General features: G+C 69.0%; 50 protein-coding genes, 1 tRNA gene and 1 pseudogene (1 of these 52 cut by a window edge). 27 read left to right on the top strand and 25 right to left on the bottom strand.

All coding sequences use genetic code 11. The annotated features are described in order from the left end of the window. The 3 genes from QHF84_RS24100 to hutH form a co-directional block, all read right to left on the bottom strand. Positions 1–2,546, bottom strand: partial view of a protein kinase gene (locus QHF84_RS24100; protein ID WP_281315738.1) — the 5' portion only. It extends 364 nt beyond the left edge of the window; the window shows 2,546 of its 2,910 coding nt (coding positions 1–2,546); it begins with the start codon at positions 2,544–2,546; its stop codon lies beyond the left edge, outside the window. 68 nt (positions 2,547–2,614) lie between these two features. Next, positions 2,615–2,962, bottom strand: coding sequence for a hypothetical protein (locus QHF84_RS24095; RefSeq protein WP_281315737.1), 348 nt, complete (start codon positions 2,960–2,962; stop codon positions 2,615–2,617). Between the two features lie 55 nt (positions 2,963–3,017). After that, positions 3,018–4,574: a histidine ammonia-lyase gene (gene hutH, locus QHF84_RS24090; RefSeq protein WP_281315736.1), complete on the bottom strand. Its 1,557-nt coding sequence runs from the start codon at positions 4,572–4,574 to the stop codon at positions 3,018–3,020. Between the two features lie 112 nt (positions 4,575–4,686). Here hutH and QHF84_RS24085 point away from each other — a divergent pair, with 112 nt between their 5' ends. Genes QHF84_RS24085 through QHF84_RS24070 form a run of 4 tightly spaced genes read left to right on the top strand, consistent with a single transcriptional unit; the run spans position 4,687 to position 7,333 of the window. Continuing rightward, positions 4,687–5,064: a hypothetical protein gene (locus QHF84_RS24085; RefSeq protein ID WP_281315735.1), complete on the top strand. Its 378-nt coding sequence runs from the start codon at positions 4,687–4,689 to the stop codon at positions 5,062–5,064. Positions 5,065–5,076: 12 nt separating this feature from the next. Further along, positions 5,077–5,580, top strand: a complete 504-nt coding sequence (locus tag QHF84_RS24080; protein ID WP_281315734.1) for a biotin/lipoyl-containing protein — start codon at positions 5,077–5,079, stop codon at positions 5,578–5,580. Next, the gene (locus QHF84_RS24075; protein ID WP_281315733.1) at positions 5,577–6,593 is read left to right on the top strand and encodes a pyridoxal-phosphate dependent enzyme; all 1,017 of its coding nucleotides are present in this window, start codon (positions 5,577–5,579) and stop codon (positions 6,591–6,593) included. Before QHF84_RS24080 ends, QHF84_RS24075 begins: the two co-directional genes overlap by 4 nt. Before the next feature lie 53 nt (positions 6,594–6,646). Next, on the top strand, positions 6,647–7,333 hold the full coding sequence (locus QHF84_RS24070; protein WP_281315732.1) for a class I SAM-dependent methyltransferase: 687 nt from the start codon (positions 6,647–6,649) through the stop codon (positions 7,331–7,333). A 30-nt stretch (positions 7,334–7,363) separates the two neighbouring features. Here QHF84_RS24070 and QHF84_RS24065 read toward each other — a convergent pair whose 3' ends face one another. Further along, positions 7,364–8,938 (bottom strand): L,D-transpeptidase, encoded by a 1,575-nt coding sequence (locus QHF84_RS24065; RefSeq protein ID WP_281315731.1) that lies wholly within the window; start codon positions 8,936–8,938, stop codon positions 7,364–7,366. A gap of 129 nt (positions 8,939–9,067) precedes the next feature. On the opposite strand from QHF84_RS24065, the gene QHF84_RS24060 reads away from it, so the two are divergent. After that, positions 9,068–9,141 (top strand) — tRNA-Arg (locus QHF84_RS24060). Positions 9,142–9,149: 8 nt separating this feature from the next. Here the strand turns inward: QHF84_RS24060 and QHF84_RS24055 are convergent. The 4 genes from QHF84_RS24055 to QHF84_RS24040 form a co-directional block, all read right to left on the bottom strand. Next, positions 9,150–10,640 (bottom strand): ATP-binding protein, encoded by a 1,491-nt coding sequence (locus QHF84_RS24055; RefSeq protein ID WP_281315730.1) that lies wholly within the window; start codon positions 10,638–10,640, stop codon positions 9,150–9,152. Between the two features lie 254 nt (positions 10,641–10,894). Further along, positions 10,895–11,302 (bottom strand): hypothetical protein, encoded by a 408-nt coding sequence (locus QHF84_RS24050; RefSeq protein ID WP_136928624.1) that lies wholly within the window; start codon positions 11,300–11,302, stop codon positions 10,895–10,897. After that, positions 11,299–11,805: an ATP-binding protein gene (locus tag QHF84_RS24045; protein WP_272427080.1), complete on the bottom strand. Its 507-nt coding sequence runs from the start codon at positions 11,803–11,805 to the stop codon at positions 11,299–11,301. Before QHF84_RS24045 ends, QHF84_RS24050 begins: the two co-directional genes overlap by 4 nt. Next, on the bottom strand, positions 11,802–12,587 hold the full coding sequence (locus QHF84_RS24040) for a SpoIIE family protein phosphatase (RefSeq protein ID WP_281315886.1): 786 nt from the start codon (positions 12,585–12,587) through the stop codon (positions 11,802–11,804). The genes QHF84_RS24045 and QHF84_RS24040 overlap by 4 nt, the downstream gene beginning before the upstream one ends. Between QHF84_RS24040 and QHF84_RS24035 the strand changes: the two genes are divergently transcribed. Further along, a complete protein-coding gene (locus QHF84_RS24035; RefSeq protein WP_281315890.1) occupies positions 12,573–12,707 on the top strand; it encodes a hypothetical protein in 135 nt (44 codons plus the stop codon). The genes QHF84_RS24040 and QHF84_RS24035 overlap by 15 nt on opposite strands. A gap of 132 nt (positions 12,708–12,839) precedes the next feature. Here QHF84_RS24035 and QHF84_RS24030 read toward each other — a convergent pair whose 3' ends face one another. From QHF84_RS24030 to QHF84_RS24015, 4 genes are all read right to left on the bottom strand, one after another. Further along, a complete protein-coding gene (locus QHF84_RS24030) occupies positions 12,840–13,757 on the bottom strand; it encodes a hypothetical protein (protein ID WP_136928627.1) in 918 nt (305 codons plus the stop codon). A gap of 22 nt (positions 13,758–13,779) precedes the next feature. Beyond that, entirely contained in the window at positions 13,780–16,107 is a 2,328-nt protein-coding gene (locus QHF84_RS24025; RefSeq protein ID WP_281315729.1) for a SpoIIE family protein phosphatase, read from the bottom strand. Between the two features lie 265 nt (positions 16,108–16,372). Further along, positions 16,373–17,545 (bottom strand): methyltransferase domain-containing protein, encoded by a 1,173-nt coding sequence (locus QHF84_RS24020; protein WP_281315728.1) that lies wholly within the window; start codon positions 17,543–17,545, stop codon positions 16,373–16,375. A gap of 59 nt (positions 17,546–17,604) precedes the next feature. Further along, a complete protein-coding gene (locus QHF84_RS24015) occupies positions 17,605–18,087 on the bottom strand; it encodes a hypothetical protein (protein WP_281315727.1) in 483 nt (160 codons plus the stop codon). Positions 18,088–18,516: 429 nt separating this feature from the next. On the opposite strand from QHF84_RS24015, the gene QHF84_RS24010 reads away from it, so the two are divergent. Continuing rightward, positions 18,517–19,461, top strand: coding sequence for a DUF72 domain-containing protein (locus QHF84_RS24010; protein WP_281315726.1), 945 nt, complete (start codon positions 18,517–18,519; stop codon positions 19,459–19,461). Between the two features lie 64 nt (positions 19,462–19,525). Here the strand turns inward: QHF84_RS24010 and QHF84_RS24005 are convergent, their stop codons facing one another. After that, positions 19,526–20,140, bottom strand: coding sequence for an outer membrane beta-barrel protein (locus QHF84_RS24005; protein WP_281315725.1), 615 nt, complete (start codon positions 20,138–20,140; stop codon positions 19,526–19,528). 348 nt (positions 20,141–20,488) lie between these two features. Here QHF84_RS24005 and QHF84_RS24000 point away from each other — a divergent pair, with 348 nt between their 5' ends. The 4 genes from QHF84_RS24000 to QHF84_RS23985 are packed head-to-tail and all read left to right on the top strand — an operon-like array spanning position 20,489 to position 24,804. After that, positions 20,489–20,881 carry a hypothetical protein gene (locus QHF84_RS24000; RefSeq protein ID WP_281315724.1) on the top strand — a complete coding sequence of 131 codons (393 nt, stop codon included), beginning with the start codon at positions 20,489–20,491 and terminating at the stop codon, positions 20,879–20,881. 3 nt (positions 20,882–20,884) lie between these two features. After that, a complete protein-coding gene (locus tag QHF84_RS23995; RefSeq protein ID WP_281315723.1) occupies positions 20,885–21,760 on the top strand; it encodes a DUF692 domain-containing protein in 876 nt (291 codons plus the stop codon). Next, positions 21,753–22,553, top strand: coding sequence for a putative DNA-binding domain-containing protein (locus QHF84_RS23990; protein ID WP_281315722.1), 801 nt, complete (start codon positions 21,753–21,755; stop codon positions 22,551–22,553). Before QHF84_RS23995 ends, QHF84_RS23990 begins: the two co-directional genes overlap by 8 nt. Positions 22,554–22,575: 22 nt before the next feature. After that, positions 22,576–24,804 carry an SUMF1/EgtB/PvdO family nonheme iron enzyme gene (locus QHF84_RS23985; RefSeq protein ID WP_281315721.1) on the top strand — a complete coding sequence of 743 codons (2,229 nt, stop codon included), beginning with the start codon at positions 22,576–22,578 and terminating at the stop codon, positions 24,802–24,804. On the opposite strand, the gene QHF84_RS23980 is transcribed toward QHF84_RS23985, so the two are convergent. Next, on the bottom strand, positions 24,725–25,324 hold the full coding sequence (locus tag QHF84_RS23980) for a phosphatase PAP2 family protein (RefSeq protein WP_281315720.1): 600 nt from the start codon (positions 25,322–25,324) through the stop codon (positions 24,725–24,727). The genes QHF84_RS23985 and QHF84_RS23980 overlap by 80 nt on opposite strands. Positions 25,325–25,374: 50 nt before the next feature. On the opposite strand from QHF84_RS23980, the gene QHF84_RS23975 reads away from it, so the two are divergent. Both QHF84_RS23975 and QHF84_RS23970 read left to right on the top strand, forming a co-directional pair. Continuing rightward, the gene (locus QHF84_RS23975) at positions 25,375–26,853 is read left to right on the top strand and encodes a hypothetical protein (protein ID WP_281315719.1); all 1,479 of its coding nucleotides are present in this window, start codon (positions 25,375–25,377) and stop codon (positions 26,851–26,853) included. Next, positions 26,850–28,715: a HEAT repeat domain-containing protein gene (locus QHF84_RS23970; protein ID WP_281315718.1), complete on the top strand. Its 1,866-nt coding sequence runs from the start codon at positions 26,850–26,852 to the stop codon at positions 28,713–28,715. Before QHF84_RS23975 ends, QHF84_RS23970 begins: the two co-directional genes overlap by 4 nt. Positions 28,716–29,042: 327 nt before the next feature. Here the strand turns inward: QHF84_RS23970 and QHF84_RS23965 are convergent, their stop codons facing one another. Then, entirely contained in the window at positions 29,043–29,960 is a 918-nt protein-coding gene (locus QHF84_RS23965; protein ID WP_281315717.1) for a TIGR01777 family oxidoreductase, read from the bottom strand. A 35-nt stretch (positions 29,961–29,995) separates the two neighbouring features. Between QHF84_RS23965 and QHF84_RS23960 the strand changes: the two genes are divergently transcribed. Next, positions 29,996–31,087, top strand: a complete 1,092-nt coding sequence (locus QHF84_RS23960; protein WP_281315716.1) for a hypothetical protein — start codon at positions 29,996–29,998, stop codon at positions 31,085–31,087. Here the strand turns inward: QHF84_RS23960 and QHF84_RS23955 are convergent. Next, positions 31,068–31,856: an acyl-CoA desaturase gene (locus tag QHF84_RS23955; protein ID WP_281315715.1), complete on the bottom strand. Its 789-nt coding sequence runs from the start codon at positions 31,854–31,856 to the stop codon at positions 31,068–31,070. The two genes, QHF84_RS23960 and QHF84_RS23955, sit on opposite strands and share 20 nt — an antisense overlap. A gap of 344 nt (positions 31,857–32,200) precedes the next feature. On the opposite strand from QHF84_RS23955, the gene QHF84_RS23950 reads away from it, so the two are divergent. The 3 genes from QHF84_RS23950 to QHF84_RS23940 all read left to right on the top strand — a co-directional run bounded on the left by QHF84_RS23950 (position 32,201) and on the right by QHF84_RS23940 (position 34,321). Beyond that, the gene (locus QHF84_RS23950) at positions 32,201–32,644 is read left to right on the top strand and encodes a hypothetical protein (RefSeq protein ID WP_281315714.1); all 444 of its coding nucleotides are present in this window, start codon (positions 32,201–32,203) and stop codon (positions 32,642–32,644) included. A gap of 109 nt (positions 32,645–32,753) precedes the next feature. After that, the gene (locus QHF84_RS23945; protein WP_281315713.1) at positions 32,754–33,527 is read left to right on the top strand and encodes a phosphocholine cytidylyltransferase family protein; all 774 of its coding nucleotides are present in this window, start codon (positions 32,754–32,756) and stop codon (positions 33,525–33,527) included. Positions 33,528–33,592: 65 nt separating this feature from the next. Further along, positions 33,593–34,321: an aquaporin gene (locus QHF84_RS23940; protein WP_281315712.1), complete on the top strand. Its 729-nt coding sequence runs from the start codon at positions 33,593–33,595 to the stop codon at positions 34,319–34,321. A 9-nt stretch (positions 34,322–34,330) separates the two neighbouring features. On the opposite strand, the gene QHF84_RS23935 is transcribed toward QHF84_RS23940, so the two are convergent. After that, the gene (locus tag QHF84_RS23935; protein WP_281315711.1) at positions 34,331–35,299 is read right to left on the bottom strand and encodes a potassium channel protein; all 969 of its coding nucleotides are present in this window, start codon (positions 35,297–35,299) and stop codon (positions 34,331–34,333) included. Positions 35,300–35,367: 68 nt separating this feature from the next. Next, the gene (gene fusA, locus QHF84_RS23930) at positions 35,368–37,479 is read right to left on the bottom strand and encodes an elongation factor G (RefSeq protein WP_281315710.1); all 2,112 of its coding nucleotides are present in this window, start codon (positions 37,477–37,479) and stop codon (positions 35,368–35,370) included. 233 nt (positions 37,480–37,712) lie between these two features. Between fusA and QHF84_RS23925 the strand changes: the two genes are divergently transcribed. Then, positions 37,713–38,036 (top strand): transcriptional regulator, encoded by a 324-nt coding sequence (locus QHF84_RS23925; protein WP_281315709.1) that lies wholly within the window; start codon positions 37,713–37,715, stop codon positions 38,034–38,036. A 14-nt stretch (positions 38,037–38,050) separates the two neighbouring features. On the opposite strand, the gene QHF84_RS23920 is transcribed toward QHF84_RS23925, so the two are convergent. Further along, positions 38,051–39,682, bottom strand: coding sequence for a helix-hairpin-helix domain-containing protein (locus tag QHF84_RS23920; protein ID WP_281315708.1), 1,632 nt, complete (start codon positions 39,680–39,682; stop codon positions 38,051–38,053). A gap of 92 nt (positions 39,683–39,774) precedes the next feature. Here QHF84_RS23920 and QHF84_RS23915 point away from each other — a divergent pair, with 92 nt between their 5' ends. From QHF84_RS23915 to QHF84_RS23905, 3 genes are all read left to right on the top strand, one after another. Beyond that, a complete protein-coding gene (locus QHF84_RS23915) occupies positions 39,775–40,983 on the top strand; it encodes a hypothetical protein (RefSeq protein WP_281315707.1) in 1,209 nt (402 codons plus the stop codon). 129 nt (positions 40,984–41,112) lie between these two features. After that, on the top strand, positions 41,113–41,820 hold the full coding sequence (locus tag QHF84_RS23910; RefSeq protein WP_281315706.1) for a hypothetical protein: 708 nt from the start codon (positions 41,113–41,115) through the stop codon (positions 41,818–41,820). A gap of 126 nt (positions 41,821–41,946) precedes the next feature. Continuing rightward, on the top strand, positions 41,947–44,220 hold the full coding sequence (locus QHF84_RS23905) for a lamin tail domain-containing protein (RefSeq protein WP_281315705.1): 2,274 nt from the start codon (positions 41,947–41,949) through the stop codon (positions 44,218–44,220). 52 nt (positions 44,221–44,272) lie between these two features. On the opposite strand, the gene QHF84_RS23900 is transcribed toward QHF84_RS23905, so the two are convergent. The 5 genes from QHF84_RS23900 to QHF84_RS23880 form a co-directional block, all read right to left on the bottom strand. Continuing rightward, positions 44,273–45,391 carry a hypothetical protein gene (locus QHF84_RS23900; protein WP_281315704.1) on the bottom strand — a complete coding sequence of 373 codons (1,119 nt, stop codon included), beginning with the start codon at positions 45,389–45,391 and terminating at the stop codon, positions 44,273–44,275. Then, on the bottom strand, positions 45,391–46,395 hold the full coding sequence (locus QHF84_RS23895; protein ID WP_281315703.1) for a PEGA domain-containing protein: 1,005 nt from the start codon (positions 46,393–46,395) through the stop codon (positions 45,391–45,393). The genes QHF84_RS23900 and QHF84_RS23895 overlap by 1 nt, the downstream gene beginning before the upstream one ends. 79 nt (positions 46,396–46,474) lie before the next feature. Further along, a complete protein-coding gene (locus QHF84_RS23890) occupies positions 46,475–47,821 on the bottom strand; it encodes a serine/threonine-protein kinase (protein ID WP_281315702.1) in 1,347 nt (448 codons plus the stop codon). Between the two features lie 33 nt (positions 47,822–47,854). Then, positions 47,855–50,146, bottom strand: coding sequence for a transglycosylase SLT domain-containing protein (locus QHF84_RS23885; protein WP_281315701.1), 2,292 nt, complete (start codon positions 50,144–50,146; stop codon positions 47,855–47,857). A 109-nt stretch (positions 50,147–50,255) separates the two neighbouring features. Beyond that, the gene (locus tag QHF84_RS23880) at positions 50,256–51,224 is read right to left on the bottom strand and encodes a hypothetical protein (protein ID WP_281315700.1); all 969 of its coding nucleotides are present in this window, start codon (positions 51,222–51,224) and stop codon (positions 50,256–50,258) included. 278 nt (positions 51,225–51,502) lie between these two features. Between QHF84_RS23880 and QHF84_RS23875 the strand changes: the two genes are divergently transcribed. After that, complete coding sequence (locus tag QHF84_RS23875) at positions 51,503–52,078, top strand: plastocyanin/azurin family copper-binding protein (RefSeq protein ID WP_281315699.1); 576 nt, start codon at positions 51,503–51,505, stop codon at positions 52,076–52,078. Positions 52,079–52,082: 4 nt separating this feature from the next. Further along, positions 52,083–52,379 (top strand): hypothetical protein, encoded by a 297-nt coding sequence (locus QHF84_RS23870; RefSeq protein ID WP_281315698.1) that lies wholly within the window; start codon positions 52,083–52,085, stop codon positions 52,377–52,379. Positions 52,380–52,515: 136 nt separating this feature from the next. On the opposite strand, the gene QHF84_RS23865 is transcribed toward QHF84_RS23870, so the two are convergent. Further along, positions 52,516–53,352, bottom strand: a complete 837-nt coding sequence (locus tag QHF84_RS23865) for an NAD(P)-dependent oxidoreductase (RefSeq protein ID WP_281315697.1) — start codon at positions 53,350–53,352, stop codon at positions 52,516–52,518. A gap of 101 nt (positions 53,353–53,453) precedes the next feature. Between QHF84_RS23865 and QHF84_RS23860 the strand changes: the two genes are divergently transcribed. The 4 genes and pseudogenes from QHF84_RS23860 to QHF84_RS23845 all read left to right on the top strand — a co-directional run. Next, positions 53,454–54,257 (top strand): helix-turn-helix domain-containing protein, encoded by an 804-nt coding sequence (locus QHF84_RS23860; protein ID WP_281315696.1) that lies wholly within the window; start codon positions 53,454–53,456, stop codon positions 54,255–54,257. A gap of 237 nt (positions 54,258–54,494) precedes the next feature. Continuing rightward, positions 54,495–54,851 (top strand): ArsC/Spx/MgsR family protein, encoded by a 357-nt coding sequence (locus QHF84_RS23855; protein WP_272459957.1) that lies wholly within the window; start codon positions 54,495–54,497, stop codon positions 54,849–54,851. A gap of 1,065 nt (positions 54,852–55,916) precedes the next feature. Beyond that, positions 55,917–56,585 (top strand): hypothetical protein, encoded by a 669-nt coding sequence (locus QHF84_RS23850; RefSeq protein WP_281315695.1) that lies wholly within the window; start codon positions 55,917–55,919, stop codon positions 56,583–56,585. Between the two features lie 176 nt (positions 56,586–56,761). Continuing rightward, positions 56,762–56,965, top strand: a pseudogene (locus tag QHF84_RS23845) (hypothetical protein); the annotation flags it as partial.

Here is a 56,965-nt window from a genome sequence, read left to right as displayed (position 1 = left end):
GACGGCGGCGCGTCGAGCTCGCGGGGCCGCTCGGAGACGGGCGGGCGCTCCTGCACTTCCCCCGTGAGCGTGGAGATGCCGAAGTCGACGAGCTTGACCTGCGCGTGGCCGTCGGCGTCGTCGGCGACCATGACGTTGCCCGGCTTGAGGTCGCGGTGGATGACGCCCTGCGCGTGCACGGCGGCGAGGCCCGCGGCCATCTGGCGGAGCACCGAGCAGCACCAGGCGACGTCGCGGTAGCGCTCTTTGCAGCGATGGAGCGGCTTGCCCTTGCAGAGCTCCATGACGAGGTAGAGCAAGCCCTCGGACGTGACGTCGACGTCGGCGATCGAGGCGAGGTTCGGGTGGTCGAGGCGAGAGAGGATCTGCGCCTCGCGCACGAAGCGCGCCATCGCGAGCTTGTCGCTGCGGCTCGTGAGGACCTTCATCGCGAAGCGGCGCGTGTCGCGGACGCGCTCGACCTCGTAGACGACGCCCATCGCGCCCTGGCCGAGCTCCTCGATGACGCGGTAACGGTCGGCGATGAGGGCGCCGATCGCGAAGCTCGGCGTGGCCGTGACGAGCTCGTCCTCGTCGACGTCGACGTCGGTGCGGAGCGAGGAGAGGAGGCTCGAGGTGTGCTGCTGGATCTTCCTGCGGAGCTCCTCGTTCAGGACCTCGACCTCGGTCTTCTTGGCCTCGATGGTGCGGATCTTCTGCTGCACGTCGCGGCGCATCTGGTCGAGGCCACGCGCGAGGTCCGCGAACTCGCTCTTCTCGTCGACGGGGATCGGGGTCTTGATGTCGCCGGAGGCGAGGCGCGCGGCGGCTTCGAGGAGCGCGGCCTGCTCGGCGATGCGCTTCTGGTGGAGCGAGCTCTCGAGCTCGGCGCGGACGGCGCGCGTGGAGACGATGTTGATGGAGAGCTTCTCGCCGAGGGCGTTGAGGAGCGAGAGGTCGGCGTCGTCGAAGTGGCGGCGCGATTCGTCGCTCTCCAGGTAGAGGACGCCGAGCAGCTCGTCGCGCACGAGGAGCGGCGCGGCCATGGCGCTGCGGCGCGTGCCCTCGATCTGCTTCCACACGCGCGCCTCGCGGCGCAGGCGGACCTGCTCGACGAGGTCGTCGAGGTTCGAGGCGAAGCCGGCGATGACGGAGGCGAGCGGGATCTCGACGCCGCCGGCCTCGCGGCCCGCAGCGACTTCGAGCTCGGCGCCCGCGATCGCGCCGCCCTCGCGCGTGACGAAGAGGAGCGCCGCGCGCGCACCGAGGAGGCGGATGATCTCGTCGAGCGCGACGCGGGCCTGGCCGCCGCGATCGAGGACCTGCGCCGAGGCGAGGCTGAGCTCGAGGACACGCGAGTAGCGGCCCATGCGCTCGTGCACCTCGACGAAGCGGCGCGCGAGGATGATGCCGAGCGAGAGCGTGAAGGCGAACGTGCCGACGTGCCCGAGGGAGACGTGATCACGCGGGACGAGGCCGATGGCCCGGAGCACGTCGTGCGAGGCCGCCGCGGCGGCCAGGATGAACCCGCCCGTGAAGATGCGCGCGTCGAGGTTGCCACGCGTGGCGTTGAGGACCGCGCGCGCGGTCATGAGCACGATCGTGGCGAGGAGGAGGATCTGGAACGGGAGCAGCGTGCGGAGGACGGGGACGAGCCCGAGCGCAACGACGAGCGCGGAGCCGACGAAGTACGCGCCGTGGACCCACTGCAGGCCTCGTAGCAGGCGGAAGCGGCCCGGGCCGAAGACGTGCTCGAAGTACGAGGCGAAGAAGATCGGCGTGAGGTAGAGGCTCGCGAGCTCGACGTGGACCCAGAGCAGCGGCGCGTCGAAGAGCAGGCCCCGGATGGGCGCGGCCGCGGGGAGGTAGACCCCGAGCGAGAGCGCGAGCAGGCCATAGGCGAGGTTCGATTTGTCGCGGCGCTCCGAGAGGAAGAGGCCGAGGACGAAGAGGCCCACCGACACGAGGAGGATGCCCATCGCGAGCGCAGGCAGGTCGTCGCGGACGGCTTCGAGCGCGAGGTCGGCGCGCGGGCCGAGCAGGGTGTCGCCGTAGGGGCCGATGTTGACGTGATCGGAGTAGACGCGGAGCGCGAGGGTCTTGCCCGTGAAGTTCGAGCCGAGCGGGATGAAGTGCGGCTTGTAGCCCTGGAAGCGGTGCGCGCCGTCGCCCTCGAACGCGCCGAACCGGTAGACGAGCGCGCCGTCGAGGTACGCCTCGACGAGCTGATCGACGCCGCCGAGGTAGAGGACGGGCTCGCGCTCGACGGCGCCGACGAGGCGCGTGCGCATCCAGAGGAAGTGCTCGCCGCCGCGGCCCTCGGGCGTGGCCTTCGGCGGCAAGGCGCGCCATCCGTCGTTCACCGTCGGCGTGGCCCAGACGAGCGCGCCCGTGGGATCACGCGGCGAGTCGCCCCAGCGGTATTCCCAGGTGCCCTGGTACGCGTGGGACGGCGCCTCGACGGCGGCGGGGGAAGGCACGTCCGCGCGCGTGATCGGCGAAGCCGAGAGCATCGCGAGGGCGAGAGTTCCGGCGAACACGGTGCGCCGGCGCGGCGAACGGGGCATCGCTTGGTCTTGGTCCAGGGGTCCCTCGGGGAAGCTGCGAGAATATCAGAGCTCGGCCACAGGCGAACTCACCGCGCGCTCGCCTTCTTTTTCCCCTCGCCCACGGCCTTGCCCGCGATGCGCGCGCGGGCCGCGTGCACGAGCGGCTCGGCCGGCGTCAACGCATCGACGAGGTCACCCGCGCGGAGCGCCGCCTCCTCGGCCCGCTTCCACGCGGCCGCGGCGCCGATCGTGTTCGGCCCGCTCCGCTGCGCGAGCTCGAGCGCCGACGCGAGGTCCCGCCCGACCCGCTCGATGCGCTGGAGCTCGACGGGCCCCGCTCCCGAGAGTTTGGCGGCCGCATACATTGCCCGCACGATGCCGATGAGGTCGCGCACGGCCGCCGCGGGAAAGGGATCTTCACGCCCGGAGATCACCTGAACGAATGTATCGGATTCGTGTCGAAATGGCGAGCAGGCGCGTTTTCGGCCGTCACCGGAGAGGGCCGGTGGCCTCTTCCACGGCGCGGCGGAGGGCGCCCGAAAGGACGATGTCGCGGACGGCGGCAATGTCGCGATAGAGCGGGCGGTCCTCGTCGAGCGTGGGGGAGACGGCGCGGACGGAGGCGTGCGCTCGCTCGACGGCGGCCGAGGAGCGGAGGGGGCGGCGCTGATCGATGCCCTGGGCGGCCGTGAGGATCTCGATCGCGAGCGAGGTGCGGACGTTCTCGATGACCTGCGCGAGCTTGCGGGCGCTGACGCTGCCCATGCTGACGTGATCCTCGCGGCCGGCGCTCGAAGGGATCGAGTCGATGCTGGCCGGGTGGCAGAGGACCTTGTTCTCGCTGACGAGCGAGGCGCTCGCGACCTGCGCGATCATGAATCCGGAGTGCAGGCCGCTCTGCGGCGCGAGGAACGGGGTGAGGCCACTCGAGAGCGCGGGGTTCACGAGCTGCTCGACGCGGCGCTCGCTGATGTTCGCGAGCTCGGCCGTGGCCATGGCCGCGAGGTCGAGCGCGAGCGCGAGCGGCTGGCCGTGGAAGTTGCCGCCCGAGAGGAGATCGGCGCCGCCGTCGTCGCGGAGGAAGATGGTGGGGTTGTCGGTGACGCTGTTGATCTCGCGGGTGAGGACCTCGGCGGCCCAGACGAGGGCATCACGCGAGGCGCCGTGGACCTGCGGCATGCAGCGGAGCGAGTAGGCGTCCTGCACGCGCGGGCAGTCGGCGTGGCTCTGCATGATCTCGCTGTCGTCGAGCATCGCGCGGAGGTTTGCGGCACACGCGGCCTGGCCCGGGTGCGGGCGGACGGCCATGAGGCGCTCGTCGAAGGGGCGCTTCGAGCCCTTGTTCGCTTCGAGGCTCATCGCGCCGGCGACGTCGGCGATCGTGCAGAGGGCGAGCGCGTCGCGCACGGCGAGCGAGCCGAGGGCGGCCATGTACTGCGTGCCGTTGATGAGCGCGAGGCCCTCCTTGGCCGCGAGGACGACGGGGCGGAGATCGGCCCGCGCGAGGGCCTCGGCGCTCGTCATGCGTTCGCCGCGGAAGGAGGCTTCGCCCTCGCCCATGAGCGTGAGCGCGAGGTGCGCGAGCGGCGCGAGGTCGCCCGAGGCGCCGACCGATCCTTGCGAAGGGATGCGCGGCGCGACGCCGGCGTTGAGCATGGCGAGGAGCAGATCGACGACCTCGGCGCGTACGCCGGAGTAACCGAGCGCGACGACCTGCGCGCGAAGGACCATCATGGCGCGAACTTCGGGCTCGCCGAGATCCGGGCCGACGCCGGTCGCGTGGCTGCGCACGAGGTTCTTCTGCAAGGCGATGACGTCACGCTCGGCGATACGCGTCTCGGCGAGCGCGCCGAAGCCCGTGTTGATGCCGTAGACGGCGGGCGCGGCGTCGCCGGCCTCGGCGATGGCGTCGACGGCGCGGCGCGCGGCGACGATGCGCGCGCGGGCCTCGGGGCAAAGGGCGACGGGGCGGCCGCGACGGCTCACGTCCTCGAGTTCGGCCAGGGTGATCGGGCGCCCAACGAGAAGAGGCGAAAGGGTGTGCACGCGCGCCACGTTAGTACATCCCCAGCCGCGTGCCTCCGCGCGGGCGCACCTCGCGGAAGAGCAGGCGAAAGCGGCTTTGACGGTCGGGGGCGATCGCCTAAGCTCCCGCCCCATGCAATCCCTACGATTGTCTTTCGCGGCGCTCGTGCTCGGGCTGGTCGCGTGTGCCGGCTCCGCAGCCGAGGGGCCGGGGTCGACCGAGCCCGGCGCGATCCAGTCGGCTCCGAACGAGCCGCCGCCTCCGGCAGCCGCGGAAGGCCCCATCACCTGCGGCCTGCCCGCGCCCGTGGTGAGCGAGGACCCGTGTACGAAGGACGCCGAGTGCGCGCCCGCGGAGCCTTGCCATGCGCACGCCTGCGTCGCCGTCGCCCACGCGAAGCTGCGCACGCCCGACACCGTCTGCTCCACGATGCTCGACTGCAAGAGCGTCGACGCGAACCCCTGCGTGTGTCACGAGGGCCGCTGCGCCCTCGTGCCGAAGCCCAACTGATCCACGATTGCCATGCGGTACTTCGTCAAATTCCCTTCCGGTCGCGAGGTCCCCGTCGATCTGACCGTGCTGCCCTCGGGTGAGATCCGCGCCGAGGTCGAGGGTCGCTCGTTCGCGATCGACGCCTACGACCACCAGGGCGCGGTGCACCTCGACATCGGCGGACGCTCGGTCGAGCTCTGGATGGAGGGCACGCCGCCCGAGGTCGGCGTCGTCACGTCGTCGCGGCGGTTTTACGCGCGCGTCGAAAACGAACGGCTGCGCGCGCTCTCGAGCGTGCAGGGCGGCAAGACCGGCGGCGGCGAGGGGCTCGTCACGTCGCCGATGCCGGGCCGCGTGCTCAAGGTGCTCGTGGCCGAGGGCGACGAGATCCACGCGGGGCGGCCGCTCGTCGTGGTCGAAGCGATGAAGATGGAGAACGAGCTCGCATCCACGAAAGACGGTCGCGTGAAGAAGGTCTACGTGACCGCTGGCGCGACCGTCGAGGGGGGTGCAAAGCTCGTCGAGATCGAATGAGTCTCCGAAAGCGCCTTCCGCTCGCCCACCTGCCGACCCCGCTCCAGCGCCCGCGACGGCTCGCCGCCGCGACGGGCATCGACCTCTGGGTCAAGCGCGACGACATGACCGGGGGCGCCGAGGCAGGCAACAAGATCCGCAAGCTCGAGTTCCTGCTCGGCGAGGCCCTCTCGCTCGAGTGCGACACGGTCCTCACCTGCGGCGGCCTGCAATCGAACCACGCCCGCGCGACCGCGCTCGCGGCCGCCTCGCTCGGCCTGCGCGCGGTTCTCTTTTTGAGGACGAACGATCCGTCGCTCGATCCATCCCGCGCGCCGCTCGAAGGCAACGTGCTGATCGATCGCCTCGCCGGCGCAGAGATCCGGCTCATCACGCCCGAGCAGTACCGGGATCGGGATCGCATCCTGGACAAGGCCGCCGAGGAGCTGCGGGCCGAAGGGCAGAAGCCGTACGTGATCCCCGAGGGAGGCTCGAACGGGCTCGGCGCGCTCGGGTACGTCGAGGCGATGGGCGAGGTGCGGCGGCAGCTCGATCTCGGGCTCGGCGGGGGCAAGCCGTTCGACGCGGTCGTGGTCGCCTGTGGCTCCGGCGGCACGGCGGCGGGCGCGGCGCTCGGCGCGGCGTTCCACGGCGTGGCGAGCGAGGTCGTGGCCGTAGCGGTCTGCGACGACGCGCCCACGTTCCAGGCGCGGATCGAGGGCATCGTGCGGGAAGCGCGCGCGCTCGACCCGCGGCTTCCGGAGCCGGTGCGCGTGACGGTCGACGACGCCCACAAGGGCCCGGCCTACGCGGTGAGCACGCCCGAGCAGCGGCGGCTCATCACGAGCGTGGCGGGGTTGTCCGGGATGGTGCTCGACCCGGTCTACACGGGCAAGGCGTTCTCGGCGCTGATGGACCTCGCGGGGGCGGGCGGGCCGCTCGCCGGCAAGCGGATCCTGTTCGTGCACACGGGCGGGCTGCCGGGGCTCCTGGCGCAAGGAGCGACGTTCGAGGACGCGCTCGGCTTGGACTGAAGCCCCCCGTTCGTACCCCAACGATTCGTACCCCAACGAAGAGAAGCGAACCGATGCTACCGCGCGTCCTCGAACCCGAGGTCATGGACACCCCCGAGGAGGCCCGTGACTACGACGCCATGGATCACGCCGCGGTGAACCGCGCGTTCTGCGAGGATGTGCTCGCGCTCCTCCCGAACCCGGGGCGCGTGCTCGACGTCGGCACGGGCACGGCGAGGATCCCGATCGAGCTTTGCGCCCTCTCACCGAGCGCCGAGGTCGTGGCCATCGACCTCGCCGATCATATGCTCGCCCTCGCCCGGGAGAACATCGAACGCGCGGGCCTCGCATCACGCGTGACCGTCGCGAAGATCGACGCGAAGGCCCTGCCCTACCCCGACGGCTCCTTCGGCGCCGTCCTCTCGAACTCGATCGTCCACCACATCCCCGAGCCCGCAGCAGTCCTCGCCGAGATGTGGCGCGTGACCTCCCGCGGCGGCCTGCTCTTCGTGCGTGACCTGCATCGGCCCGAGACCGAAGCCGAGATCGATCGGCTGGTCGCGCTCTACAGCGGCGAGCGCCCGACCGATCCGGCGGCCGCGCTCTCCTTTGATCACCAACGATCCCTGTTCCGGGCCTCGCTCGCCGCGGCGCTCACGGCTTCCGAGATCGCCGCGTTCGTGGCGCCGCTCGGGATCCCCGCGTCGGCCGTGCGGATGACGAGCGATCGGCACTGGACGCTCTCCGCCGTCAAAACCTGACGGCGAAGAGCGCCCCGCGCGATCGGCGCATCAGGGGTGGATGTTCACCACGGTGCCCTCGCCCGTGGATTCGCTCGCCTGCACGCCGTGCCAGTCCGTGGGCAGCGGCGGATCGGTCCACATGAAGACGCGGCGCGCGTCGATCGGCGAGAGGTTGATGCAGCCATGGCTCCGAGGCTTTCCGTACTCGTCGTGCCACGGCGCCGCGTGGAGCGCGTAGCCCGCCTCGAAGTACTGCACCCACGGGACGTCGCGCAGCTCGAACTTGTTGCCGACCTCGTGCGAGTCCATCGTGGTCGTGACGTGCTTCTCGCGGATCTTGAAGGTGCCGCGAACGGTCGAGTACGTCTTCTTGGGATCACCGAGCCCGTCGCGCCCCGTCGCCACCGCCGTCGCGTAGACCGGCTTCGTCCCCTCGTACAAGATGAGGATCTGGCTCAGGATCGAGACGTCGATCCACTTCTTCGTCTTCGCCGCGAAGCTCGGGAGCTCCGACGGTTTGACCGCGATCGCCACGTCACTGTCCTTGATCCACGTGCCGTCCTTGGCCTCGACGAGGCGCGTCTCGCCGATGCGCATGCTCTTGCCCGTGAGCTGGATGGGCGTGTGGAACGCGAGCTTGCCCGCCTTCTCGAGCGAGCGCTTGCTCGTGTCGTACTTGTACGCGTCGGGCACACGCACGAACGCGAGCGGCAGTTCCCAGCCCTTGCGCATGTCGACGCCGTGGAACGTCGATCCCCGCGCAGGCTTGAGCTTCGAGGTCGGCACGAGGCGCGCGTCCGTGGTCATCGCGAAGCGTCGATCGCCATCGCCGACGAAGGTGCCGATAAGCGCGAGGCCCGCGTGCCGCGCGACGCGGTTCGTGATGATCGCGTAGTCAGGGACCTTGAACGAGCTGATGTTCGGGATCTTGCGGCCGCCCTGGAAAAACCAGGGGATCGCGTCGCTGCCGTCGCCGCCGTAGAGTTCTTGGTCCGAGAGGTCCGGCGGCTCGCTCGGGGGCTCGCCGATCGCGTTGCCCTCGGCGTCGAGCGGCACGTCGTTCGCGCCGACCTCGATCGCGTCCCACTTCTTCTGGAGGCGCTTGTAGCTCCGGAGGTGCTCCTTGAGCCGCATCTCGTACTGGAACTGCTCGGCCTTCGTGGCGGGCCGGTAGTAGTTCGGCGCGATGGCTCGTACGAACGCGTACGGATACGGCATCGGCTTCGAGAGGTCCGGCCGCTTCGTGAGCGCCCGCAAGATCGGGTGCTTCATGTCGATCGACGCGCTGGCCTCGGCGCAGATGTAGCCGGCCGGCAGCACGCGGTAATACCCGCCCTGGCAGTCGTCGAACGCGGCAGGTTTCTCCCCGCGCACGACGGTCGCGCCCGCGCGCAGGTAGCCGATCTTCGGCGAACGGCGATCGGGCTTGAGATAGATGGGCGCCGCCATCTCCACGGCGCCGATGCGGGGGCCGCCCTCTTTCGGGACCGTCGCCGGATCGGCCGCGACCTGCTCTGCAGGCGCGGACAAGCTGACGATGCCCTCGGGGGAGCCCTTGCCCTTGCACCCGGCGAGCGCAAGCACACCGAGGGCCAGGAGGGAGAGCCGCTTGCGTGCGTCCATGGGGCCCGGATGCCGGATGTCGGCCGAGAGGGCCAAGTTTTGAGGTTCGGCCCGAACGACGTTCGAAGGGCTTGCGCAGGGGCAAACTTCCCGCTAGGTTGCTGGCCCCCGCGTCCGAAAACGCGGCGTGCGCCACTAGCTCAGCTGGATAGAGCGTCGGCCTCCGGAGCCGAAGGCCAGTGGTTCGAATCCACTGTGGCGCGCAGCGTTATCACCGTCCCTCGTTCATCGCAGCGAGGAGCGCATCGGTGCTCACAGGCTTGACGAGGTGGTGCGCAAAGCCCGCCTCGCTCGCGTGCTTGCGGTCCTCCTCCTGCCCGTACCCCGTCACCGCGAGCAGGCGTGGCGCCCGCGCCCCGAGCCGCTCGCGGATCCGCGTGGCGAGCTCGTAGCCGTCCATCACCGGCAGCCCGATGTCGAGCACCGCGATGTCCGGCGCGAACGACTCGAGCAGCGAGAGCGCTTGCGGTCCGTCGTAGGCCACGGCCACGGGCCAGCCTTGCGCGCGGATCACGTCCGCGAGCAGCGTCGCTGCGTCCTCGTTGTCGTCGACGACGAGCACGCGATGCGCAGGGAACGCCGACGCGGGCGCGCTCGCCTCCTCGACGACGGGCAGCGACGCGCGATCGAGCGCCGGCAGTCGCACCTCGATCGTGCTGCCGCGACCTACGCCTTCGCTGCGCGCCGCGACCTCGCCGCCGTGCAGCGACACCAGACTCTTCACGAGCGTAAGGCCGATGCCGAGCCCGCCCGCGCTGCGCTCCATGCTCTGCGCGCCTTGCACGAACGGCTCGAACACCCGCGCGAGCAGCTCCGGGCTCATGCCCACGCCCGTGTCATGCACCGTGGCCACGATCGTGCCATCACGCCGCTCGGCCGAGACCTCGACGGTCCCGCCGGGATCGGTGTACTTCGCCGCGTTCGTGAACAGGTTCGCGAAGACCTGCGCGAGCCTGTCGGGATCCGCGTACAGCGCGAGCCCGGTCTTCGGCACGTTCACGGTCACATGGTGGCGACGTTTTTCGAGCAGCGGGCTCGCCATCTCGAGCGCGCGCGTGATGATCGGCTCGAGCTCCGTAGGCCGCTTCGACAGCGAAATGAGCCCACGCGCGACGCGCGAGACGTCGAGCAGATCGTCGACCATCCGCCCGAGGTGATGTACTTGCCGCTGGATCACCTGCTCGGGGCGGCCGAGCTCTCCGCCGCTGCGCATGCGGATCAGCTCGAGGGCCGTGACCATCGGGGCGAGCGGGTTGCGGAGCTCGTGCCCGAGCATCGCCAGGAACCCGTCCTTTGCGAGGTTGGCGGCCTCGGCCTGGCTACGCAGCGCCTCCTCGCGCGCTTTCGACTCTTCGGCGCGTTGCCGCGCCATGCGCTCCTTCTCGTGGGCCTCGCGCAGGTGCGCAATGGCCACGTTGCGCTCGTTCGTGAGCCAGCTGATGAGCAAGCCCATCAGGAGAAAAACGACGAGGCTCGTGACCTTTTCGACCGAGCCGCCGACGGACGGGTAATCGTATCGAAGGAAAAACCAGGCAACGCTGGAGCCGCCGACGAGCGTGGTGAGCATTCCGGCGCGGAATCCTCCATACCAGCCGCTCAGCACCACGGCGGGGAACATCGTGATGAACGGGACGGCATTGCCGACCACCGGCGTCAGCAATGCTCGCGCGCCCAGCCCGAGCCCGGCCGAGAGAAGCGCCACCGTGTAACGTCTCCACGCCGCACGTGCCGAAAGCGCGTCGGAGCGGTCCAATGCCGTACCTCTGAACTCCACGATGATCAGGCGGTCGGAAAGAACGTACTACGGATCTCGCGTGCGCGCGATTCTGGAGGAATGGCGGCCCGGCGTGAGCAGAGATCCGACGTGAGATGGATAAGACGGAGTTCCGTTTGAGCAAAAACGGATGACGGGGAGGCGGACAGGGCTCGAAGACGAGCGGGCGGTCGGTCGGGCGCTCAGGGCGCTTTGACGTCCTCGAAGTTCGTCCTCGCGGCAATGTGCTCCTCGCTCAGGTTGAGCAGGATGGGCAGGGTCTCGCATTGCCAGTCGTCGTCGGCGATACGGCGCACGGTGACGCGGCCGGGGACGAGGTTGTAGACCGCGTCGACGATATCCATGATGACGTAGAACCCGTTCGAGTTGCAGAAGCGCATCTTGACGAAGTCCATCGTCGTCTCGGTGACGGACTGCCGGGGGAGGACCTTCGCGAGCTCCTCGAGGTACGTGTGGAGGTAGCGGTAGGGGTTGTCCACCCGGATGACGCCCTCGAACGTCAGGATCAGGTGATGATCATCGAGCTTCGCGACCGAGTGAAACACGCTCAGGCCGCCGTCCATGATTTCACCGTAGGTGAGGACCTTCATGCGAAACCTCTCATCGGGAATAGCGCTTTGACAACGAGGAACCCCTGCTCGTACTCGGCCGTGAGCTTGAACTTGCTCTCCGCAGTGAGCCGCATGAGGCCGAGCCCTCCCTTTGCCTTGTCGATACGCCGGCGATAGACCGTATCCGCGAGGAGCTTCCTCGGGTCCTCGGCGTTGGCGATGATGGTGAAGCGATCGCTCACGGCTTTGAACTCGTCTTCCGTGGCCGGATTCGCCACGGTGATCATGAGCTCGTCGCCGTCGATCTTGAGGTCGACGCGCAATGCGCCGTCGCGGATCGAGCAGTGCTCCATCACGTTGGTGACCAGCTCGATGACGACCACGTTCGCCTTCGAGCAGATCTGCCGCGGGTAAAACATCCCCAAAAGGTCGAAGAGAAAGTTCCCGAGCAGGCCTGCCACGTCTCCGGCCACGTGATCGAGCGGCGCGATGGAAATCGACGCTCCGACGGCCGTCTGCGTCCGGTTGCCCCCGGCGCTCATTTAGCGCACCTTCGCATGATGAGGAGCGTGATGTCGTCGATGTCCTCGGCCCTGAAGGACGTATAATCGTCTACACATCTCTTCAGGATATCCTGGACGGGTTCTTCGCTATGCCGCGCGATGATGTCGTTGAGACGTTGCACGGTATAACCCTTTCCCTCTGCATCTAAAGCCTCGACCATACCGTCCGTGTACAGCGCCAGAACGTCTCCCTGCTCGAACGGCAGCTCGAACTCACGGAACGGCTTGGTCCTCAAACCGATGTAATTGCCCACCCTGTTGAACGTTCGCTGCATCCCGTGCCGGACCAGGAGCCCATATCCGCCGCCAGAGACGTAACGGATGAACCGATCGCTGAACATCACGAAGTTCACCGTGGCATACCGCCTCACTCCGCGGAGGAAGGCATACGACGCACGGTTGACCCAATCCACGATCGCGCTCGGGCTGTCGGAACGCCGCGTCGCATTCTCGATCTGCGCCTTCAAGAAGGACATGATGAGCGCCGACGACACCCCGTGACCGGAAATGTCGAACACGCTGACCGCGAAGCGTTCCCCGGGTAGCTGGGAAAAGTCGTAGTAATCTCCTCCAACCTCCGCGAGCTGCTTGTGGTAGATGGCGATTTCCAGCTCCGCGGAGAGCATCGACGGGTCTGGCAAGAGCGCCTGCTGGATCCCTCGGGCGACCTCGAGGTCCTCGCTCACGATGCGGTTCTGAAGCTCGAGTTCGTTCTCGATGCGCGTCGCATGCTCGAGCGTGAGCTCGTGCACAACGGACATCTCGTCGATGTCGGCCCGGAGACGCTCGCATTGCTCGACCAGGCCCCGACAGCGGGCAAGGAGCTCGAGAGCCCCACCCTCGCGCGCGAGCAAAGCCTTGCAAGCAGCGTCGTCCGATAGGAGCGCCTTGACGGCTTCGAGATCCGTCTGCTCCGACCGACCTTCGGCCACCGGATCCGACGAGCTGTCCTTCGATGCGGTCATCGTTCGAAGAAATCCTCCGCCGCGGGCGCCCTACGTTCCCCTCTCCTATCAGTCACAGAAAATCATCTCGAAGTTCTGGTTGAACTTCTTCAGGTTCGGGAGCGACTTGCCCTGCCACGGAATCGCCTTCGAGCCCCGGACGACGAGCTGCACATCGCCCTTCTTCCGCATGGCAATCGCGAACTTGTAGAGCACGTTGATGCCAGAGCTGTTCAGGAAGTTCAGCGTGCGCATGTCGATCGTGATCGACTTCGCATTGCCCAGGAGGACCTTCTCGAGGAGATCCTCGATCGGCTGGTATTCCTGCGGCCCGCCGAGGCGCAAGATGCCCTCGAAGTAGACCGTGACCTCCGCGGGGTCGTACCAGACTCGATAGTTTCCACCTTTGATTTCCATTCTAGCCCTTTCCTTCAAGATGGGCAGCCGCGCCATCGTCCTGATGCAAGTGTTCTGCGCTGAGACCGGATCGAGCTTCCACCCCAGGCTCACGCCATAATCGCTCATGATGATGAGATACCCGAGCCCGGAGCCCGTCGCCTCGACGTCCTCCGCGTTCGCCTCGGCCTGGCGGCGCAAGAGCTCCCCCGGGTCCTCGCGCGAGAGCTCGAGCAGCTTCTCCCGCAGCGGAGGAACCTCGCCATTGGCGATGTGGTTGCTCACCAGGCACACCAGATCTTCCTTGCCAATCCCAACCGTGACGTTGATGTCACCGCTGCGATTGAACTTGACGGCGTTCTCCACGAGCTCGTTGAGCACGTAGCTCACCGCGCCGCTGACCTCCGCCCGGCTGATGAGCTTCCCGTCGTTGTCCGCGTCCGGAAAGAGCTCGGCGAAGTACTCCGCCATGAAGTTCGCCGTGAGGTTGCAGAGGCTCCACCGCACCGCGAACGAATCCGGGTACAGGGTCAACGACATGTGCTCGCTGAACGAATCGTCCAGCGAATAGACGCCAATGATCTCACTCATAGTGTTGCCGGTCTCCTACGCGTCATAGCCTCTTGATGACCAACACGGTGATGTCATCGTAGACCTTGTTGGTTCCGATGTGGTTCATCAGGTCTTCGATGATCGCGTCCTTGATCTCCTGCGACGTCTTCTTGTGGTTCTGAGAGACGATCTCGCATAGCCGCTCGACACCGTACTGCGCCGTGTCGGTACGCTCCGCCTCCGTCACCCCGTCCGTGAAGAGAACGACGACGTCCCCCGACGCCAGATCGATCTCGGTGTTGGAGAGGAAATCGGTGATGTCCTCGTCCATGCCCACCGGGAGCCCGAGACCGGTCGTGTCCACACGCTCGAGCTCGCCCGACGCACGCACGACGATGACCTCTTCGTGCTGCCCCGTGAGCCGGAGCTTGCCATCGCTGTAGTCCATCAGCGATAGCGTGAGGTTCTTGTCCGAGCTGATGCGCTGGATGTTCTGGTAGATGACCTTGTTGACGATGCCGAGGAACCGCGTCGGATCGGTCTCGTTGCTGGCGAGCAGCGTCCGAACCGCGGTCTGCACCATCAGCATGAGCACGCCGCTCTCGAGGCCGTGCCCGGTCACGTCGCCGATGCCGATCTTGATGACGCCGTTGCCGCGGAGCACGTCGTAATAATCACCGCCGACCTCGTCCGCGGGCGACATGTACCCCGCGATGTCGAGGTCCTTGATCTCCTGCAGCTCCTGCGCGGGCGGGAGCACCATGAGCTGGAGCTGCCGCGCCACGTTGAGCTCCGCGCCGAGCCGCAGGTTCTCCTGCGCGAGCTGGGCGTTGAGGCTCATGATCTCCTTGTTCGCATCTTCGAGCTCGCCCGTACGAGCCTTGACGAGCTCCTCGAGATTGTTCGTGTGGGCCTGGATCTCGGCGGCCATCTCGTTGAAGGCCCCCGTGAGCTGCCCGATCTCGTCCTCGCTCGTCACGGCCACGCGCACCCCGTAGTCGCCCTGGCGCATGCGCGTCGCGCCCTCGGAGAGCGCCACGAGCGCGCCCGTCATCTTCCGCGAGACGAGGAAGACGCCCGCCATGAGCACCAGGATCGAGCCGAACGAGACGAACGCCTGGCTCGTCTGGATGCTCGTGCGGCTCGTGTCGATCGCAGCCTGCGCCTTGGTCAGCGAGGCGTAAATCTCGCTCTTCGGGATGACGAAGCCGATCGTCCAGGTGTCCTCCACGATCTTGTCGCCGCCGCCGCCCATGTTGAAGGGCGCCAGGCGCTGCAAGACGAGGATGTGCGGCTCGCCCGCGATCTGCACGTTGTCGCGGTACTGGACCTTCGTGTCCTTGGGCAGCTCGATCGAGGCGATCTGCGGCTCATTGCTGTCCTTGAGAACCCGCTTCAGGTACTCGAGCCCCTGGCGCTCCGCCTTCGCCTGGAGCCCGAGCCGCTTCGCGCCCTCCTCGCTCACCGCGAGGACGTTGCCGTCGCTCTGCGTGAGGAACGCGAAGCCCGTCTCCTTGAGCTTCACATCCTGGATGTACTTGACGATCTGCGTGAGCGTGAGGTCGAGGCCGAGCGCCCCCGCGAGCGCCTTGCGATCCTTGGTCCACACGGGGTGGAAGATCGTCATGATCTTGCCCCCCTGGCCGCTCGCGTCGTCGTAGGGCGGCCAGAACGTGACCTGGGACTTGTGCTTCTCGAGGCCCCCGGGATCCTTGATCCACGCCTCCCAGCCCTGCGTCAGGCCCGTGAAGAAGAATTCGTAGAAGTTCTTGTCGTTGTGGCCCGGCGAGGTCCGATCGAACTCCGCGGCCATGTCGGCCCAGGGCGCGAGGCGCACGTACGGATGCTTTGGAGGACCAACGAAATAGATCTGGAGCTTGTCGGCGCCGCGGTTCTTGAACGACGGCATCACCACGTCGAGCAGGATCGTGCGATCGATGTCGCGCTGGGCCTCGGGCAAAAGGACGCGCTTCTCCTTGTCGCCGAGGTACCCCCACGCCGCGACGGCCGTCGGCTCGTCGTTCTGGTTCTCGTACCAGCCGCCCTTCTCGTGGAAGACGAGCTTGTCCTGGAGGAAAGGCAGGGTCTTCGCCTGCTCGTAGAGCGGCGTCAGATCCTCGTCGTGGTCGACCATCGACTGCACGATGTCGGCCAGGATCTCGAGGTCGGTGTAGGCGTGGGCGAGCGAGCTGTTCGTGTGCTGCGCGGTGTCGCGCAGGTGGTTCGTCAGATACTCACGGTACGCCTGATCGAGGCCCTGCTCGATCTCGTTCGTGGACTCCCGGCTGAGCTTGTGGATGCCCTGCCGCGCCACGAGAACGTTGAGGATCGCGCCGAGCAGCACGCTGACGCCCGTCACCAGGATGAACTTGGTGTTGAACTTGCTCATCCGTGCGAGCAGGCCAGTGGGCCGCACACCCTTGTTCGTTCCACGCGCTTCCGACGACACGTCCACGCATCTCCTCGCAACGGCCTCGTGTGGCCCAGACAGCCTGCGACGCTAAACCGTCTACGCTCCGACCGCCACACCAAACATCGAGTGCGGAAGGGAGACGCCTCTACCTCTTCGCTTCCTCTCCTGCCTTCGCCTCGTGATGTCTCCGCCAAAGAGTCGACGGTTTACACCCGACGCGTGAATCCCATTACCACCCTTGCTATGACGTACGGAAAGGTTTCCGCCCGGAGCCCGCAAAGATGGGCCACATGGCGAAGCCGTTGTCACGGGTAATGGCCTCGATATGCGCCGTGAGGCCGGCCGATACGTCCTCGTAAAGCTCGGGCTCGGCGTTCGCCGTCGCCGCCATCTGCTTGGCGGTGCGGAGCCAGCTCTCCACCACGCGGGCGAAGTCGTGCGGCGCGGTGTTCATGTTCGTGATACCGAGGAGGCATATCTTGATGTCCTCGAGCCCCACCTCGTGCAGGATGGTCCGGGTCTTCAATCCGATATCCAGATCCATACCGACCCGCCGGCAGAGCTCGAGGAAGCGAATGTATCCGTGCCGGATGACCTCCTCGTTCGGATAGCCCGTCACGCCGGACATCATCTCGTTCGTCAGGTAGATCCGACCCCCGGGACGGCAGATGCGATAGAGCTCGTTCACGATGTGATCGGGCTCGTGGAACACCTGGAGCGACAGCCGGCAAGAGACGAAGTCGAACGAGTTGTCCGGCAAGAGCAGCGCGGCCGCGTCGCCGTATTGATACTCGATGTTCTCGAGGCCGAAGTCCGAGACGAGTTGCCAGGCATACCGGAGGAACGGCTTCGAGTGGTCGACGCCGATGAGGTACTCCGGCCGGAAATCACTCTGCAAGAGGATCGCGAAATCCCCGAGGCCGCAGCAGATGTCGGCGATACGCAGCCCAGGACGAAGGCCATGCCAGGCGAGCTTTTCACGCTCGTGCTCCCAGATGATCTTCTGCTGGGTGCGGAGGACGTTCATGAAGTCGTCGTCCTCGATCACCTGCTGGATGGGATAGAAGGCCTTGTCGTAGACCTCGATCGTGACGAACGGGTAAAGCTCCGCGATCACCTGGAACTTGCGGACGGCCCAGGGAATGACGCTGGAGATGACGAACTTCACCCGGAGCCCGGGGCGCGTATGCGCCACCCACCGCACGAAGCGGTTGAGCTCGAGGAAGGCGACGTTGTTCATGTACTTGAGGCGCTTCAAGTTCACGCACAACGTGCCGCGCGTCGTGCGCGCCGCCTGCTCGAGCGAGCTGCGGACCGAAGCCATCTCGTCGGCGACGAACGGCCGCAGCGTCCCCGTGAGCGTGACCTCCTGCTCCTCGTTGCCCGTCAGCCTCATGTTGAGGGCCACGGGCATACATGAAGGAGGGACGCCGGAAGACGGCGTACCCGAAGACGCAGGAGCGATGGAGTTGCTCATACCTCCCCCATATCGTCGACCTCTGGCAGCTCCAAGAAGAGGCTCAACCGGTCTTGACCCGGAGGCTCGGATATCGTGAGGGAGCAAGCATATACCGCAGCGAGCTCCAGCAAACCGAGCATGGTATCCTCGCCGTCCGCCGGATCCTCCAGCCGGGCGCGATACCAGCTCTTCAGATCGGGCTGGTTCACGATCTGCACGGCCATACGATAGAATACTCGATTCTGTTCGGTGACCGGAAGCGTGATCTGCAGGATCACGTGCCGGCCCCGCTTGCGGAAGATGAGCTCGATCTGCCCCTCTACCGCGTGATTGCGAAAGATGACCTCGAGCAGCTCGTTGATGAACGTCGAAAGCAGCGTCGCATGCCGCTCGGGGTCCCCCTCGTTCGCGCTCACGTAACGCGCGAGGTAGTTCGCGAGCAGATGACAGTGACCCCACTCCCGAGCAAAGCCGCCCACCGTAAAGCGAGCCGCCATGATCATCCTGTATCGGCTCGAGGCGAAGTCGGCTTCCACGGGCGGAGCCGGCGTGATGGTCTTGACAATCGACATCGGGACCTCGAAGGCGGCCGACCGTCGGCCTGGAAAGGCTAGCCGGTCCCGACGTCGACGTCGAGTGCCGTCTGTCCAACCGTGGTGGCTCGCGACGTGTCTCAACATGCTTCGCAAGCGGCCGTTCGCGCACGCGCGGGTAGCAGCTACCATGCCACCCCTATCACAATCCAGATCGCAGCCGTAGGTAAAGCACGAAGCCCACGTTGGACGGCGAAGAACGGTAGAAGCAGAAAGCTCTTGTAGCGCAGTTCACCCGAAAGCCGGCGCCAAACCCCAGGGTTTGTCCGCGGCGAGACGAAACGAGCCTCGCATGGTAGGTTCGTCGCGGCTCGCCCGGCCGAAGGTGTTTACATGAAGCAGCTCGTGTTGTTCTCGGGCCGGCCGGAGCCCGAGCTCCCCGAGATCGAAACGGACCGCGCGATCGCCGCGAAACTTCCCCCTACCGTTCTCCTCGGGACGTCCACCTGGACGTTCCCCGGATGGCGAGGAATTTTCTACCCCAAGGATATCCCCGAGCGGGAAATCACCACGCACGGGCTACGGCTCTACACGCAAAACCCGCTCTTCCGCACCGTAGGGATCGATCGAAGTTACTACGCGCCGCTCGGCATCGAAGAGCTCGCGCGGTACCGCGACGATCTGCCCGACGGCTACGGCTGCGCGATGAAGGTGTGGAGCGGAATCGTGGCGCGGCGTGATCCGAGCACGAACCAACGCTCCCCCTGGTTCCTCGATCCACGCGCGTTCGAGGCGCGCGTGCTCGCGCCGATCGAGAAGAGTTTTTCCCGGAACGTCGGCGTGCTCTTGCTCGTGCTCTCGCCGATGCGCGCCGAGGACCGGATGGACGCCGAAGAGCTCGCCGAAGCGCTCGATCGGTTCTTCGAAGCCGCGCCGCGGTCGTTTCGTTACGCCGTGGAGCTTCGGAATCCAGAGCTGCTTTCGCGAGCGTACCTCGACGTGCTCGCGCGACACGGCGTGACGCACGTGCTCGGGCTGTGGGAACGAATGCCCACGCTCGGCCGGCAACTCGCCGTGCCGAAGATCCTGACGGCGCCGCTCGTCGTGTGCCGGTTGTCCATACGGCCCGGCGAGAGGTACGAGGAGCGGCGGCGGATCTGCGCGCCGTTCGACAAGATCGTGGCCACGGACGAGCAGACCCGCGCCGATGTCGTGGAGGTCGCAGCCCGATGCGCCCGCGAGGGGCGAAGCCTCATCGTGCTGGTGAACAACAAGGTGGAAGGCTCGGCGCCGCTCACGGTGCGCGCCCTCGGGCGGCGGCTCGTGGCAGGCCGCTGAGACGTACGTCCCAACCGAAAGGAGGGGGCCCCGTGCGGGTCCGCCCTCCTTATAATAGTCAGACTCAGAAGCCGCCGCCGACCTGCGCGAGCAGGCTCCACGTGTCGGCGCCGGGCTGGTCGCCGACCGGCATGGTGGGCGGGCCCAGGTGGTCGAAGAAGGCCGGGCGGTAGTTGAAGCGCGCGCCGACCTTGATGTTCTCGGTGAGCATGCGATCCGCGCCCACGCCGACGGGGATGACGAGCGTGAAGGCGTCGCCGTAACGCCCCGCGAAGCCGGCGTAGCCGATGCCGCCCGCGACGAAGGGCTGCAGCGGGAAGCGATTCGCGGGGACCAGGTTGTAACGGACGCCGGCGTCGAGCGACGTCATCACGAGCTGGGTGCGCGTATCGGCGCGGGTGTTGGAGCTGCCGAGGTAGCTGCCCTCGACCGCCCAGCGATCATTGATGGCGCCGGTGACGCGCACGTTCCAGCTAGGGCCGAGGGCGCCGACGCCGCCCAAGAACCCGATGACGCCGGCGCCGCCTTCCACGGAGAACGACGTCGGCCGCGGGATCTGGCGGATGGCAGGCTGATCGGCAGGAGGCAGCCCTGCCCGGTAGTTCTGCGCGTAGGCCAACGACGGCGCTCCCAGTGCGGCGAAAGCCACGAGGGCCGCCACGATTCGTCCGGTGGTCATTGCATCCTCCTCAGCGAATGCTCGAGGTCCTTGCCGAGAACGAGTCTCGCCTTGCGTGTGTCCCGGTGCATGCTGCGGGCCATGGAGGCTGTGCAGGTCGGACCCTGCACGTCCAGACGGGCGATCCGGACCCGAAGCATTCCATGAGGGCGGACAGCAGCCGCGCGAGGCGCGGCATCCCACGTCGAAGGGCGAGGCGCGGAGGGCTGTCAAGCCTTTCTTGTTGCCGCCGCGGGCGCTTCGGGCGGAGAGTAGAGGCGCTTCGGGGGGAGGGGCGCGGATCCAGGACCACGGAACCGCGAGGGGGTGGAGGTCGTAGTTGGTGAAGCAAGCATCGAGGAGCAGACGATGAACGCGAAGAGCATTTACGAGACCCTCGCGGCGCTCGGCGCGAGCGCGATGATCGCAGGTTGTGCCGGGACGCAGGAGCCCGTGAAGGCCGCCGAGGAGCCGCAGGCCGAGGCGCCCGCGCAAGCCGCGCCGGAGGAGAAGAAGGCCGAGTCGGCGACGGGGACGGAGGCGGCAGGCGCGACGAACGCAGCCGCCGCGCCCGCGGAAGCGCCGGCGGCAGCGGGGACGCCCGCGCCTGCAGCGACGCCCGCGGCCGCCGCAGCGCCCGCCCCGGCAGCGACGCCCGCGCCGGCGACGACGGCGAAGGCCGCGCCGAAGCCCGCTCCGAAGAAGGCCGCCGCGACCAAGAAGGGCACGGAAGCGGCCTGCGGCGAAGGATCCTGCGGCTAGAGGGTGACGCTCGGATCGACGATCACGGGGGTCGGGCTCGGCCTCCGGTTCGACTTCCTCGACGAGGTGCTCGCGCGGGTCGAATCGGACGCGCGGCTAGGCCCCGCGCGTTTTTTCGAGGTCGCGCCGGAGAACTACATGCGCCGGGGCGGGTTCGTCCCGGCCGCGCTCGAGCGAATCGCGTCGCGATTTCCGCTGCTCTCGCACGGGCTGTCGATGTCGCTCGGCGGGCTCGATCCCTTCGATGACGCCTACATGCGCGAGCTCGCCGCCTTCACGCGGCGGTTCGGCGTGCCGTTCCACTCGGACCACCTGTGTTTTTCGGGGTTCGGTGGGCGGATGGCGCACGAGCTCTTGCCGCTGCCGCTGACGCGGGGCGCGGCGGCGTACGTGGCGACGCGCGTGCGGGAGGCCGAGGATCGGCTCGGCTTGCCGATGGTGGTCGAGAACATCACGCGGTACGTCGTGCCAGGCGCGCCGGAGATGAGCGAGGCGGCGTTCGTCGCGGAGGTGCTCGATCGTTCGTGTGCAAAGCTTCTGCTCGACGTGAACAACGTGTACGTGAACGCGATCAACGACGGCGCGGATCCGCTCGTGTTCCTCGCGGAGATCCCGCTCGATCGCGTGGCCGCGATCCACGTGGCCGGGCACGAGAAGCGCGCCGGGACGGACCTCGTGATCGACACGCACGGCGCGGACGTGCTCGGCGAGGTGCTGTCGCTGCTCACGTGGACGATCGAGCGGACGGGGCCCGTGCCGGTGGTGCTGGAGCGGGATCACGCGATCCCGCCGCTCGACGAGCTGCTCGCGGAGCTCGGGCGGGTCGAGGCGGCCTACGAGGCAGGGCTCGCCGCGCGGGAGGCGCGGGCGCGTGGTTGAAGAAGAGGAGGGGCGGGCCGCGATCGCCGAGGTCGCGGCGGCGTTCGCGGCCGTGGTGCAGGGGCCGCCGGAGGAGTCGCGGCGCGGGGTGTACAGGTCGCTCGTTCGCCGCGGGATCCTCGGGGCGGTGCGAGCGCAGATGCCACGCACGGCGACGGCGCTCGGGGCGAAGTTCGAGGCGACGGTGGAGCATTGGCTCGACGAGGCGCTGCCGAGCTCGCCGTACCTGCGCGACGCCGCGGCCGAGCTCGTCGGCTGGGCCGCGGCGCGCTGGGCGGAGGATTCGTCCATTCCGCCATGGATTCGGGATCTCGCGCGGTACGAAGTTGCGCGGTTCGAGGTCGCGGCGGCGGAGGCGGCGGGTGAACCGAGCGGGCTTGCCCTCGCGCTCGATCGCGCGGTGAAGTTCGGCTGCGCGGCGCAGGTCGCTCGGTACACGTGGGCCGTGAACCGCTTGGCGGAGGGCGCGCCGGGCGCGCCGGAAAAAGAGCCCACGGCGGTCTTGCTCTACCGGGACGCGGCGCACGAAGTCCGGTGCCTCGTGCTCTCGCCGCTCGCGGCCGAGATCCTCACGCGGCTCCTCGGGGGCGCGCGGCTCGGGGAGGCGGTGACGGCGGCGTGCGCGGCGCTCGGGGAGCCGCTCGGCGACGCGGTCTTGCGAGGCACGGCGGAGGTGCTCGCGGACCTCGGGGAGCGCGGGGTGGTCCTCGGCGCGGCCGTCGAGCAAGGAAATCACGATCACGGGACGCACGCGGCGGGCGAGCGCGGTATAGTCGCGGGCGAACGAACATGAGCCGTTACCTCCGCGTTTGCCCATGACGACGAGCTCGCAACAGGACCCGCTCGGCATCACGGGGACGATCCTCGCCGAGAAATACCGGATCGACGCGCTCATCGGCGAGGGTGGCTTCAGCGTCGTCTACCGCGCCGAGCACCTCATCTGGCAGCAGCCGGTCGCGATCAAATGCTTCCGCATCCTGGCGCAAGCGCCGGAGAACAAGCGCGACGAGCTGCTCGACGGCTTCATCCAGGAGGGCCGGCTGCTCGCGAGCCTGTCGAGCCGATCGGCGGCGATCGTGCAAGCGCGCGACATCGGCAAGTTCACGACCGCCGACGGGATGTGGATCCCGTACATGGTGCTCGAGTGGCTCGAAGGAAAGACGCTCGATCACGTGCTCTTCGTGGAGCGCGTGAGCGGCGCGAAGCCACGCGAGATCCACGAGGCGCTCGCGCTGCTCGAGCCGGTCGCGGTGGCGCTCGAGATCGCGCACGCGAAGAACATCGCGCATCGCGACATCAAGCCCGCGAACATCTTCGTCATCGGGGATCCACGAGGGGCCTCGCCGTTCACGAAGATCCTCGACTTCGGCATCGCGAAGGTGATGGCCGATCACGCGGCGGCGACGGCGGAGCTCGCGCAGACGGGCAAGGAGATCACCGCGTTCACGCCGAACTACGGGGCGCCCGAGCAGTTCAGCCGATCGTACGGCGCAACGGGTCCGTGGACCGACGTGTTCGCGATGGCGCTCATCATGGTCGAGGTGCTGCGCGGCGGGATCCCGGCGTTCGAAGGCGAGGACTTCATCCAGTTCGCCGTCGCGAGCCGCGATCCGATGCGCAGGCCGACGCCGCGCACGCTCGGCGTGCAGGTGTCGCCCGAGGTCGAGGCGGTGTTCGAGAAGGCGCTCGCGGTCGCGCCGACGGACAGGTACCCGTCGATGGGTCGGTTCTGGGCCGCGCTGCACGAAGCCGTGTTCCCGGACATCCAGTGGAACCCGGGGACGACGAGCGGCGTGTCGTCGTCGATCACGTCGTCGCCCGGCGGGCGATCGGCGTCACGCGCGAGCCTGCCGGGGCCGCTGCAGGAGACGCTTCCGCGCCCGAGCGGCGGCACCGCGATGATGCAAGGAGCGCCGTCGCTGCCCGGGCCGCAGGGCACGCAGCAACGCACGACGCAGGATCCGCCGGGCTCGCTGGCGACGCCGCCGGCCGCGCCGAGCGGGCCGATCCCGACGGGCAACGCGCCCGCTGCGGATCAGGGCAAGGGCCTGATGGCGTTCGCGGCGATCGCGGCGATCGCGCTGCTCGGCGGTAGCTTCGCGGCGTACAAGATGTTCACGAAGCCCTCGGGCGGAGCGTCGACCGCAGGCTCGTCCGCGCCGGTGGTGAGCGCAGCGCCGAGCACGAGCTCGTCGGCGATCGCGGCGACGGCGCGGCCGACGGAGTGCCCGGCGGGGATGGTGCTCGTGCCGGGCGGCAAGTTCTTCATGGGCTCGGACGAGGCGTCGTTCAAGCTGTGGCAACCGGCGCACAAGGTCATCATCGACACGTTCTGCGTCGACCTGCATGAAGTGACGGCGGCCGAGTACAAGGAGTGCTCGGACGTCGGCGAGTGCAAGCGGCCCGAGGTCGCGCCGAACTGGCCGAAGACGGCCGGCAGCACGGACGAGGAGCACGAGAAGAAGCGCGAGTCGTACTCGGAGTTCTGCACGTTCGGCAAGGCGGGCCGCGAGAACCATCCGGTCAACTGCGTGAGCTGGTACCAGGCCGACGGGTACTGCAAGTGGCGCAAGAAGCGCCTGCCGACCGAGGCCGAGTGGGAGTACGCGGCGCGCGGCTCCGACGGGCGCAAGTTCCCCTGGGGCGCCGACGAGGCCGCGGCGGGGCACATGAACGCAGGCGGCAAGGAGTGGGCGTCGTGGGAGAAGGCGCAAGGCCTCAAGCTCACGGGCACGCTCTACGAGATCGACGACGGCTTCCCGGGCACGGCGCCGGTCGGCAGCTTCCCGAAGGGCAAGACGCGCTTCGGCGCGGACGACTTCGTGGGCAACGTGTGGGAGTGGACCGCGGACTGGTACGAGACGTACAAGGCCGAGGACGAGCAGATCAACCCGAAGGGCGCGCCCGCCGGTGATCGAAAGGCGATCCGCGGCGGCGGCTTCAACGGCGGCGTGCAGCAGTGGCTCAATCCGGCGTTCCGGTTCCACCAGGTGCCGGACGCGACGACGCCGGTGATCGGCTTCCGCTGCGTGATGAACCTTTGAGGTCCAAGCGCGCCCCGAGCCGCGCCGCGACGACACCGATCGACATGCCGACGAGCGCCCCCGCGAGGATGTCGCTCGGATAGTGCACGCCGAGGAAGCAGCGCGACCAGGCGACGAGCGCCGCAAAGACGAACGCGGGGGCGGCGAACACCGGGCGCACCGAGGCGACGAACGCCGCGAAGGCGAACGAGCCGGCGGCGTGTCCGCTCGGGAAGGAGTGTCCGCCGGGTGAGGAGATGAAGACGGGCTCGCAGGCGGTGAGCGCGTCGCAAGGCCTCACGCGGCCGACGAGCACCTTCACGGTGGAGACGAGGGCGCTCGTGGCGACGAGCGCGGCGATGAGGTGCGTGGTCGTTCGGCGGGTCGTCTCGCGGGCGAGGAAGGGGACGAGGGCGAGCATGCCCCAGCCGCCTCCGATGAAGGTGACGACGACGAAGAGGGGCGTGGCCCAAGCGGGCGAGCCGCGGGCGGCGCGGAGGAGGGCCTCGTCGGCCGCGGAGATCACGTCGAGGGGGCTCAAGTCCGGGAGGATATAGTCCCTGGGCGCTGGTGCCTGCTAGGTTGTCTGCCGTGCCGGTCCCGGACCATCTCCTCGGCGATACGTCGGTGACGGGGCCGCTCGGCTCCCTCGCGTTGTCCCAGGTGCGCCCTGGGAGCACCGTACTCGCGCTCCGGGCGGTGAAGTGGCACGAGGGCCTCGGGCGGCTCGGCGTCGTCTTGCCCTTCGCGCTCGTGCACGACGTGGGCCTGCTCTTCGCGACATCGCGGGATCATGTGGAGATCGGACCACGCTGCGAGCCTGCGTCGATCGCGCGTGGGATGCCGGATCTCGTGCGGCTCCTCGATGGGTATCGGCGCATGCTCGAAGAGCTCGGGCAGAGCGAGGCCGCGAGGCGCGCGCCGGAGCTCAAGATGAGCGACGACCTCGTCATCGTGCTGCTCTCGCGGCTGCTCGGCGCGGTCGCGTCGCGCGTGAACGTGCCGCCGGCGTATCGCGCCGCGGTGCCGATGGACGCGTCGCTCTTCGAGCGGCTCGAGCCGCAGCTCCCGCAGCTCTTTTCCACGGCGCGGCGCGGCTTCGAGGCGTCGGCGCTCTCGGCGCTGGAGGTCTCGCGGCTCTTCGTGCTGACGATGACGGACGCGCTCGACCTCGACACGCTGCGGCTCTTCGGCATGCTCGGCGCGGAAGGCGCGGGCGGCGCGCTCACGCAGGTCGATCTGCTCGCGGCGCTGGAGTCACCGGAAGCGAACGACATCGTGAATTTTTCGCTGGAGATCCTGCCGAGCGTGCTGGAGACGAAGACACGGCCCGCGGCGGGTACGACGGCGGCGCACGGCTACTCGGGCATCGGGACGCGTGGGTCGATCGACGGGCTCGTGCTCACGGAGCTCGCCTGGGACGACCTCGAGCTCGCGCGGAGGCTCCTCGACAACGAGGTGCTCTACTACGCGCGGGAGCAGAGCCGCGACGAGCAGAAGCGGGTGCATTACCTGCTCGTCGATGCGTCGGCGTCGATGCGCGGCGATCGGCAGACGTTCGCGCGGGGGATGGCGATCGCCACGGCGAAGAAGCTCCTGCTCGAAGGCGAGGACGTGGCGTTCCGCTTCTTCGACGCGCGGCTCTACGAGATCCACCGGGCGCACGGGGACAAGCTGCCGACGGCGCACGTGCTCTCGTTCAAGGGCGAGCGCGGGCGCAACCCGGCGCGCGTGTTCGCGGAGCTCTCGACGGAGCTCGATCTCCATCGTCACCGCGATCCGCGCACGCCCGTGGTGCACCTCTTCACGCACGCGGCGCTCTACATCCCGCGCGAGATGGTGCAGGCGGTGCGGCGCTCGGCGCACATCGCGGCCGTGTTCATCCTGCCCTCGGGCGGCAAGCTCGACCTCGACTACCTCGACCTGCTCGACGCGCACTGGGTCGTCGACCACGCGACGTTGTCGAGCGGCTCGGCGCGCGCCAACGCGGCGCGGTCGATCCTCGATCAAACGACGGCGTCCTCCGGGGAAGAGGCGGGCAAGGGCGCGGCGAAAGGGGCGGAGGCGTGAGCAGCCGACCCGTATCGGATCTGCGCGAAGAAGCGCGGATGGCGAGCGCGCGAGGCGACCTCGGGCGCGCGAGGCAATCGCTCGTGTCGGCGCTCGGTCAGACGATCGCGCGCGAGGAGGAGTACGCCGGCGCGGTGCGTGATCTGCGCGAGTTGCTCGTCGCGGTCGGCGACCTGCGCGGCGCGCTCACGCTCGACTGGTACACGGGCAGCGAGAAGGGGCAGCGCGACCTCGTGACGAGCGGACGCGTGCCGGTGATCGATCGCGCGCGCACCTACCTCGCGTGGGCGGATCGGGCCGAGGACGCGTCGCGCAAGCAGGCGCTCTACGCGAAGGCCGCGGACGAATACGAGTCCGCGGGCCTCGTCGCGCAGGCGGCGATCGCGCGGGAGCGTGGCGGCGATCTGTACCGGGCGCGCGCGCTCTGGTCGCGCCTGTCGCAGGTCCTCGGCGCGTCCGGCGGGGACTTTTACGCAGCGGGGCTCGCGCGCTTCAACCTCGCGCGGACCTCGACGCGCACGGGCGAGCCCGCGGCCGCGCGCGAGGCCGTCGTGGCGGCGGTGCACCTGCTCGAAGAGGCGGCGGATCGGTACGAGACGATCGGCCAGCGCGAGCGCGCGTTCGACTGCTACCAGGTGCTCATCGCGATCGGCCGGGAGAGCGGCGAGTTCGAGCACGTGCTGGAAGGCTACGTGAACGTGATCCGCATCCTGCGCGAGGATCACCTGCGCTATTACGCGCTCCAGTCCTACGAAGAGGCCCTCTCCGCGGCGGAGAAGCAGAAGGAGGTCTCGGCCGCGGCCACGCTCGCGCGCGAGATGAGCGCGTACGCGCGGAAGGAAGGGCTCCCGGCCGTGGCGAACTTCGGGACGCTCGCGCAGGCGCGCCTCTGGCAGGAGGTGGCCGCCGCGTCGACGGCGCGCGGCGCGCCGCCGTCCATCGCGGAGAACGCGCTGCTCGCGGCGGTCATCGCGCTCGGCGAGGCGGGGCAATACGGCAAGGTCGGCCAGGTGTACGAGAAGCTCGCGGCGCTCGACCTCGAAGAGGCGCGGCGCAAGCACTACACGAACGCGCGCAAGCGTTACGTCGAGGCGGCCGACCTCCGCATCGAGAGCCAGCCCTTGCCGGCGCACCTCCGCCACGAGGTCGGCTTCCCCGAGGTCTGGCACGTCGATCTCGTCGAGTGGGAGCAACGCGGCAGCGCGAGCCAGGCCGCGGGCGACGTCGTGCTCGACCCGTCCGCGTGGTCCGAGGTGACGCGAAGGCGCGCCATGCTCGCGCGTCTCACGGCGCTCGCGATCGAGGCCGAGGAGGAGGCTTCTCCGGGACGGACGGCGCAGAGCCAGCTCTACTCCACGCTCGCCGAGCAGCTCGCGCTCGTCGAGCTCTACACGATCCTCTCGCCGCTCGAGGCCCTCTTCCGGAGGCCCGAGCGCGAGGTGCGGATCGCCGTGGTCCGCGCGCTCTCGCGGTTCCTTTACAAGCGTACGTTCATCACGCTGCGCGATGCGCTCGTCGACGCCGAGGGCGGCGTCGTCCAGGAGGCGGCGAAGGCGCTCGAAGAGCTGCGCTTCCCGCACGCTTTTGATCCGCTCGCGCGCATCTACCGCGAGTCGCAGAGCCCTGTGGTGCGCGCCTCCGCCGTGAAGGCGCTCGCGCGTATCGACACGCTGGAGGCCGCCGAGATGCTGCTCGGCGTGATCGAGCACGACGGGCGCGAGGAGCGCCAGGCCGCGATCGAGGCGCTCAAGAGGGCGCGCGGCATGAAGTTCGTGGACGTCGCGAAGTCTGCCCTCCCGGGCCTTTCGAGCGCGGCGCAATCGGCCGTCCGAGAGGTGCTCCGGAGCCGCGGAATCACCTGATTTGTTCTGGAAACGGGCCCTACCAGCCCTTGAATTCCAGTAACCGCGTACGTCTCGTACGGGGACATCAGGTCGCGACCGGACACGGGATTCCAACTCGTCCCGAGCGATCCGGAGACAAAGATGGCCTATGCATGGACTCATGGACGGCGCGCTTCGGGGGGAGCGTCTCACTAGGCCGTCCCGGCCCCCGGGAAGTTGCTGCTCGACAAGGTCGACTTCTCGGCGACTCCCGGTGGCCGGCGTCTTTTGAGGCGCTTCGCCGGGGAGAACGATCGAAGGACGGTCCTCTCCCCGGCGAAGCGCGAGGCGCTCCGCGAGGCCGCCCTACGGCTTCAGGATCGACGTGAGCGCCGGGACGAGCGACGGGTACTGGAACACGTACCCGAGCTCCTTGGCGCGTAGAGGCACGACACGTTGCCCCGTCGTCACCACCATCGAAGCCTCGCCGAGCGCGACCTTCACCGCGGCCTCGGGCGTCGTGAACCACGAGGGCCTGTGCATCACGCGGCCGATCGCAGACGCGAGCTCCTTGCTCGTCGCGGGCTCGGGCGAGACGACGTTGATGGGGCCTCGCGCGCGTGAATCACCGAGCGCGAGCAGCGCGAGGCCCACGACGTCCTCCGCGTGCACCCACGCGATCACCTGCGAGCCCGGCGCGATCGGCCCGCCAGCGAACATCTTGAAGGGCAGGATCATCTTCTCCAGCGCGCCGCCGCCTTCTCCGAGCACGACGCCGATCCGCAGCATCACCGTGCGCACGCCGAGCGCCTCGGCCTTCGCCGCCTCGTCCTCCCATCGCGTGACCACGTCCGCGAGGAACCCTTCGCCGCGCCGGCTCGTCTCGTCGAGCGCCTCGTCCGGCGGCCGCGGCCCGTAGTAGCCGACGGCCGACGCGCACACGAACACCTCGGGCTTCTTCTCCGCGCGGCGGATGCCTTCCACGACGAGGCGCGTCGAGTCCACCCGGCTCGCGACGATCGCGCGGCGCGCTTCGTCCGTCCATCGCTGCGCCACGGGCTCGCCGGCGAGGTGGACGATCGCCGACGCGCGCCCGATCTCGTCGAGCCACGGCCCTTCGTGCTCGGGGTCCCAGGCGACCGCGGTCGCGCCTCGGGGCAACTTGCTTCGTGCGCGGTCGGGATCTCGCGTGAGCACTGTCACGCGGTCGCCGCGCTGGAGAAGCGTCTCTGTGAGACGCCGGCCGATGAACCCCGTGCCGCCCGTCAGAAGGACCGTCTTCACCACGGCGCTCTTTACCATGGTAAGAGGCTACGGACATGAACCTCGAGGTCTTCCGCAAGCTCCCGCTCGGCGGCACCGATCGCCGCGCCATCGTCCAAGCGCTGGCCCAGGATGGCCCTCGTGTCGCGCGTGAGCTCCTCGCCGCGCAGCGAGCGATGATCAGGCCGCGCGGCGCGCACCTCGCGAAGGACACGGCCGTCGTCATCCTCGGCGGCTCGAACGGAATCACGCGGGCCCTCGCGGTGCAGCTCCTCTTCGGCGAGCGCGCGGCCGTCTTCGGCGTGCACTACGACAGCGAAAAGATGCAGATCGGCGGCCACCACGTCGCGGCGCTCGTGGAAGCGGCGACGGCCGAGGGGCTCACGGCGCGCTTCTGGAACGCGGACGCGACGAAGCCCGAGACCGTGGACGAGGTCGTCGCGGCGCTGAAGGGCAACTACCGCGCCGTCCACCTCGTCAACGGCATCGCGGCGGGCGCGACGAAGCGGTACGCCGAGCATGGCCCGACGAACGTGAAGGACATCGACGTCGCGTTCGACCCGATCCTGCAGGTCCCGGATTTCAGCCGACCGGAGAACGTCCGGCGTGTGGGTCTCGTGGAGGTCGAGGTCGCGTCGGACACGGACATCGAGCGGACGAACCGGTTCATGGGCACGTCGTCGCTCCTCTGGGCCGAGCCGCTCGCCGCGGCGGGCCTGCTCGCGCGGGGCGAGAGCGTCGTTTCGTTCTGCGATTACGACTTCGAGCCCGACGATCCGGTTTATGCGATGGGCCCGCTCGCGGGGGCGAAGAAGCTCCAGCGCCAGACGATGCAGGAGATTCACGACCGGTTCGGGGTGCGGACGGTGCGGCTCTGTTATCCGGCCGTGGCGACGACGGCGCTCGGCGCGATCCCCGGCGGCCTGCTCATGTACGGCCTCTCGGCGCAGATCCTGAAAGAGCGCGGGCAATACCAGGACGTCCTCGAGCTCGGGGCGGCGACCGCGCCGATCTTCGCGCCGGACTTCCAGAGCACGATCTTCCGCCTCGACGAGGCCTATCAAGCGGTCCTGCCCGAGTTCCACCGGCGCAAGGACGCGCTCTCGCCGGAGAACCTGCGCGAATCGTTCACGCGGCTGTATCGATGACGGGCGAGCCCGTCGGGTTCGGCTCGTAGCGGCCGACCTGGATGTGCTCGCCGAGGTCGATGATCTTCAGGAAGGCGAGCAGGCGGATGACGTGCCACGTCGGGTCGAGCTCCCAGGCGCGCACGGCGAAGTTCGGGGCCTGGCCGAAGCGGTGGTGGTTGTTCTGGAAGAGCTCGCCCATCGTCACGAAATCGAACGGCAGCGTATTGCGCGAGTCGTCGTTGCTGTCGAAATTCCGGTATCCATACCGGTGACCGCACCAGTTCACGATCGCGCCGTGAATCACGCCCATCAGGAAGTGCGCGGGCAAGAGCAGGAATTGCCACCAGGCGGTCGCGAACACGAGATAAAAGACGACGTACGCCGTGCCCCAGGCGAGCCGGCCCGGCCAATCACCGCCGATACGGTCGACGAGGTCCCACTCGGGATAACCGCCGTCGAACTTCGGCTCGGGCTTCTCGAGGCGATACGCGAGGTCGTGATAAAGCTTCTTCGTCCGCCACATCATCGAGAATGGATTGCCGGTGTGGCGCGGTGAATGCGGGTCGCGCTCGGTATCGCTGTAGGCGTGGTGATGCCGGTGCAGGATTGCATAGGCCCGCGGGACGAGGAACGAGGAGCCCTGCGCGATGAACGTGAGCAGATAAAAGAAGCGCTCCCAGCCCTTGCTCATCGTGAACATGCGGTGGGAGGCATAGCGATGCAGGAAAAACGTCTGGCAGAATATGGACAGCGTCCAGTGCCCGACGAAGAACAACGCGATTGCCATGCCTCCGTGGTAGGCGAGTCGAGGCGCGCGCACCGTCACGGCTGGGTCATCTTTCTGTCGGTCCAGGGACAGCGGGCACGTGGGAAGCACGGAAACCACCTCCGCCCGGCACCACGTCGGATCGTGTTTCCTGCGTTGAATGCGCCGCGGACGTGCTCGTCCAAGCCATTTGGCCAAGCGGCGATCGGGGACCCGAGCCCGTTCGCGCGCGAAGGCTGGCTTGCTTCGACGCTTCGCTCGGCCTCGTCGTGGGGCCCTGCTCCCCCCGTTGGCCCCGGCGGAGAGCTCTGCTAGCCTCGGCACGTCCTTGTCGAACTCGGGTGCTTACCTGGGAGGAAACTCGAATGAAGATGCGATTCTTTGCGATGCTTGGTGCAGTGGCTTGTATGGCGCTCACGGCGTGTGTCGTCGTCGACAACACCGGCAGCGGCGGCTCCGGCGGTGACGGCGGCTCCGGCCCGGGCGTCGGCGGCAGCGGCGGCTCCGGCGGCCAGGGCGGCCAGGGCGGCCAGGGCGGCTCCGGCGGCGCGGCCTGCACGGAGTCTTGCGCGGAAGCGACCCAAGACCCGAGCGTTCCGTTCTGCATGACGGCGGCGGGCATGGAGGCCGAGGGCCTCTACAACCCGCTCTACGCCTGCTCCTGCGGCGACATGGGCGCCTGCGCGGTGCTCTGCGCGGACAGCCTCTGCGCCGGCATGGAGCCCTCGGCGGACTGCGCGCAGTGCGTCCTCAACAAGGCCGAGCCCGATGGCTGCTCGGGCGCGTTCGGCGCCTGCTCGTCGAACTGATCGACCCACGGCACACCCTGGTAGCGAGCGGCCTCCGGTTCTCCGGGGCCGCTCGCGGCCTTTTGTGCGCCGAGGACGCCGGCCCGAAGGCATGCTAACGAGCCGCCCCGTGAAGGCCATCATCATCGGCGCAGGCCGCGGCAGCCGGCTCCGCCACCTGACCGAAGAGATCCCGAAGACCCTGGTCCCCGTCCTCGGACGCCCGATGCTCGACGGCATCCTCGAGGCGCTCGCCGCCGGCGGCTTCTCCCGCAAGGACATCATCTTCATCTGCGGCTACAAGGCCGAGGTCATCCAGGCGCGGTACCCGGACCTGACCTACGTCGAGAACAAGCGCTGGGAGCACAACAACATCCTGGCCTCGCTGCTCTGCGCCCGTGAGCACCTCCAGGACGGCTTCGTGTCCACGTACGCGGACATCGTCTATCGCCCCGAGATCGTCGCCGACCTCGTGCGCGCGCCCTGGGACATCACGCTCGCCTGCGACACGGACTGGCGGAGGCGCTACCACGGCCGCTCGCAGCACCCGGAGACCGACGCGGAGAAGATGCGCGCCGACGACCGGCGCGTGGTCGAGCTCTCCCGGCGGATCGTGTCGGAGCAGGCGTCGGGCGAGTTCATCGGGGTGATGAAGCTGTCGGCCGAGGGAGCGCGGCGCTTCGTGCACGCCTACGACGACGCGAAGGCCGCGTTCCCGGAGGGCGTGTTCCGGGAGGGACGCACGTTCGAGAAGGCGTACCTGATCGACCTCCTGCAGCACATGCTGGAGCGCGGCGAGGCGATGCACCGCGTGGACACGTTCGGCGGGTACATGGAGATCGATACCGTCGAGGACGCTTCGCTCGCCGAGTCGTGGTGGAGCGGAGGCCGGACGGCCGGCTGAAATCACGGCGCGCGGGGAACTCCGGCCCGGCCCCGGGTTACGCTTGGGGGAGGAAGGAGGCGCATGTGCGGCGAGCTTGGGCCGAGGGCGTCGGGACGTTCATCGTGGTCTTCGCGGGGTGCGGGGCGGCGGCCGTGGGCGGGGCGGCGCTCGGGACGATCGGGGTCGCCCTGGCGTTCGGGCTCGCGTACGCGGCCGCGGCGCTCGCGCTCGGGCCGGTGAGCGGGGCACACCTGAACCCGGCCGTCACGGTGGCCGCCGCGCTCGCCGGGCGGATGCGGGCGCGCGAGGTCGTGCCGTACGTCGCGGCGCAGGTGGCGGGCGCGACGGCGGGCGTCGGGCTCGCCGTGACGATCGCGCGCGGCCGGCCGGGCGGGGCGCCGGGCGTGCTCGAAGCGCTCTCCGGCGGGTTCGGGCGGCACTCGCCCGGGTTCTACGGCGCGAACGCCGCGCTCGCCGCGGAGATCGGTCTCTCGGCGATCCTCGCGTTCGTGGTACTCGGCGCGACGCACCACGCGCGGCCGGCCGTGCAGCATGCGCTGTCGGCGGCGGCGGGCGGCGTCGGGATCACGCTCGTGCACCTCGTGGGCATGCCCGTCACGGGCTTGCCGGCGCATCCGGCGCGCGCGCTCGGCGCGGCGCTCTGCGCGGGTGGGGTCGCGCTCGATCAGCTCTGGGTGTTCGTGCTCGGGCCGATCGTGGGGGGCGCGATCGCGGCGATGGCGCTCCGGGGGTTGTTTGCGCCCGAAGCATCGGGCGAAGGTGCTCGGACCGCAGCCGAGCGAGCGCGCTGAGCGCGTCCTTCAACCGAGCTGGAAGCGGACGGCCGGCAGATCGACGGCGGCCGTATCGACGACGAGCGTGTCGCCGCCGTGGATGACGTCGCGCGGTCGTACGGGTCCAAAGCTTTCGTCGGGCTTCTTCCGGCGGCTCACGACGCGGCAGGGCAAGCGCTCTTCGAGGTCCATCACCGTCGCTTCCGCGTGGGACACGCCGACCTTCACCTCGGCCGTCACGCGCACGACGTCGTCGATCCGGTACGCGGCGCGCACACCTTCGTACGTCGCCTGGATGGCGATGAGCGGCGCGGAGAGCGCGCTCGTCGAGAACGACTGATCGAGCCCGAGCGCGCCGCCGACCTTCCCCGCGAGCCTTTGATCGAACATGCGCATCACCACGCGCACGCTCGGGTTCATGCGCTTCGCGTCGAGCGCGATCTCGAGGTTCGCGAGGTCGTCGCTCGTCGCGCACACGACGGCCTTCGCGCGCTTGGCGCCGACCTTCTCGAGCAGCTCGTCACGGCGCGCGTCGCCGATGTGCACGGGCACGCCCTTCTCGCGCACCTCTTCGAGGAAGCCCTTCGTGTCGTTCTGCTCGATCGCGACCACGTCTTCGCCGAGCGTGCAGAGCTCCTCGATCACGCGGTAGCCCACGTGCCCGACGCCGCACACCACCACGTGCCCGTTCATCATGTCGGTCATGATCGAGGTCCACACCTCTCGACGCGTCGCGAGGTCGAAGAGCGACGCGCCGATCTTGAAGACGCCCTGCGCGAGCAGGAAGAGGCCCGCGAGCGGGGTCAACCAGAAGACGGCGCGCGCGACGGGCGTGTGAGGAAAGGGTTCGGTCGGCTCGAAGACGAGCAGCGTCCAGAGCGACCAGACGGTCTCGGTGAAGTCGGGCAAAGGCTCGCCGCCGCGCCGGAGATCCCAGCGCAGGACGAGCGTCGCGACGATGAGGTAGAGCGAGGCGTAGAGGAGGGGCGGCCCCATGCGCCGCAGGACGTAGCCTGCGGCGGCGATGCGGAGCCGTATCGATCGGAAGCGACGGCGCTTCGAGATCAGTCTTCCTCTTCCGTGACCTTGAAGCCGCTGTCCTTGATGACCTTGTCCTGGACCATCGGCGGACAGATCGCGAGGTGGTCGACGCTCATCGAGAACGTGCCCTTGCCCTGCGTCATGCTCTTCAGCTTCGACTCGTACTCGAGCACCTCGGAGAGCGGGACGTACGCGTTCACGATCGTCTGATCCTCGACCGTGTCCGTGCCGAGGATGCGGCCGCGGCGGCTGTTGATGTCGCCGATGACGTCACCCGTCGCCACGCTCGGCGCGACGACCTGCATCTTCACGATCGGCTCGAGCAAAACCGCGCCGGCCTGCGCCGCGGCGGCCTTGAAGGCCTTGCTGCCGGCCATCTGGAAGGCCGCGTCGGACGAGTCGACGTCGTGGTACTTGCCGTCGAAGAGGCGCACCTTCAGGTCGACGAGCGGGAAGCCGGCGAGGAAGCCCTTCGCCATCGACTTCACGATGCCCTTCTCGACCGAGGGGATGAACTGACGCGGGATCGCGCCGCCGACGACCGCGTCCTCGAAGACGAACCCGCCGCCGCGCGGCATGGGCTCCATGTCGATGTAGCAAACGCCGAACTGGCCGTGGCCGCCCGTCTGCTTCTTGTGTTTGCCCTCGACGCCCGTGACGCGCTTCGTGATCGTCTCTTTGTACGCGATGTGCGGCGCGCCGAGGCGGCAGTCGATGCCCACGCGGCGGCGGATGCGCTCGACCGTGATCTCGAGGTGCAGCGAGCCGAGGCCACTCACCACGAGCTCGCGTGTCGTCTCCTCGATCGACACGGTGAGGCCCGGATCCTCCTCGGTGAGCTTGTAGAGCGCGGTGCTCACCTTGTCCTCGGCGCCCTTGCCCTCGAACTTCACGCCGCGCGAGAACAGGGCCGGCGGCAGCTCCGGCGCCGTGAACTGGAACGGGTGTTTCTCGTCGGAGAGCGTCTGGCCGCTCAGCGTCGACTTGAGCTTCGCGAGCGCGACGATGTCGCCGGCCTTCGCCTCGTCGACGGGCTTCGCGTCCTTGCCGACGATGTTGAAGATCTTGCCGACACGCTCGGCGTTGCCCGTCGACGCGTTCAGCATCGAGCTGTCGGGCTTGAGCGTGCCCGAGAGGACACGCGCGAACGAGGTGCGGCCCGCGTGCGGATCGATCGAGGTCTTGAAGACGAACACCGCGGTCGGCGCGTCCGTCGAGCTCGGCCGCTCGGCCGAAGCCGGCGTCGAACCGACCTTGCCGCCGGGCACCGTGCCCTTCCACGTCGGGTGCGCCGTGGGCGGCGGGATGAGCTCCACGATGCCGTCGAGCAGCGCCGCGATGCCGCTCGGGCGCGTGCCGGAGGCGAAGTACACGGGGACGACCTTGCCCTCGCGCACGGCGTCGCGCAGGCCCTGATCGAGCTCCTCCTGCGTGAGATCACCTTCGGTCAGGTACTTCTCGGTGAGCTCGTCGTTCGTCCCGGCGACGTCGTCGACGAGCTTGCCGCGGCCCCTCTCGAGAATGCCCGCGAGGTCGGCCGGCACCGTGCCCGCCGCGATCGCGTTCGGCGCCTCGGCCTTGCCGATCCACGCCTTCTTCGTGCGCAGCGTGATGATGCCCTGGTAGTCGAGGCCCTCGCCGACGTGGTGCTCCATCACCGCGAGCGGCGCCTTGAGGCGCGTCTTGATCTCGGCGACGACGTCGTCGGGCCGCGCGTTCTCCGCGTCGACCTTGGTGACGACGACGAGGATCGGCAGGCCTTGCGCGCGCGCCCAACCGAAGACGCGCTCGGTGATCGGCTGCACGCCGTCCTTGCCGCTCACGACGAGGACCGCCGCGTCCACCGCGCCGAGCGCGAGGCGCGTCTCGGCGAGGAAGCTCCCCTCGCCGGGCGTGTCCACGACGTTCACCTTTTTGCCGTTCCATTGCAGGTAGGCGACGCTCGCTTCGAGCGAGCAGGCGTGGTCCTTCTCCTCGGCCGAGTCGTCGAGGACGCTCGACTTGTCGTCCACTTTGCCGAGCTTGGGCGTCGCCTTCGCCACGAAGAGCATGGCCTCGGCGAGCGACGTCTTGCCGGCTCCTTTGTGGCCGATCAGGGCAACGTTGCGAATGTCGCTGGGCGCGGTCGTCGTCATGGTCGGTTCCTGCTCCACGCCCTCGCGCTTGGAGGCCCACGGGCCCCCTTCCCCTTGTCGCAGGGCGGATCTCCCCTCTACGCCTGTTCGGTCGCCCTTGCCAGGGGGTTTGGGTTCGAAGCTCTGCGGTTTCCCGCGCCGAGCCCGCGGGGGGACGGCCGCCGGGCATCCCCTCGCAGGCCGCCCCAGACGGGAGCAGGCTCGGGTAGCATCCGCGTCACGCGCGTCATCGCATGCAGGTCGCTCGATTTGCCCTTCAGTTCGCCCTCGGGATCGCCCTCACCTACGCGCTGCAGCGCTGGGACAAGAGCCGCCTGTCCGAAGAGCAGAGGGAGCGCGCCTGGAACACGGCGACTTGGGGGGCGGTGCTCATGTGGTACGGGCCGCTCTGCATGCCAGCGTGGGGCTGGGTGACGCGGCGCGGAAAAGGGCGCCTGCGCGGACTTCTGGGCCTCGTGCTCGGCGCCGTCGTGACCGTGCTGATCGCCCTCGTGGCCCAGGTCGTGGACGAGGTGTTCGTCTGGGCCGCGGGGCTACCGCCGGACGCGCCGATGTGATGCTCGGGGCTTGATCAGCGGCGCGCGACGAGTGTTTCGAAGGCCTCGGCCGAGAGCGTGTTCGCGATGTCCTTCGCCTCGCACCAGCCGCGCCGGGCTTGATCGAGGCCGAAGCGGATGTGCGCAGCTTCGTCGGCGCTCGCCGCGCGGCTCATGACCGCGATCCGCGCGCCCGTGTCCTTCACGGCCCGCGCATATCCATCGGCGCCCGCGAGGAACGCGGGGCGCGCATCGAGCCCGAGGAGCACGCCGTGCTCGCGACAGACCTTCGCCACGGCCTCCACGTCGAACTGCTTGGGTTTGCCGCCGTTCCACGGCCGCGCGAGCACGTGGATACGTCCCGACTTCGCGGCCGCTACGAGCGCGTGCGTGAGCGATTTCTCGTCGAGGCCTTGCGCGTGGATCTCCCCGATCACGACATCGACGTCCTCGCTCGTCTCGACCGAACCATCCGCGCCGATGGGCACCACCGCGCCGGCGAACAGCGTCACCTTCCCTGCGTGCTTCTGCGCGCGGGCGATCTCCTTGCGCGACGCGCCGAGCACCACGAGCCATGCCGCGCCCTTCGCCCCGCATGCCGACGCGATCGCCGTGATGCCGTCTGCGTCGAAGCTCCCCCCCACGAAGTCGCCGCAGAGGTCCGCGCGCTCGACGAGCTTCGGCAGCTTCCCTTCCCGCGCCGCGTCGATCTCGCCGCGATCCTCGCGCAGCTCGGGCGGCACCCAGGCGAGCCCCACCGAGGCGAACACGTCCTCCTCGCGCTCGCCCGAGAGGCGTTTGTCCTCCTGGAACACGCCCCACTCGCTGATCTTGAGCTTCCGGCGCACGCCGAGCGTGCGGATCGCAATGTTGTGCGCCTTCGACCCCGTGAAGTAGTGCATCGCCGCGCCGAACGACTCCACGGGCACGACACGCAGATCGACTTGCAGCCCGCTCTTCAAGAGCACGCTCGTCTTCGTGTCGCCGTCCGCGAGCACCTTGTCCGTCGCGGGATCCGCGATGAGCTTCTTGCCGATCGCGACGCTCGCATCCGCCGCGACGAGAATGTCCACGTCGCCCACGTTGTCCCGACGCCTGCGGTAGCTCCCCGCGACCTCGATCAGCGAGACGCCCGGCACCTCGCGCAGCCGCGCCACGATCGGCTCGACCTGCGCCTCCGCCTCCGCGAGCGAGATCCGTTTTCCCCGCGCCGCGCGCGCCGCGATGCCTTCGAGGATCTGCGCTTCGAGCTTCGGCCCCACACCTTTCAGCGCGCGCAGCCGTCCTTCACGCGCGGCCTTCTCGAGCTCCTCGATCGTGTCGATCCCGAGCCCCTCGTGGATCGCCTTCGCGCGCTTCGGCCCGAGCCCCGGCAGCTCCAAAAGGTGGATCAGGCTCTCCGGCGTGCGTGATTTGAGCTCGTGCAAGAGCGCGAGCTCCCCCGTCTCCGCGAGCTCGCGGATCTTGCCGGCGAGGTCTTTGCCGATGCCCGGCAGCTCCTCCAGCGAGCCCGGCCCCTTCTCCGGGAGCGCGCTCACGGGCGAGGCGAGCGCGGAGACCGTGCGCGCGGCGCCCCGATAGGCGCGTACGCGAAACACGCTCGCGCCCTCGATCTCCAGGAGATCTGCGACCTGATCCAGCGTGCTCCCGATGGTTTCGTTGTCCATGTTCTTCCTCTCCGCTCGCCTGCTCGCGCCAGACCAGACGGCGAAAAGCAAACCACACGTCGGGTTTCTCGCGCTATATCCCGTCGCCCAACGTGAGGACCTCGTTCGCCGCGGCAAGCCTGTTCGTCCTGGCCGCTGCCGCTCCCGCTTCGGCTTCCGCCGCGCCCGTCGCCGCTCCCCACGGCGCCGCTCTCCACGGCCCCACGGCCTGGGCCGACGCGTCGCGCGGCGGCATCCGCGGGCTCACCATCGGCCCCATCGAGAGCCTCCGCCACGCGGGCAAGGGCTACGGCAGCCCGGCGAGCGGACGTGCGATGGACGAGGCCAAAGCGCTCGGCAGCACGTGGGTCAGCCTCACGCCGTTCGGCCGCGTCTGGGACCTGAAACCGAACGGGATCGACCTCACGTTCGAGGCGCCCTTCGAAGAGAACCGCGCGAACGTCCTCCACGCGATCGCGCAGGCGCATGCGCGTGGCCTCAAGGTCTTCCTCGTGCCGCACCTCTGGGTCGAGACCGGCGGCTGGCGCGCGCTCATCGATCCGGGCGACGACGCGGCGTGGGAGCGCTGGGCCGCGGCGTACAAGCGCTTCCTGCTCACCTGGGCCGCGGTCGCGGCCGAGGGCGGGGTCGAGATGCTGAGCGTCGGCGTCGAGCTGCGCAGCTTCGTCACGACGGGCCGCGCCGCGCTGTTTTACCCGATCATCCAGGAGGTGCGCCGCGTCTACCCGGGCCTGCTCACCTACTCGGCGAACTGGGACGACGCGGAGGATACGCTCATCTTCGGCGAGCTCGACCTCGTCGGCATCAACGCGTTCTACCCGCTCGCGGACAAGGACGGCGCGGGGCGTGAGGCGCTCTTCGCGGGCGGACGCAAGGTGGCCGAGGGGATCGAGCGGCTCGCGGCGATGTGGGGGCGGCCGGTGGTGCTCACCGAGATCGGGTACACGACCCGCAAGGACCCGGCGATCCGGCCCTGGGAGTGGCCCGACGGCATGAAGGACGTGACGATCGACGAGGAGGCCCAGGCCCTCGCGTACGAGGCGCTCATCGCGCCGCTGCTCGACAGCCGCTCGTGCGCGGGCTTCTTCGTGTGGCGGTACTACGCCGACCCGGACGATGTCTCGCAGGAAGCCGAGTGGGGCTTCTCCCCGCGCGGCAAGCTCGCCGAGCTCGTGCTCCGCGACGCCTTCACCGCGCGCTGGGCGGCTGACGGCCCTGCCATACCGGGTGACAACCTGGGTAGGCACCGCGCCCGGATCCCCGGCTTCCTCGGCTGGGAGCTCTCCCCGCCCCTCTTTTGACGTGCAGCCGTTGGAGGTCCGGCCTTTGGACCTCCGAAGAAATCCTGCACGTCTTGGCACGATTTTTTCTAGGCTCGTCGTCCGATCGGCCAGCGCTTGAATCTGGCTCATGCTGGCACAGGAGACGTCATGATCCGACGAACCTTTTCTTACTGCTTTTCGGCCTTCACCCTCGCGGCGCTCTCGATCGCGACGGCGGGCTGCATCTTCATCGGCGGGGGCGGCGGCGCCTGCGAGGTCGACGGCAAGCAATACTCCGTCGGCGAAGAATTCACCGCGGCCGACGGCTGCAACACGTGCACCTGCCAGGCCGATGGGTCGACCGTATGCACCCGATTGGCGTGCCTCACGAGCTGCACCTACGACGGCCAGACCTTCTCGGAGGGCGATACCTTCCCCTCGAGCGACGGCTGCAATACGTGCACGTGCATGGCCGACGGCGCGGTCGGGTGCACCGAGAAGGCCTGCGCCGAGCCGGCGTGCATCTACGAGGGGGTCGGGTACTTGCCCGGCGACATGTTCCCCTCGGTGGACGGCTGCAATACGTGCGCCTGCGGGGAAGACGGCTCGATCAGTTGCTCCGAGAACGACTGTTCTTGTCTGTACGACGGACAAACCCACTCGCCCGGCGACTCGTTCCCCTCGACGGACGGCTGCAATACGTGCACGTGCACGGCCGACGGCGCGGTCGCGTGCACCGAAAAAGCCTGCCTCACATGCACCTATGGCGGACAAACCTACCAACCCGGAGATTCGTGGCAGGCGAGTGACGGTTGCAACACGTGCACGTGTAGCGAGGATGGACTCGTCGGTTGCACGAAGATCAACTGCCCGTGATCGTCCCGACGATCACCCTCCGCGTTTCCCCCGAACAACCGTCCTGTCCCGAAAAGCCCCTTTCATCCGGTCCGCACGCCTGGTAGTGCCCATCCCGGGCGTGCGACCTCGATGAGGAGTTTTTCCATGAAGCTTCGATCTCTTTCGGTGGCGGGGGTCCTCGCGGCGCTCGCCGTGGGCGCCGTCGGGTGTAGCGACGAACCGACGCAGAACACCACGACGAGCTCGTCGAGCACGGGCGGCACCGGCGGGACCGGCGGCGTCGGCGGCGACGGCGGCCAGGGCGGCGTCGGCGGCCAGGGCGGCGGCGGCATGGGCGGCGTCGGCGGCCAGGGCGGCGGCGGCATGGGCGGCACCGGGGGCGTCGGCGGTATGGGCGGCGCCGGCGGTATGGGCGGCGGCGGCATGGGCGGCGCGGGTGGATCCGGCGGCGGAAATCCCCCCACCGAGGTCTGCAACAACACGATGGATGACGACGGCGACGGCGACATCGACTGCGCCGACGCCGACTGCGCGGCGGCGTGCGCTGAGGTCTGCGCGGGCGGCGGGGACGAGGACCAGGACGGCGACATCGACTGCGCCGACGCCGACTGCGCGATGTCGCCCGCGTGCGGCAAGCTCGTCATCAACGAGGTCGATTACGACAACAGCAGCGCCGACACGGCCGAGTTCGTCGAGATCTACAATGCCGGCGGCGACGTGATGCTCGACGGCACCGAGATCTACATCGTCAATGGGACGCCGGCCGGAGGAGCCCCGCCCGCGGTCACCAAGTCGTATCCGCTCACGGGTTTGCTCGGAGCCGGCAAGTACCTTGTGCTCGCGGCGCCTGGGATGGCCGGCATCGATCCGGGCGCGACGGTCGTCCCGTTCTCCGGTCCGCAGGACAACCTCCAGAACGGCTCGCCGGACGGCATTGCGCTCTTCCACAAGCCGACCGCGACGCTGCTCGACGGGGTTTCCTACGAAAACCAGATGATGGCCATCACCGCGGTGGAGATCGAGGGACAAACCGTCTCGCTCGTCTCGGGCACGCCGATCACGGAGATCGACAATCAGCTCGCGTCCTCGCCCATGCGCTCGCTCGTCCGCATGCCGAACGGGCAGAAGACGGCCGACGACGACACCGACTGGACGGCCACGACGGTGCTCACGCCCGGCGCGGCCAACGCAGTGACGCCCGAGGTCTGTAGCGATGGCGTCCTCGACGAGGACGCGGACAACCTCATCGATTGCGCCGATCCGGACTGCGCGATGGCGCCTCAATGCGTCGAGTCCTGCGCCAACATGAAGGACGACGACGGCGACATGATGGTCGATTGCGCCGATCCCGATTGCGCCGCCGATCCGGCGTGTCTGCCGCAGGAGAACTGCGGCAACATGGTGGACGACGACGGCGACATGGCGACCGACTGCGCCGACGCCGATTGCGCGGGCAAGTCGTGCGGGGCGAACGGCCTCGTCTGCGAGGCGATGACGATGGCGTGCGTCTGCCCGAGCGGCATGACGATGGAAATGGCTTGCGCCGACCTCGCCGACGACGATTGCGACGGCCTCGTCGACTGCGCCGACACGGATTGCGCCGGCAACATGGCCTGCCTCGCCCAGAAGGTGACGGCGGTCGATTACCAGGTCATCGCGCACGGCGGCAAGCTCGTCGTCACGGGCAATGGTTTCACGGGCGCGACGGCGGTGAAGATCGGCGGCGTCGATCAGACGTTCACGGTCAACAGCAACACGCAGATCACGATCACGAACGTGCCCGACACGACGCCGATCGCGCTGCAGAACCTCGTCATCACCGCGCCGGGCGGCGACACGGCGCCGTTCCCGGTGACCGTGATTCATCTGCTCATCAACGAGCTCGATTGTGATCAGCCGAGCACCGACAATGCCGAGATCGTCGAGGTCGTGACGGGCGTGCCGAACGTGAGCCTCGCGGGCTACACGCTCGTGTTCTTCAACGGCGGCCAGGCGAACGACCCCTCGTACCTCACGGTCGAGCTCGCCGGCACGACCGACGCAAACGGCATCCTGTGGGTCGGAACCTCCGGCATGACGCCCACGCCGCCCCTCACGATGCCCGCCGCAATGCAGAATGGCCAGGATGCCGTCGGCATTTACCAGGCCCTGCCGGCGACGTTCCCGAACGGGACGGCCGTCACGGCGAGCGGCCTCATCGACGCGCTCGTCTACTCCGAGGGCCAGGCGGACGACGCGGGCCTCTTGGATGTTCTCATCGGGCCCCCCGGGACGACGGGGCGCGTCCAGGTGAACGAGGGCAGCAACGGCAACACCGTGTCCATCCAGCGCTGCGGCGACGGCCGCAGGAATGGCGACAAGTTCAAGGTCGGTCAGCCGACGCCCGGCGCGGCGAACAACGTCATGGCCTGCCCGTGACGTGACACGAAAGGGGCTCCGCCCGCGCCCGTGCGGGGCCCCTTTTCGCGGCCTAGAATTGGTGCCGCATGATCATGTTCCCCTGGAAGTTCGCCCAGAAGAGATAGTCCCCCACGAGGCCCATGCCCTGCGGGTAGGCCTGCATCGTCGCCAGGGGATTGAGCGGCTCCAGCATATCCCTCGTGAAGACACGCACCGTCGCCTCGGCCGCCGCGGAGACGTAGACCCTGTCGCTGCGGAGGGCGATGTCGCCGGGTTTGTCGATGCCCTCGAGGAACAGGCTCTGGCTCCCGATGTCATTCGCGATGAAGCGCCCGCCCACGCCGAAATCGGGGCTGATCCAGTAGACGTATTCGTTGTGCAGGACGAAGATCTGCGCGAGGTGTTCCGCGGCGGCTTCCTGGATCTCCTTCGTCTTCTTGGCCATCCGGAAGAAGCGGTGCTCGCCGGCCGTGCCCACCCGGGCGCTCCAGAAGACGGCCTCCGTGTCGACCCCGATCGCGACCGGCTCGACGTCGGCGGCGAGCTGCGTGTCGGTCATCTCCTTCGTGACCACGTCCATCGACCACACTTTGTGCGCGGGCGGGTCGGTCCAGTACAACGCGGCCCCGTCGAGGGCGATCTGATTCACCCCCGCCTCGCAGCTCGCGAAGAGCTGCTCGCCGACGGCGCACGTCTCCCCCGGCGCGATCCGCATGATGCGCAGCGGGTTGTCCGGCGTGCATTCGCCGACCGGGCGCTCGACCCAGTAAACATACGAATTCGTACCATCGACGAGGAGCTGCCCGATGGTGCGCAAGCTGGCGTCGACGGGCGCGACCTGCACGCCCTTCGTTACGAGCTTCTCCGGGAATTTGGGCGCGCGCCACACGCCTCCGAGCGTGCCCGCCGCCTCGCTCGACCAGTACACGTAGCCATCGGCCAGCGAATCGACGGCGAGGTGCCTCGGCCGCTCCGTCTCCTCGACGATCGGGATCTGGCCGGGCATCAAGGCGGGACCGAGGTCCGGCCCCGGCTTGCCATACACCGGATCACAGGTCTGGCCCCCGACGCCCCCGGATCCGGCGACCTCGCGCTCTTCGAGGCCCGCGACGAGGTGACAGCCGGTCGCGCACAGGGAAAGGAGCGCGGACGCCCCCAGGGTGGCATGCCTCCAGAAGGGCGCGCGCATCAGAAAGCACCTCCCATCACGAAGCCCGCGCCGGTGGGGCTCACCGAGGGCAAAACGTGGACGACGAACCCGGTCGCGGGCGGCTTTTGCCCGCGCTTCGGCGCCGTGAACCAGAGAATGGCGGCCGCCGCGAGCCCGACGCCGCCGACCACGAATCCCGCCGTGGAGATGTGCGCCCGGAGGAGCGCTTCGTCGTTTTTCTCGACGTCCGCCGTGGTCTTGCAGGTCGCGCCGCTGCACCGGCCCTCGAGCGCGGCCGCGCCTTCGAGGGCCATCACCCCGAACGCCGCGCCCACGCCGATCCCCACGAGCCCGAGCCCGCCCGCGGCGAGCGCCCCGATCCGCTGCCCGCTGAGCCCGCCCTCCGCGGACGGCTTCGTCGTCGCCTCCTCGGACTTCACCGGCGGCGCGGTTTCGAGCGCTGGAACCTGCACGCGCTTCTCGGACGGACCCGGCTCGACCTGGATTGTCTCGACATACGGTTTTTTGCCCGGCGCCTCCACCTTCAGCGCGAGCGGACCCGGGTCGAAGGGCATGGCCGTGCCAAATGTCGCCTCGCCGACCTCCCGCTCGCCGAGCGTCACCTTCATCCCGGGCGCCTTCGCCGTCACGTCGAGCGCCACGCGCGAGAGCTTCTTCTCCAGGGCCGCGGCCCGCTCCTTGGCGAATGCGGCGCGCTCCTTGTTTTTCGCGGCCATGGCGCGCGAGGCGGCCTCGGTGAACTCCGCCCACGCACTCGCGGTCTTGCCCTCCTCCTCGTGACAGACCGCGAGGTTCAGGAGCGAACCCAGGGTGGGATCGAGCCGGTGGCTCTCGGCGAACTTGGGGCAGGCCTCGGCCACCTTGCCGTCGCCCATGAGCTTTTTTGCCTCGCGAAACAAGGTCTCGGCGAGGGCTTTGTCCGCCGCGGTCGGCGTATTCGCGGGATTGCCCTGCCCGAACGCCGCGGCCGGACCCGCGAACGACGAAAGGAGCAGGACGGCGGCGATCGTTCGAAAGCGCATGCGGGGGGCGAGCAAAGTACCGTCGATCGCTCCGAATCTCAACCGTCGTTCTCGTGAGCCCCCCCGTTGCGAACCTGCCTCATTGTCGATCGTTCAGGAGATCGGCCTTGTTCGTCTTCTTGGTCGTGTTCGGCGTGCCCCCCTTCGATGTCGCCGGGAAGCGCGGGATCACGGCAGGGGCCGCCGACGCTTGCGCGGACGCGGGGGCCAGAGGGGCCGCCGAGGCAGAGGCGGGCGTGAGGTCGGTCGAAGCAGCGGCCGGCGTGACCGCCACGTCGGTGGGAGGGCGCGGCGGCGCGACCTCCGCGGCAGGGGCGACGGCGGGCTCGGTCTTGACGTTCCTCCCGCCAAGCAAGGCCCAGGCGCCGGCGCCGAGGAGCGCGGCGCCGAAGAGGCCCGCCCCGACGAGCCGCGTGGCGCGACCCGGAGCGGGGCGCCCGTCGCGCACGGAGGTGGCCGAGGTCGAGAGCGTGGCCGAGATGCCTCGACCGAGGGCGCCCGCGATACGCTCGGCCGCGATTTTCGAGGCCGCCGAGCCGAACGGGGCGAGGGCGGCCGAGAGCTCGGCGACGTTGCGGAAGCGCGCGCTCGGCTCGCGCTCCATGCACCGGAGGAGGACCTTTTCGAGGCCCGCGGGCGCGTCGGGGCGATCGATGCGCAGGCGCGGCGGCGGGTCGCGGAGCACGCGCGCGAGGATGAGGCCCACGGTCTCGCCGTCGAACGGGGGTTTGCCCGTGAGCAGGTCGTAGAGCGTGGCGCCGATGGCCCAGACGTCGGCGCGGCCGTCGACGTTTTTCGGCGAGGAGATCTGCTCGGGCGCCATGTACTGCGGCGAGCCGATCACCTGCTGCGTCGAGGTGATCGCGCCGGCGACCGCGCCGGAGGCGTCGATGCTGCGGTGCTTGGAGATGCCGAAGTCGAGGACCTTGATGCGCGCCGAGCCGTCGCTGCGCTTCGTGAGCACGAGGTTCGCCGGCTTGATGTCGCGATGGACGATGCCCGCGGCGTGCGCCTCGGCGATGGCCTGGAGCGCCTGCACGACGAGGTCGACGGCCTCGACGACCGGCAAGGGGCCGCGGCTCTCGATGAGCTGGTCGAGGTCGACGCCGTCGAGGTACTCCATGACCATGTACGGCACGCCCGCGTCGAGGCGCCCCACGTCGAAGACACGCGCGACGTGCTCGCTCTCGAGCCGCGCCGCGGTGCGCGCCTCGGTGAGGAATCGGGCGACGGCCTCCTCGTTGTCGAGAATCTCGGGCCGCAGGAGCTTGATCGCGTAGCGCTGGTCGAGGCTCTCGTGGCGGGCCGCCACGACGACGCCCATGCCGCCCGCGGCGATGACCCGCTCGACCCGGTATTTCCCAGCGACGAGATCCCCGGGCTCGACGAGCGACGGGCTTCGGGAGGAGGGGGCGACGTTTCCCACGCGGACACTCTACACGATCCGCGACGGATGCGATCAATACGCGTCCGGCGGCACCTCGACGTCGACCGGCACCTCCAGCACGAGCGGCGCGACGGCCGCGTCGCCGCCTTCCAGCCATTGATACCGCGCGAGGTTGCCGAGCACGCGCGCCACGTAATTGCGCGTCTCGTCGTAGGGGATCCGCGCGACCCAGAGATCCGCCTCCGCGTCCACGCCAGGCCGCATCCATTGCCCGACAGCCCGCGGCCCCGCGTTGTAGGACGCCACCGCGAGGACCGGGTTTTTCCGGAACGTCTTGAGCAGCTTGCCGATGTAATACGAGCCGAGCCGCAGATTCACGTGCGGGCTCTTGAGCCGTGACGGCTCGAAGCTCATGCCGACCTCGGCCGCGGCCTTCTCCGCCGTCTTCGGCATGAGCTGGAGCAGGCCCACGGCGAACACGGGCGAAAGCGCCTCCTGATCGAATGCGCTCTCCTGCCGCATGAGCGAATGCACGAGCCCGCGGGGCACTTCGTGCTCGGTTTCGAGCTTCTGGACCTCGTCGAGGTACGGCCGCGGATAGAGGCACTCCCAGGCCCAGCGATCGGCCTCGCCGGGCGCGCGGAGGAGCTGCGGCATTCCCACCTGCGCCACGCCCACCCGATAACGACGCCGCGCATGCGCGAGCTTGCCATACATGCCGCAAAGCGCCTCGGCCTCGCGACCGGCGAACCGCGCGGCCGCTTCTCGCTCGAACGGGACCAGGCGCCCCTCGGCCTCGGCGTCGAGCCCGATCGAGACGAGGAGCCGCGCCGGATCGGGCAAATCGAGGTCGAGCGGATTCGCGGGGCGCGCGGCCGCGGGCTCGATGAGAGGCGGCAAGGGCGCACCCGCGGCGGCGAGGCGCGAACGGGCGGCGAGCGCGGCGAAGGAAAGCGGGAACGTGCGGGCGACCTCGGTCCAGATACGGACGGCCTCGTCGCGGTTCCCGGCGCGGAAGGCGGCGAGCCCTTCGAGCTCGCGGAGCTTCTGGGCCTCGTCGGGCTTTTTCGCGGCCTTCGCGAGCTTGCCCAGCGTCTTTTGCGCGACCTTCGGCTGCCCGGCCGAGAGAAGCGCGAGCGCCTGCTCGTATTCGGCGTCCTCGCGATAGACGCCTTTCGGGAAGAGCGCGAGATACCGCGTGTAGAGCGGCGCGGCCTCGTCGTAACGGCCGCGGAGGAGCAGCCAGCGCGACGCCTGATAAAGCGAGCGCTCGGCCCAGCTATTTTTCTTGTAACGGGAGGCGATGTCGAGCCAGCGCTTGATCGCCTCGTCGGCCTGTCCTCCACGGGCGAGCGCGGTCGCCGCCTGGTACATCGCCTCGACCTTGCGCGGCCCCGGGAGCGTGGAGAGCACGCGGAACGCTTTTTCGGCCTCGGGATAGTCGCGCGCCTTGAGCTTCGCCTCGGCCCGCGCGTGGAGCACGTCGAGCAGCGGCACCGTCTTCTTTTTTTCGAGCTCGTCGAGGATCGGAACCGCCGCGTCGGCCTGACCCGCCCGGACGAGCGCGAGCGCGCGGGCGAGCTGATCCTTCGGCGCGAGGGATTGCTTCAGCCGACCAAGCGCGGCCGCGCCGGCCTCGCCCTCGGGCATCCCGGCGGCCTCGACCGCGAGCCAGCGCAGGTCGGCGATCGCGATGGGCAAGAGGCCCTGCGCCTCGGCGATCCGGGCGCGGGCGGCCCGCAGCGGCGCGTCGTCGCTCTTCTTGCGGGAGCGCGCTGCCGCGGCGAGCGCGCGATCGAGGATCGACCGCGCCGCGGCGAGCTGCCCGTCCTTCTCCAGCGCGACCGCGGCGCGGTAGAGGTCGGCCGGGGCCCCCGATTTGCCGAAAAACGCCGCGGCTTCGGCGAAGGGCCCCGCGACGGACGCGGCCTCGGCGCGCCTGCGCACGATGTCGTCCGCGAGCAGCGGCAGCTCCTTGTCGAGCCCCGTGAACAGCTCGACCGCGCGCGCCGCGTCGCCCCGTTCGAGCGCCACGCGGCCCCGGAGGTAGCGCATCTCGGGCCGCTGCCGCTCGGCCTCGGGGAGCGCGTCGAGCTGCGCCTCGGCCTCGTCCCAGCGCTCGAGGCGCACGGCGTCGGCCCAGCGCGCGGGCGGCGCGGCGGGCGCGAGTGCGGCTGCTGTCGTGGCGACGGCGACGGCCGCGGGCGCGGCGGAGGCGCTCGTGGTGGCCGAGGCCGAGGCCGACGCGGCCGTGCCGCCCTCGGCGCTCGACGTGGTCTCGCCGGGCATCGGCACCGAGCGCGCGCAGGCCCCGAGGCCAAGCGCCCCGAGCCCGATGAGCCCCATCACGATCCGCCGCTGCACCACGCTCACTCCTCCACGAGAGCTAGCAGGGGAGCGAGGGGGCCTGCAAGAAAGTCCCGTCTGTTTTTCCTTCGATTACGTTATGAAATCAAACGATCCGGCGTGCCGCTCAATCGATCCCGGCGGCGATCCGGGCGATGGTCTCGCGGTCTTCCTCGAACAAAAACTCGTCCACTTCCTCGATCGACCCCACCTTCGCGGGGGCGACGCCGAGGCGCAGCGCCGCCGCGCGCGCGACCGCGGCCACGACCGGGTGCGGCGAGCTCGACAGGCGGAGGAGCTTCGGTGTGACCTCCTTCGCGCCGAGCAAGGCCGCGCAGATCGCTGCGATCGGCCGCGGATCCGCCGATCCCGACACGTCTCCCGCGAGCGCGCGGCCGAGCACGGCGAGCGTCTCGGGTCCCGGCGCCCGCAGCAGAGCCCGGCGATAATCGCCCGCCGGCAAATGCAGCCGCGCGGCGCCCTGGCTCGTCGAGCAGAGCTCCTGCGCGTGCCGGAGGAGCAGGCCCACCACGGGCCCGATCCCGTCCTCGCCGAGGACCTCCATGCCGTCGAGGTCCACGGCCAGGGGGCGCGACGCCTCGTCCGCGTAGGCGTCGAGGTTCACCGTGAGCGACTCCAGGCCCACGGCCCCGACAGCGTGTCCGGCGAGCACGTCGTGCTCGGTCTCGACCGTCACCACGCTCGACACGATCGCGGGCGTGCCGCCGCGGAGCGTGTGCTTGACCGCGACCTCGACCTTCCGGATGGCCGACCAGCGCAGGATCCGCGCCTCTGCGCCCGGGTCGACGAGCACGCCCCAGGGCACGATGGCCATGTTCACCTCGCGCGCCCCGGAGGGCGCCTTCGGCCTTTGGATCTGCCGCACGAGGCCGACGGCGAACGCCGCGCCGCCGGCGACGGCGAGCCCGATCGGGAGCGAGCCTGACGTGAGTGACCAGGCCGCCGCTTCCGGCCCGAGCGCGAGGCCGAGGCTGGAAAGTCCCACCGTGCCTGCGGCGATCGTGAGCGCCCGGAAGCTCGGCCCCGGGACGAGCCACACATACCGAAAATCCGGTGGAGGAGCGTAACGCAGCACGACTCCTGGATAGGGTAAGCCGATCCTCGCCCGGGCGGAAGGGCCGAGCGGACGAACCATGGCATCCGAGGAACGACGGTCAGCCGGGATTCCAGATGTGGCGGTATTTGGTATGCATGGAGGATGGTAATCGTAGATTCCACTACCGTCGAGGTCGTGCGTCCGTGGAGACGTGGCGACGGAAAGGGTGATAGGGTGTGTTCATACGTGGTTCCGGCATCCGGGGGAGGCCGGGCCACGCGAGAAAGGTTGGTAGCTTGAACATGCGAACGATCGGAATGCTTGTGATTGTGGGCGCGATGCTGGCAGCGGGCGCGGGCTGTGGCGACGATACCGGCGGCAGCGGCGGCACGGGAGGGACGGCCGGCACGGGCGGGACCGGCGGCACGGGCGGCATGGGCGGCGCCGGCGGTATGGGCGGCATGGGAGGTATGGGAGGTATGGGCGGCGCCGGTGGTATGGGCGGCATGGGCGGCGCCGGTGGTATGGGCGGTATGGGCGGCGCCGGCGGCGGCGGCGGGAGTATGGCCGTCAATGGCTGTACGGTGGATATGGCCGAGGATCACACGGCCGACGCGTCGACGACCGTGAAGACGATGGGCCTCGCATACGCACCGAAGTGCATTCGCGTGAAGGCGGGCTCGGAGGTGGCATTCGAATCGAATTTCGGGATCCACCCGCTCGTGGGCGGGACGGTCGACGGCATCATGAAGACCGAGGACGCGGCGTCGCCGATCAAGAAGACGACCTCCGGAATGAGCGCGACGTTCACCCTGCCGGACAAGGGCACGTTCGGGTATTACTGTGACACGCACGCTCTCACCGGGATGACGGGGGCGATCTTCGTCGAGTAATCCCATGCGGATCCTTGCCATAGCCCTCTCGGGCGCAGCGCTTTTCGGCGCCGCGCTCGTTGCCTGCGGGGACGTGGAGGAGGAAAACATGCCCCCCGGGAACAACACGACGGCCTCGTCGAGCAGCAGCAGCAGCACGACGGGGACCGGCGGTGCCGGCGGAAGCGGCGGCGCCGGTGGTATCGGCGGCGCGGGGGGAATGGGCGGCGCCGGTGGTATGGGCGGCGCGGGGGGAATGGGCGGCAGCGGCGGCGCCGGTGGTATGGGCGGCGCCGGCGGCGGCGGCTCGATGAAGCCCTGACTTTCGTCTGCTCGGGTGGGGGCCTCGCGAGGTGGTTGGCGCGAGGCCCACGCCTTTTCGGGTTTCTGGGCGGGAAGCGGAAGCGGGAGCGCGAGCGGAAGCGCGAGCGGAAGCGGAAGCGGCAAGAGGGATCTGGCTATGCAATCCCCCTCGCCACGGCATCCCCGAGCCGCGGCACCTCGGGTGAGAAGCCGAGATCTTCGCGGATCCGCTTTCCATCCATGACGGCCTCGAAGGCCCTCGCACGCTCGGGGGTGGAGCCGTCCGGGGGAGGCTCGCCAACCGTTGCGAACAGCGTGGCGAGAGTGGGAGACTCGTCGTCCACCAGGTTGTACACGCGATGGGAAGGGGATGGCGCGTCGAGCAAACGCGCGACGGCCTGGGCCACGTCGAGATGATGGCCCATCGACATCCGTTGCGTGGGGGGGAACGTTCGCATGAACGGCACCACGTCGGCGATGTGCGGATCTCCGTCGCCGTAGACGAACGGCAATCGAAGGACGCGCACGTCGAGGCCTTCGAGCGCGAGCAGGAAGCGCTCGGCGGCGAGCTTGCTCTTGGGATAGCTGTCGATCGGGTCGCAGGAGTCGTCTTCGTGCGAGAGGCGTCCACGAACCGCGCTGGGCCCGTAGACGAGTCCGGTGCTCGTGAAGACGAAGCGCTTCACCGAGGCTTCGCGGGCCGCGTGGGCGAGGTGCTGCGTGCCGAGGTTGTTGACCGCGTGCGCCTGCTCCGGCGTCGCGCCACGAAAGAAGGCTGCACAATGCACGACCGCGTCGACCCCGCGCACCGCTGCGGAGAGGGAGCTCGGCTCGAGCAGATCGCCCAGAGCGAGCTCGATGTGGGCTTCGCGCAGGTCTTTTGCGCGCGCTTCGTCGCGAACGAGGGCACGCACGTGATGGCCGCGCTGAGCGAGCCGTTTGGAGAGGCGACTTCCGACCTTACCGGTGGCACCGGTGACGAGGATCTTCATGCCCCGGACTGTAGTCACCACGTGGTTTGGCCGATTGGAAGAAACGGACAAGCACCTCGCCGAGCTTGCGTGCGCCTCGTGCGCGTAGCATGAGATAGCTCGTGCACTCGCCCATCGTTCAAGAGCCTCGTGTCGCGCGGGCGTCGCTCCCGTCGAGCGGATCCCCGGTGGCCGAGCTCTCGGTCCTCGAGTGCGACCGAGACGGACAGCGCGTCGCGCTCCCCTATGCCGAGCTTCAGATCGTCGCGCGCTTCGGGGTGTCGGCTCGTGGCGGTTTGGATGCGCACGCGATGGGCGTGGGGCAGAGCGCGCGTCGCAAGATGCTTCGGCGCGGGCAGCGCAGCGTGATGGCGCGCCTTCGGCTGGGCGCGAGCGAGCGCGTGCTCGGCGTGTCGGCTCCGGAATTGACCGGACGAATCGTCGCCCTCGAAGACCTCTGGGGCAAAGCCGACACCGAGCACCTCTACGAGCGCCTCGCCGGGGCACGAGACACGGTCGCCGCGGCCGCCATTCTGGAGAGTGCCATCGTCGCGCGATCCGCACCCGCCCAGGCGGTCCGCGCCCACACCTCGCTCGCCCTGGAAGCCGCGAAGCGCCTCGCCACGCGAAGTGCGAGCAGCGTGAGCGCCGTCGCCGACGAGCTCGGGGTGAGCGAGCGTCACCTTCGCCGCCTCTTTCTGGAGACACTCGGTGTCGGGCCCAAGGCTTACGCCAAGCTCACGCGCTTTCACCGCGCCCTGCGCGCCGCGCGGGAGAGCCGCCCGGCCGGTTGGGCCGGCATTGCCGCCGGAGCCGGCTATTATGATCAAGCGCATCTGATTGCCGAGTTTCGCTCCATTGCAGGAGTGACCCCGCGCGAGCTACTCGGCGAGCTGCGCACCTCGGGGTCCATCGGCCGAGTGTGACGCGCGAGGTTCGTCGCGCGTCGAAAGGTCACGCTCGCGAGCGTAGAGCCTCCGCCTCGAGGCCGAACGGATCGAGCGGCCCGAGTGGCACCATGCCGTTCGGATTGAGTGCTTTGATGGAGTCGTGCCCGCGCTTGAACCGACCCGCAGAACCGCAGCGCGGGAATCTGGCGATGATGGGAGCCGGAAACGGTAGGGGGAGCGGGGGCCGCATCGGGTGTGGTAAGCTCGGGCGAGATGATTCAGATCTTCGGCACCGAAAAGTGCAAGCTGACCCGCGCTGCGCAACGATTTTTCGCGGAGCGGCGTATCAAAGTGCAGTTCATCAATCTGCGCGAAAAAGGCCTCTCCAAGGGGGAGCTCGCCAGCGTCGCGCGCGCCGTGGGCGGCATGCGCGCGCTTTATGCCGAAGACAGCCCTCGCGTGAAAGAACGCGGCCTTCAATACCTCGACCCGAGCGAAACACGCCTCGCGGAGCTATTTTTGGAGGATCCAATGTTGCTTCGCACGCCGATCGTACGCGACGGCGCCCGCGCGGCCGTGGGCGCCGCCGAGGTGACCTGGAAGGCGTTTGCGGAGGCGACCAAACCGTAAGCGGGCGGCTCGACTTTGCCGTCCCGGCCGGCTATCTCTTGCCGATGCGATCGTTGTCTCCCCTCATGTTCGTCGGGCTCGCCGTGCTTACGCCCCTCGTTTGGGTCGCCTGCGCCGAACCGCCTTCGGGAAACGCCCCCGTGACGCCGTCCGCCGACACAAGGGCAGGCTCCTCACCGCCGGCCGCTGCGCCGCCCTCCACCGCAGCATGCGATACGCTTCGTGCCGAGGCCCGCGACGCTTTAGGCAAAGCGCAAGCCAAATCCGCCACTTGCACGACCGAGGCCGATTGCGAGATTCTTTCGGATGGCATTTGCATGGCTGCGAGCTGCGGCGTCAGCATCGCCAAAGCCGCGCGGGCCACGTACGAGGCGGACCGAAAACGTATCACGGAGCCGGCTTGTGAGGCTTGGACCAAGAGCGGCTGCGACAAGCTCGTACCCATTCCGATTCCCTCGTGCCCTATGCTCGTGCCCATTTGTAAAGATGGAGTCTGCGCTTCGCGGTATTGAGCCCCCCTCCGCCATCTCGGCCGCCACACCTGGCAAGTGGCCCATCCGGTACGCGACCTGCCCCCTTCCTCAAAAGCGGTACACAACCAGATCCCGCTTGCCGCTCCCGCTCCCGCTTCCCCCACCTCCCAGCGCCCCGAAACCGCCTCCCCACCCGGCCCCCGCCATCCCACACCGCCCCGATCTCCCCTTCCCCCTCACCTCCTCCCCTCCCCATCCCCGCGAACCGCCTTCCCTCGCCTCCCGCCTCCACCTCCCGCCGCCGTCACCCGCCCGCGCCCCTCTCCCCCGCCCGATCCACCCCGCTGTGGATCGCCGATCCCACCCTCGGAACTCCGATCCACAGCGCCGTGAATCCCCTCCCCTCACCCCCTTCGCCGCTTCACGCCGCCCCAAGTCGTCCCCCCGAGCGCGCCTCCCCGATCTCACCCCGCCGTGACCCCCGCCCCGCGCACGCTTCCGTCGTTTTCGCCCTTCCCGTCCCTCCTCCTCCCGCTGTAGTGTCCCCCCTTCGTGGGTGGGGGCACCTTTCAAGACGTGAAAAGGAGGATCCATGGGTGAGATCATCCGGCGGGATGCGGCTGCCGGCGACATTCTCGGGGACGCGCGGGATACCCTCACGAACGCGAGGGCGCGCGGCGGGCGATGGCAGGAGCTCGCCGATCAGCGCCTCGGCGCCTCGCTTTCGCTCGTGGCGAACGTCGAGGCCAAATACAAGGTCGCCCAGGAGGTCCTCGCGCCGCTCGCCGCGCAGATCGACGCGCGCAATCGGTCGGCCGACCTCACGCTCGGCAAGAACCACGACATCATCTGGAACGAGGTCGGACGCCCCGCCAACGACGCCGCCCTCTCCGTCCTCTTCCCCGACGGCACCGCCTATTACGCGGACGGCGACACGGACGGCCAGCCAGACCGAATGGAGATCCTGGTGGAGCTCCTGCACGCGGGCATTCACCCGAAGCTCTCGAAAGCGACGGCCGCGAGCGCCGCGGCGGAGATCCAGGCGGAGGGCGAAGCGCTGCGCGTCGCCGTCGAAGCCGCCCGAAAGCCCGCCGCGCAGGTCAAAATCCTCGGCCGCGTCCGCACCGCGCTCGCCAAGGTGGTCCACGCGGACCTGTCGAATCTGAAGCGGCTTTACAAGATCGAGGGCTTCAGCGAGGCCGAGATCCATACGGTCATCCCGGACCGGCCGACGAAAAAGAAGCCGGGGCCGACGGAGTGACGAGCACTCGCCCCCCGGGCGGCTCGATGAAGCTCTGATTGCGCCTGCTCGGGTGGGGCCTCGCGAGGTTTTTGGCGCGAGGCCCACGCCTTTTCAGAGGATGACGAAGGGCGGACGCGCCCGGTCAGCGTCGCATACGGCGACGGCTTCGCGCGAGGGCGAGAAGGATTCCAGCCATGGGAAGGGCGACGGATTCCATGCCCGTGGAGGTGGAATCACCTGCAGCCGAGCACGCGCAGCCACCCTCTGCGATGGGGCCCGGCGTCGAAGGCGAACCACCGCCGCTGCCTGCGCCGCCCGCGCCGCCGCTTCCGCCTGCGCCGCCGCTTCCGCCCGCGCCGCCGCCACCGCCGGCGCCTCCGCTGCCGCCGGCGCCTCCG

The organism is Polyangium sp. y55x31 (assembly GCF_029946505.1).
Lineage (GTDB): Bacteria > Myxococcota_A > Polyangia > Polyangiales > Polyangiaceae > Polyangium.
The sequence above is the reverse complement of the archived record's forward strand: the minus strand, read 5'-3'. Positions and strand labels throughout refer to the sequence as shown.

Excerpts from the sequence above, each read along its gene's own strand:
- QHF84_RS24085 (WP_281315735.1), top strand. The coding sequence starts at position 4,687 with ATGCAATCCCTACGATTGTCTTTCGCGGCGCTCGTGCTCGGGCTGGTC.
- QHF84_RS24080 (WP_281315734.1), top strand. The coding sequence starts at position 5,077 with ATGCGGTACTTCGTCAAATTCCCTTCCGGTCGCGAGGTCCCCGTCGAT.
- QHF84_RS24075 (WP_281315733.1), top strand. The coding sequence starts at position 5,577 with ATGAGTCTCCGAAAGCGCCTTCCGCTCGCCCACCTGCCGACCCCGCTC.
- QHF84_RS24070 (WP_281315732.1), top strand. The coding sequence starts at position 6,647 with ATGCTACCGCGCGTCCTCGAACCCGAGGTCATGGACACCCCCGAGGAG.
- QHF84_RS24065 (WP_281315731.1), bottom strand. The coding sequence starts at position 8,938 with ATGGACGCACGCAAGCGGCTCTCCCTCCTGGCCCTCGGTGTGCTTGCG.
- QHF84_RS24050 (WP_136928624.1), bottom strand. The coding sequence starts at position 11,302 with ATGAAGGTCCTCACCTACGGTGAAATCATGGACGGCGGCCTGAGCGTG.
- QHF84_RS24045 (WP_272427080.1), bottom strand. The coding sequence starts at position 11,805 with ATGAGCGCCGGGGGCAACCGGACGCAGACGGCCGTCGGAGCGTCGATT.
- QHF84_RS24040 (WP_281315886.1), bottom strand. The coding sequence starts at position 12,587 with ATGTCCGTTGTGCACGAGCTCACGCTCGAGCATGCGACGCGCATCGAG.
- QHF84_RS24030 (WP_136928627.1), bottom strand. The coding sequence starts at position 13,757 with ATGAGTGAGATCATTGGCGTCTATTCGCTGGACGATTCGTTCAGCGAG.
- QHF84_RS24025 (WP_281315729.1), bottom strand. The coding sequence starts at position 16,107 with ATGAGCAAGTTCAACACCAAGTTCATCCTGGTGACGGGCGTCAGCGTG.
- QHF84_RS24020 (WP_281315728.1), bottom strand. The coding sequence starts at position 17,545 with ATGCCCGTGGCCCTCAACATGAGGCTGACGGGCAACGAGGAGCAGGAG.
- QHF84_RS24015 (WP_281315727.1), bottom strand. The coding sequence starts at position 18,087 with ATGGCGGCTCGCTTTACGGTGGGCGGCTTTGCTCGGGAGTGGGGTCAC.
- QHF84_RS24010 (WP_281315726.1), top strand. The coding sequence starts at position 18,517 with ATGAAGCAGCTCGTGTTGTTCTCGGGCCGGCCGGAGCCCGAGCTCCCC.
- QHF84_RS24005 (WP_281315725.1), bottom strand. The coding sequence starts at position 20,140 with ATGACCACCGGACGAATCGTGGCGGCCCTCGTGGCTTTCGCCGCACTG.
- QHF84_RS24000 (WP_281315724.1), top strand. The coding sequence starts at position 20,489 with ATGAACGCGAAGAGCATTTACGAGACCCTCGCGGCGCTCGGCGCGAGC.
- QHF84_RS23985 (WP_281315721.1), top strand. The coding sequence starts at position 22,576 with ATGACGACGAGCTCGCAACAGGACCCGCTCGGCATCACGGGGACGATC.
- QHF84_RS23960 (WP_281315716.1), top strand. The coding sequence starts at position 29,996 with ATGAACCTCGAGGTCTTCCGCAAGCTCCCGCTCGGCGGCACCGATCGC.
- QHF84_RS23955 (WP_281315715.1), bottom strand. The coding sequence starts at position 31,856 with ATGGCAATCGCGTTGTTCTTCGTCGGGCACTGGACGCTGTCCATATTC.
- QHF84_RS23950 (WP_281315714.1), top strand. The coding sequence starts at position 32,201 with ATGAAGATGCGATTCTTTGCGATGCTTGGTGCAGTGGCTTGTATGGCG.
- QHF84_RS23935 (WP_281315711.1), bottom strand. The coding sequence starts at position 35,299 with ATGGGGCCGCCCCTCCTCTACGCCTCGCTCTACCTCATCGTCGCGACG.
- fusA (WP_281315710.1), bottom strand. The coding sequence starts at position 37,479 with ATGACGACGACCGCGCCCAGCGACATTCGCAACGTTGCCCTGATCGGC.
- QHF84_RS23925 (WP_281315709.1), top strand. The coding sequence starts at position 37,713 with ATGCAGGTCGCTCGATTTGCCCTTCAGTTCGCCCTCGGGATCGCCCTC.
- QHF84_RS23920 (WP_281315708.1), bottom strand. The coding sequence starts at position 39,682 with ATGGACAACGAAACCATCGGGAGCACGCTGGATCAGGTCGCAGATCTC.
- QHF84_RS23910 (WP_281315706.1), top strand. The coding sequence starts at position 41,113 with ATGATCCGACGAACCTTTTCTTACTGCTTTTCGGCCTTCACCCTCGCG.
- QHF84_RS23905 (WP_281315705.1), top strand. The coding sequence starts at position 41,947 with ATGAAGCTTCGATCTCTTTCGGTGGCGGGGGTCCTCGCGGCGCTCGCC.
- QHF84_RS23900 (WP_281315704.1), bottom strand. The coding sequence starts at position 45,391 with ATGCGCGCGCCCTTCTGGAGGCATGCCACCCTGGGGGCGTCCGCGCTC.
- QHF84_RS23895 (WP_281315703.1), bottom strand. The coding sequence starts at position 46,395 with ATGCGCTTTCGAACGATCGCCGCCGTCCTGCTCCTTTCGTCGTTCGCG.
- QHF84_RS23875 (WP_281315699.1), top strand. The coding sequence starts at position 51,503 with ATGCTTGTGATTGTGGGCGCGATGCTGGCAGCGGGCGCGGGCTGTGGC.
- QHF84_RS23870 (WP_281315698.1), top strand. The coding sequence starts at position 52,083 with ATGCGGATCCTTGCCATAGCCCTCTCGGGCGCAGCGCTTTTCGGCGCC.
- QHF84_RS23865 (WP_281315697.1), bottom strand. The coding sequence starts at position 53,352 with ATGAAGATCCTCGTCACCGGTGCCACCGGTAAGGTCGGAAGTCGCCTC.
- QHF84_RS23855 (WP_272459957.1), top strand. The coding sequence starts at position 54,495 with ATGATTCAGATCTTCGGCACCGAAAAGTGCAAGCTGACCCGCGCTGCG.
- QHF84_RS23850 (WP_281315695.1), top strand. The coding sequence starts at position 55,917 with ATGGGTGAGATCATCCGGCGGGATGCGGCTGCCGGCGACATTCTCGGG.